Source organism: Niveispirillum lacus, from assembly GCF_002251795.1.
Taxonomy (GTDB): Bacteria; Pseudomonadota; Alphaproteobacteria; order Azospirillales; family Azospirillaceae; genus Niveispirillum; species Niveispirillum lacus.
The window spans coordinates 1-57118 of record NZ_NOXU01000031.1; the positions used below are offsets into that span (position 1 = coordinate 1).

Here is a 57118-nt window from a genome sequence, read left to right on the forward strand (position 1 = left end):
GCCCTATTATAGCAGAAATCGGCAGTTTCCGGAGGTGTCCATCTTTTTTCATTCATCGGATGGCGCCACGTTGGCGGCAAAAGAATTGATCAAAATGGACACCATCTTTACTATCGCTGGTCACGGTGACCCACAAGGAATTAATGACCAAAGATTGAGTGCAGATAACAAAATCTGGCTGGATGATCCTGAGATCATTGCACAAATTGCTCGGGAAAGTGGCCATATAGAAGGACAAAAATATTATTGCGTGCATGTCAGACTGGATCAGCAGATTTTGCAAAGAGGCTTGCAATCGCAGCAAAATCTCCCGTGATTGCTCCTGTCGGTTATGGCGTCCTGCCATCAACAGATTTATCTGGTAGTAATGAAGGAAAGAATCCTTACAAATCTGGGGATAGCGTTTTCTTTTATTCCAAGAAAAAAGTCAGGCATTGGAGACGATGCGTCAATACTGGAGTTTCAATCTGATGGATAGGTATCTATCGATCCACAAATCACGGGAATGGAATTTAGCCCCGAGACAGGAAAACTGACTATTATTAGGGTGGAAATTGGATCGAGAATTGAAGGAAAAGAAACAAACTGCACACGGAAACAGGAGTTTTAAATGAAAGTGCGTAGAAAATCCATGGTTTCTGTTTTCATTTCTGCATTCGTGGTGCTGGTTTGTGCCCAGAATATTCAAGCAGAGAAACAGACTGCTACTACGATAACGCATCTCCTTAGTTCCAGTGAGACAGCGCATTTATCAAGATTAGCTGCCGAAGGTGATCCTAAAGCAGCCTTTCGCTTGGGGCTGGATGCCGAAGAAAGGGAAGCTCCTATCGAGGAGCAAATATTCTGGATGCAAATTGCTCAGGAGAATGGTCACCCCTACGCGATGTCTGGGTTATCTGCAATGTATTACCGAAAGGGTGGAGAGTTTGCATGCATAAGATCCCTCTATTGGCTAAAAAAATTCCATAACGCTGAAATCGAAAGAGATAAAAAATACGACGATCTAGAGAGGAGAAATAGAGAGAAATTCGTGGAGTCCGCCGACAAGTGTAAGTAAAGTATTTATTGTTGTTTTTTCAACGACTATTTTGGAACATTCGCCTGTTCTGGTGAGATTATCTGGCGCCGTGTTGAATATACAGATACGGTAATCCCCTGACAGTGGCTTCCTCTGGTGTGGTTTTCAGGCGGCTGTTTTGAGTTTGGGGTTGGGTGTTTCCTTTGGCTGTTTGGGGATGCCTGAGCTGACACCCCGAAAGACCGCACCATCCGCGCTTCGGGCAATGGCGGTGCCGTCCTGGCCACCCACAGCCCCACCGCCGGCCTGATCCGCCTGCTGCCCAACCGGCAAGGCAGTGTCATCGGCTGGTTGCGCCCCGACGGCAAGTTGGGCGGGGCCTATACCTACGACGCCTATGGAAACTCACCCCAGGCCGGCGCAGCGGGACCGGCTTTCCGCTATGCCGGGATGTGGTTCGATGCGGAAACAGGCCTGTACCACAAGTCCAACCGCGCGTACGATCCGGTTGATGGGAGGTGGATGCAGCTTGATCCCATTGGCATCAAGGATGGGCTCAACCGGTACGCCTATGTGAAGAACTCGCCGGTGATGTACACAGACCCAAGCGAGCTTTGCCCATGGTGTTTGGGAGCGGTGCTTGGCGGTGGATTCGAGCTGGCGGGTCAACTGTCGAAGCCCGAGAACAGGGAGCTATATGCTGCTGCGTTTAATAATCTACGAGATGGAAACTTTGCCGCTGCTTTTGATGCAACGAAAGCAAACTTAGGCAAAATTGCAGTGGCAGCTGCTGTTGGAGCAACTGGCGCAACCGCAGTTCAAGTTTTTTCCAAAGCTGCCTTGAGTAGTTCGGCAGCATTAAGTTCTGAAGTTGCTATCGGCGTTGTATCAGGAGCAGTTCAAAATGCTGTCAATGCTGGCATTGACGGAAAATCGTCGGGTGATATCGCTTAGTCAGCAGTAATAGGAGCTGGTATCGGTGCTCTTGGTTCAGGCGTTGGAGCTATTATTGGATCAAAAGCCGGCGAAATTGTATCGGATAGGGTTCTGGAAGGGACGGCAAATGCGACCACACAGGGCGCGAAGGACTTAGCATCCGCACAGGCCAAAGCTGCTGGAGAGCGCATAGGCGCAACAGTTGGTACAGTGTCAGGTGGAGCTCTGGGTTCAACTATGCAGTCTGGCTTTGATTGCGCTAAGGATCGTGATTGCCTGAGATAAAACAGAAGATTGCGCTGAAGGAGTAGCCCAAATGCATGAGAGAAAGGGGAAATTTTATCTTTTAATGAGCGGGCTATTCAGCCCAATGCACGCAACTTACTCGACGCTGATTACTATATACAATATGTATCTAGTATATAGATATCTTTATAATGATGCTCCACCTGAGATTTTTGTTGCGCCATCATTTATTTTATGTGGCGGATATTTATTATTATCCATTTATATTTCTGCTTTGAATTTGCGAAAGGGATTCAGGTTTTTGTGATAATGTGTACAGATACGGTAATCCCCTGACAGTGGCCTCCTCTGGGGTGGTTTTCAGGCGGCTGTTTTGAGTTTGGGGTTGGGTGTCTCCTTTGGCTGTTTGGGGATGCCTGAACTGACACCCCGAAAGACCGCACCATCTACGCCTCGGGCAATGGCGGGGCCGTCGTGGCCATCCACAGCCCCAGCGGCGGCTTGATCCGGCTGCTACCCAATCGCCAGGGCAGCGTCCCCTGGCGGAGACGACGGAGATATAAAGGGTTGCGCGATAGATAATGGCGGTGGGGCAGGCGGGAAGGTCCGCAATTGACCCTCTTCAGCACATAAACCCGCCTGTCCGCTTGCCGCCCCCATAACGCCCCCCCCTTCCTCACCGCACCATGGCCAGTTCCACCGCCGGGCGCATGGCGATGGCGGCGGTGTAGCCCAGGTGGATCAGTTCTTCGGCCCGTTCGAATTCCAGGATGCCGATATGGCCGATGCGGGGCGTGATCAGGACGTCCGGCGGTTCGCCGGCCAGGCGGGAGCGGGTGATGCGGTCCTGCATGATGTCGATGGAGCTGGCCATCACCTCCAGAATGCCGGGGGCGGGGGTGCGGGGCGGTTTGGTGAAGCGGGCCTGGAACTGCTGGCGCGCATTCTCCCCCACTTCATTCAGCTTGGCGGCCAGTTTGGCCAAGGGCTTGGGGATGGGGCGGGGCGGGAGTTCGGCGGTGGCCGTGTCCTCGATCGGGTGTTCGGGCAGGCTGACATTGACCGGCCCCAACTGGGCCTTGGACAGGCGCGGCATCTGCGACAGGTCGCCATTCAGATTGATGGCAATCACCACTTCCGCCCCCAGCGCCCGGCACAGCGAGACGGGAACCGGGTTGACCAGGGCGCCATCGGCCAGCCACATATTCTGAAACGGCACTGCCGGGAACATGCCGGGGATGGCGGCCGAGGCGCGGACCACGTCCAGCAGATGCCCCTCGCGCAGCCAGACCTCCTTGCCTGTTGACAGGTCGGTGGCGACGGCCGCAAAGGGGATCGACAGGGCCTCGATCGGGATGTCGGTGCGGGGGTTGCGGAACCGCTCATAGGCCTTTTCCACACTGACCAGCCCGCCGCGCGAGAAACTGAGGTCCAGCAGCTTGATCGTGTCCAGCATGCCGAATCCTTTGGCGAATTCCTTCAGTTCCTCCAACTGATCGGTCAGATAGGCCGCCCCGACCAGGGCGCCGACCGACGTGCCGGCAATGATATCGGGTTTCAGCCCGAATTCGGACAGGGCACGCAGCACGCCCACATGCGCCCAACCCCGCGCGGCACCACTGCCCAATGCCAGACCGATTTTCATCATGCTGTCCGCTTTTGCTGTCATAATCGCCGGTGACCCCGCAAGACCTTGTGCGAAGGAGGGCTTGGGGGCAATAGATTCAAGGTAGTGTACCTAAAGGACGAACGATGCGCGCCGTTATCGCCCATCTGCTATGGCCGCTGCTGGTGGCGGTCTGTATTGCCGGTTACTGGTATGGCGGGCAGGTAGGGTATCCTGTTCTGGCCTTCAACCTGACCTATTTTGGGCTGGCGATAATGCTGCTGATCCTGGAACGGGTCATGCCCTATGAACCGGCATGGATGACAAGCGATGGGCAGTTGCTGAATGATATCGCCCATACCGTGCTGAACAAGGGGCTGGGGCAGGTGATCGCGGCGTCGGTCGCCATGCTGGGCCTGGCCCAGACGGGGCCGGAGGCGGCATCCGGTTTTTGGCCGGGCGACTGGCCGCTCTGGGCCCAGGTGCTGCTGGCCATGATCCTGGGTGAATTCGGGCTTTATTGGGCGCACCGCACCAGCCACGAATTCCGCGCCATCTGGCACTGGCATGCCATCCATCACAGTGTCACCAAGCTGTGGATCGTCAATACCGGCCGGTTCCATTTCCTGGACAGCATCTGGAAGACGGCCTTTGCCCTGACCATCGCCGGCGTGGCGGGTGCGCCCAAGGATGTGATTGTCTGGGTGTTGGCCATCACCACCTATATCGGCTTTCTGACCCACTGCAATGTCGACATGCGCTGTGGCCCGCTGAACTGGGTCTTCTCCACGCCGGAACTGCACCGTTGGCACCATAATCGCGACCCGATTGAGGGCAATGTGAACTATGGGGAGAATTTCATCCTGTGGGACATGGTGTTCGGCACCCGTCATCTGCCGTCTGATCGCAAGCCACCGGCCAATATCGGCTGTAAAGACGCCGTGCCCGACAGTTTCCTGGGCCAATTGGCCTATCCGTTCCAGGCCTGGGCGCGGCGCGACTTCTTCAACAAGAAGAAGGTGGTGTAACAGGAACGCCGCGTAACCGTCACAAGGGCGCAAGACCTTCAGCGTTGGTTTGTGCTATGGCGTAAAAAGGTTCTTATCCAAGGGGGATTTCCGATGCGCATCGCCGTCATCGGCACCGGCTATGTCGGTCTGGTCTCTGGTGCCTGTTTTTCCGAGTTCGGGGTGGAGACAATCTGCGTCGACAAGGATCAGGGCAAGATCGAGCGGCTGTTGAAGGGGGAGATCCCGATTTACGAGCCGGGGCTGGATGCCCTGGTGGAAAAGAATGCCAAGGCCGGGCGCCTGTCCTTCACCACCGATCTGCCGGCGGCGGTTGCCGGGGCCGATGCGGTGTTCATCGCCGTGGGCACGCCGTCGCGCCGCGGCGATGGCCATGCCGACCTGTCTTATGTCTATGCCGCGGCGGCGGAGATTGCGGCGGCGCTGGACCCTGACGATTACACTGTCATCGTGACCAAGAGCACGGTACCGGTGGGCACGGGGCGTGAGGTGGCGCGCATCATCCGCAAGACGCGGCCGGAAGCCGATTTCGACGTGGCGTCCAATCCGGAGTTCCTGCGCGAAGGGTCCGCTATTGAGGATTTCATGCGCCCCGACCGGGTGGTGATCGGCACCGACAGCGACCGGGCGCGCCAGGTGATGCGCGCACTCTACCGCCCGCTGTTCCTGATCGAGACCCCGATGGTCTTCACCAGCCTGGAGACGTCGGAACTGATCAAATATGCCGCCAACACGTTCCTGGCCGCCAAGATCACCTTCATCAACGAAGTGGCCGACCTGTGCGAGAAGGTGGGGGCCGACGTGCATGACGTGGCCAAGGGCATCGGCCTGGATAACCGTATCGGCAAGAAGTTCCTGCATCCCGGCCCTGGCTATGGCGGGTCCTGCTTCCCCAAGGATACGCTGGCCCTGGTGAAGACAGCACAGGATTATGGCAGCCCGCTGCGCATCATCGAAACCGTCGTGGACATCAACGATAAGCGCAAAAAGGCCATGGCCGAGCGCGTGATCGCCGCCTGTGGCGGGTCGGTTGCGGGCAAACGCATCGGCGTGCTGGGCGTGACCTTCAAGCCCAATACCGATGACATGCGCGATGCCCCGGCGCTGGACATTCTTCCGGCCTTGCAGGCGGCGGGCGCCATGGTCGCCGCCTATGATCCTGCGGGCCGGCACGAGGCGGAAAAGCTGCTGCCCGGTGTTGAATGGGCCGCGGATGCCTATGGCGCCCTGGAGGGCGCGGATTGTGCCTTGGTCCTGACGGAGTGGAATGAATTCCGCATGCTGAACCTGGGTCGGCTGCGCAAGACCATGAACAGCCCGGTTCTGGTCGACCTGCGCAACATCTTCAATCCGGAGGATGCGGAGATGGCGGGCTTTGCCTATCACTGTGTCGGGCGGCCGGGACGGGTGAAGAAGCCCAAGGGTGAGGCGCATTGACGGCGCCTTTGCCGGCCTGATGCGGATAATCAGACAGCGACATCCGCCTTGATCGGTGGATGGGGATCATACCCATCCACCCGAAAATCCTCGATCCGGTAACCATCAATGCTGTCGGGCTGCCGCGCCAGGGTGAGGCGGGGCAGCGGGCGGGGGACGCGGGTCACCTGTTCACGGGCCGCGTCCAGGTGGTTCAGATAGAGATGGACGTCCCCGCCCATCCACACAAACTCACCCAGTCGCAATCCCGCCTGCTGCGCCAGCATGGCCTGCAAGGCCACGGCCCCCGTCAGGTTAAAGGGCAGGCCCAGCAGCACGTCGCAACTGCGCTGATACATCAGCCCGTTCAGACGGCCGTCGCTGGTCACATGGTACTGATAGACCATGTGGCAGGGGGGCAGCGCCATGCCGCCCAGATCCGGCACGTTCCAGGCGTGGAACAGCAGGCGGCGGCTGGCGGGTGTTTCACGCAACCCCTTGATCAGGGCTGCGATCTGATCATGCTCCCGCCCGTCGGGCCCCAGCCACCGGCGCCATTGCTTGCCATAAACGGGACCGAGTTCGCCCCACCGCGCGGCAAAGGCGTCATCCTCCACCACCCGCTGTTCAAACTCCTTCTGGCTGATCGCCTCCCCCGTCTCCCGGCGGTAGGCAGCCAGTGGCCAGTCGGTCCAGATGGTCACCTTTTCCTTCAGCAACGGCTGGATATTGGTGCCCCCGGTCAGGAACCACAGCATCTCCTTGACCGCCATTTTCCAATAGACACGTTTGGTGGTCAGGATGGGGACCGTGCCGTCCGACAGGTCGAAGCGCATCATCGCCCCGAACAGCGACAGGGTTCCGACACCGGTCCGGTCCACGCGGCGGTCGCCACGGGCCAGGATGTCTTCCATCAGGTCCAGATATTGCTGTTCGGGATGGCGCATCGACCGTCCGCTCCGGCTGCCATGTGCTGTGTCGGGTTGTTCATTAGCCCGGTGGGCGGCTATTGTCACCCATCGACCGACTGGAGACCTTGCCTTGCATCTTTCCGTGATCGCCGCCGTCGCCCGTAACGGGGTCATCGGCCATGAAGGCCGCATGCCCTGGAAGCTGCCCAATGATCTGCGCTTTTTCAAGCAGGTGACCATGGGCAAGCCCATGATCATGGGCCGCAAGACCTGGGAAAGCTTCGGGTCCAAGCCCTTGCCCGGCCGCCCGCATATCGTGGTCACCGGCAACCGCGCGTTCCAGGCTGAAGGCGCCATTATTGTCCATGACCTGGAAAGCGCCATTGAAACCGGCAGACGTCTGGCCGAAGAGGCGGGTGGTGATGAGGTGATGGTCATTGGTGGGGCGCAGATCTATGCCGCCGCCTTGCCTCTGGCCACCCGCGTGTTCCTGACGGAGATCGCGGCCAGCCCGGTGGGCGACACCCATTTCCCGGACTTCGACCGCACCGCCTTCCTGGGCGAGGAACTGGGTATGCAGATGGCCAAGGGGCCGGACAGCCCGGCCTTCCGCGTCATGCTGTTCCACCGGCGGTAATGAGATGGCGGGGCTGCATCCCTGGCAACGGATAACGCTCGGGTCAGGGTTGGTGCTGTCGGCAGCATCCAGGGTCCGGCTTGACCCAGCCGTGCTGGACCACCAGGTGCAGGCTGTCATCGACAGCGTTCCGGATGAGAGACGCAACCGTTTCGGCAATCCGAACGGTGACTGGACCGCGATCCCATTGTTGTGCCAGGACCAGAAGGGCGGGGCAGTGCCGCAGCCGCCGCTGGCCCATATCCCGATCCTGACGGACCTGCTGCGCGATGCAGGTATTGACCCGTTTGGCCTGTATGTCACACGACAGCCGCCCGGCGTGGACCTGAAATGGCATTTTGACCATCAGGCCCTGCATTTGGACATCTGTCGTTTGCTGCTGCCGGTACGGGTGCCGGGGAATGCCTTCACCTGGATCGGGCATGAGCAGGTGGCCTATCCGCCCGGCACCCTGTGGACGGGGGATTTTGCCCTGCCGCATCAGGTCGAAAACCAGACGGTCCAGGAACGGATTGTCATCGCCATCGACAGTCTCGTGACGCCAGCCATCCAGTCCCTGTTCCCCGAGGCGCTCTACGCCGATCCGGAAAGGCGCCGCGCCCTGGCGCTTACCGGCATCAACCTGCTGCTGCACGCCCGCAACCAGACCCTCTGAAGCACCCCAACAAAATTCTTGACCGACCGTTCGTTTTTGTCCAATGTCTCCATCGGAGACTTTGCCATGCTGAAAATCATCCTTCCCCTGTTGTTCAAGGTGAGGCCCAAAATGGTCTATGACATGATCCGCCAGCAGATGGTGGGTTCACTGCCCTTTGTGCGCCATTGCGGCATTGATCTGGTGGCCCTGGGCGATGGTGTGGCGGAAGCCCGCGTCAGTGATCAGGCGGCGGTGAAAAACCATCTGGGCACGCCCCATGCCGGCGTCATTTTCACGCTGGCTGAAACCGCCAGCGGTGGCGCCATGGCCGGGGCCATGGCACCGGTATTGTTGACTGTGCGGCCCGTGGCGGCCCAGGCAACGATCCAGTATCTGAGTGTGGCCAAGGGCGACCTGCGCGCCATGGCGCGAACCGGCCGACCGGGAGCAGCGCTGCGGGCGGAACTGGAGGCCGAGGGCAAAGTGCGTTTTCCAGTCGAGGTGGACATCCTGGATGGAGAGGGACAGACCGTGTCCAAGATGGTGGTGGAATGGTACGTCAGTCCCAAACGGACCTGAATGCAGACCCGGCCCCCCGCCGCGGCAATTTCCATCATGGCGATCTGCGTGCCGCCGCCCTGACGGCGGCCCTGGCGATGGTGGAGGCGGGAGGGCCGGAGGCGCTGTCATTCCGGGCGGTCGCCGTGGCGGTTGGTGTCAACCACCGCGCGCTGTACCGGCATTTCGCCGACAAGCACGACCTGACCCTGGCCTTGGCTGCGCAGGGATTCGACCGGCTGGCTGGCGTGATCCAGATCGGATTCGATACCGACGGGGGACAGGCAAGGCCCGGCCCGCTTTACCGCGCCTATGTGGATTTTGCCTTAGATCGCCCCGCGCTATACGCCTTGATGTATGGCATATCGGGCCAGGATTACCTGACCCACCCGGCCCTGGCCCCGTCCGTCGCCAAGGTTACGAGATTGGCGGGCAAGGCCTTTCGCCGGGCGGATGACCCGCCGGGTTTCAGCATTGCCCTGCGCGACCGGGTGATGCGTGCCTGGGGGGAGGTGCATGGGCTGTGCGACCTGTGGCGCCGCGGTGCCCTGCGGGCGCGGGATGTCGGGGCTGCCAGGGCCTATATCCTTGCTTTGCTGGCACAATGATGCGCCCGCCACCTCTGCGCCCCGCGATATCCGGCCGCGACGCATTGGCACTTCACGCCGCCCCGTGCCCGGCTATCTTCTGCATCCCATGCAACTGACCACTATCCCCGACGCTCTCCTGCCCGACGCGCTGGCAACCCTTGCCAGTCACCTGCCCCCCGGCAGCCTGACCGCGCAGGTCCTGACCCGCATCGCCGCCACGCGCGATCTGATCGCGTTGGGCGTGGACACGCCCGCCCACCGGGCGGCCGCTGTCGATCTGGCCCGCGCCTTTGGTATCGGGGTTATTGATGAGGCACCACAGGACGCGTTTTCCTATGATGGTCGCGCCATCCGGACGCGGTCGGAAGCCTATGTCCTGATCCATGAGGTGGCGCACTGGCTGGTCGCCCCGCCCGAACGCCGTAGCCTGATTGATTTCGGTCTGGGGGCCGGACCGGAGTCGGGCCGTATCGACGAGGCCAATCACGCCATCGCGGTGGGCAAGGAAGAACAGATCCGCGAAGAGGCGTTGGCGTCCCTGCTGGGCATCCTGTGGGAGGTGGAACTGGGCCAGCCGGCCATCCTGGCCTTTCTGGAACAGAACTGGCTGGAGGGGTGGGAGCGGCCCTCCTGCGCGGAGAATCTGATCGACAATGTCGAGGCGCTGTTTCAGGCGGGTTTGATCAATGCGGATGGGCGGCCGATTCCGCCGGAATCGTGCGTGGATTGCGCCCGCGCCGCAGCTTGATTTCGTTATTTCACACCCCCTTGCGGGTGGTTTGAGGATGCGGTTCCCTGATGGCAAAACCATTTGCCCCAGGGGGGAAACATGTCCGGCGCACCCGCCATCCTGTCCATGATCGGCAATACCCCGATCGTCCGTGTCAGCCGTTTCGATACCGGCCCGTGCGAGCTGTATCTGAAGCTGGAAAACCAGAATCCCGGCGGGTCCATCAAGGACCGTATCGCCCTGAAAATGATCGAAGCGGCCGAAGCCGAAGGCAAGCTGGCCCCCGGCGGTACGGTGATTGAGGCAACAGCCGGCAATACCGGCCTGGGGCTGGCGCTGGTCTGTGCCGCCAAGGGCTATCGCCTGATCCTGGTCATCCCCGACAAGATGGCCACCGAAAAGATCAATAATCTGCGCGCCCTGGGCGCCCAGATCCATATCACCCGGTCCGATGTGGGCAAGGGGCACCCTGCCTATTACCAGGATATTGCCGAGCGCCTGTCCCAGGAAATCCCTGGCAGTTTCTATGTGAACCAGTTCGCCAATCCCGCCAATCCGCGCGCGCATGAGGAATGGACGGGTCCGGAAATGCTGCGCCAGATGGATGGCGATCTTGATGCGGTGGTCGCCGGCATCGGGTCGGGCGGCACCTTCACCGGTCTGGGTGCCTTCTTCGCCAAGGCCAGCCCCAAGACGGCCATGGTCATCGCCGATCCGGTCGGGTCCATCATCGCCGATCTGGTCAACAAGGGCACGCATGACGAACCCGGTTCCTGGGTCGTTGAAGGCGTGGGCGAAGATTTTGTGCCCCCCATCTGTGATCTGGCCTACGCCAAAGCCGCCTATTATGTCAGCGATACAGAAAGCCTGAACGCCGCGCGCGACCTGCTGCGGCTTGAGGGTATCCTGGCTGGTTCCTCATCAGGCACCCTGTTCGCAGCGGCGCTGAAATATTGCCGGGCCCAGACCACGAAAAAGAAGGTCCTCACCTTCGTCTGCGACACGGGCAACAAGTACCTGTCGAAGATGTTCAATGATGCCTGGATGGAAGACCACGGCTTCACCCCGCGCGAACGGCACAATGACCTGCGCGACCTGATGACCCGTCGTTTCGACAAGGGGCAGGTGGTCACCGTGGGCCCGGAGGATACGCTGCTGACCGCCTATAAGCGCATGCGCATCTCCGACGTGTCACAGTTGCCGGTGATGGAAGGCGAGCGGGTGATCGGCATCCTGGACGAAAGCGACCTGCTGCTGCATGTCGAAAAGGACCCGGCCCGGTTCCGCGACAAGGTCTATACCGCCATGGTCAACCGGCTGGAGACCCTGCCCGTGACGGCGACGATGGCTGATCTGCGGGCCTTGTTCAACCGCAACATGGTGGCCATCATCATGGATGGCGGCACGTTCCTGGGCCTGCTGACCCGCACCGACGTGCTGAACCATCTGCGTCGGCAACTGGGGTGAAGGATGCGGAAGGGTCAGGGTGGAAACAAGGCACCACCCTGACCATGGGCCGGGCAGGGTGCACAGAAAATAACCAATATTTTACAGTATGATAAGCGTGGTTTTCGTGGGAAGCTGACGGCCCTTTAAGCCCTGCCGGAGATGCTCCGCGATGACCCGCCCGCGTTCGCTTGCCCTGTGGCTTTGCCTTGCTACCGCGCTGTGCGCGATACCGGCCATGGGGGCCTGGGCGCAGAAGGAAAGTGCCACGGTGACGGCGCTGCCCATGGGCAAGGCCATGGTGTCATCGGCAGACCCGCGTGCCACCGATGCGGGGCGAGAGATTCTGCGTCAGGGCGGATCGGCGGCCGATGCTGCGGCGGCCCTGATGCTGGCCCTGACGGTGGTGGAGCCTGAATCATCCGGCATCGGCGGTGGCGGCTTCATGCTGTACCACCCGGCAGGGTCCAAGGACACGTTCAGCTATGATGGGCGCGAGGAAGCGCCATCGGCGGCCAAGCCAGACCGGTTCATGCAGAACGGCCAGGAAATGGATTACGAGCTGGCACGGGCGGGCGGCCTGTCCGTCGGGGTGCCGGGTAACATCCGGCTGATCGAACTGGCCCATGCCCGCCACGGCAAGCTGCCCTGGAAGGCGCTGTTCCAGCCGGCCATCAAACTGGCACGCGACGGTTTTGTTGTGACCCCGCGCATGGTGAAGATGCTGGAGGAGCAGAAGCCGCTGCTGTCTGCTTCCAAAGAGGCGCAGGAGATTTACTACCAAGCTGACGGCACGCCCAAGCCGGCCGGATCGGTCATCAAGAATCCAAAGCTGGCTGAGCTTCTGACCCTGGTGGCAGAAAAAGGGGCCGATGCGTTCTACACCGGACCGGCAGCGGAGCGGCTGCGTGCGGCAGTGGGCAATGCGCCGCGCAACCCCAGCATCATCACCGCGCAGGATATGGCGGATTACCGCGCTGTGCCGCGCCCGCCCGTCTGCGGCACCTACCGCGTCTATACTGTCTGTGGCATGGGGCCGCCCTCGTCCGGCGGGATTGCCGTGTTGACCATCCTGAAACAAATGGAGGGGTTCGACATTCCGGCCTTGGGGCCGAACAGCCTGGAGGCATGGCACATCATTGGCGAATCGATGCGGCTGGCTTATGCCGACCGGGCGAAATGGTTGGGTGATCCTGACCATGTGAAGGTGCCGGTCGAGGGGCTGACCGACCCCGCCTATATCAAGGAACGGGCCCGGCTGATCGACCCGACAAAGGCCATGCCAACCGCGCCTGCAGGTCATCCCAAGGATGCGCCGCGCGTGTCGGACATTGCTGACAATGAAGTGGCTGGCACCACCCATTTCTCTGTCGCCGATGAATGGGGCAATGTCGCTGCCATGACCTCCACCATCGAGGATATCTATGGCTCGGGTATCCTTGTCGACGGCTATGTGCTGAATAACGAGCTGACGGATTTCAACTTTATCCCCGACGTGGACGGTGTTCCCACCGCCAACCGTGTGGAACCCGGCAAACGTCCCCGCAGTTCCATGTCGCCCACCATCGTCTATGACCAGAATGGTCAGGCGGTGCTGGCCATCGGGGCGGCGGGTGGCCCGACCATCATCGCGCAGGTGGCCAAGGCCATCATCGGGGTCCTGGATTGGAAACTGGATGTGCAATCCGCCCTGGCCCTGCCCACCTTCATGGGCAGTGGCAATGAAATCCGTATCGAGGCGGGCACGCATGTGGGGGCCATGGCCGACAAGCTGCGCGCCATGGGGCACACTGTCACGGTCGATGATTTCGGCGGCAAGCTGAACGGGATCGATAAGATGACGGGCCAGTGGCGCGGCGGCGCCGACCCGCGCTCTAACGGGACGGCCGGCGCACCATAATGGCGGCGGGCGCACCCACCGCGCCAACAGGGGACGAGGTGCATTCCCCCGGTAACGGGCGGCACCCCAACATCCCCCTTTAAACCCGCGATCCAATCGCCTATATCAAGCCTGTCGGGTTCGCCCGACTATGGGGATAAACGCGGTGTGGAATAGACGTTGCGGACCCGGGGGCGGTACCCGGCGCCTCCACCATTCACTCCCGGCCGGATGGCCAGGGGTTCATGGGGGCGAAACAGGATCGACGCGCGTAATAAAGGCATAGTCTTCCCTCGGCATGATACCGCCGTTATCGGGTCAAACCTCATAGATGCCAACGATAACTCGGCGTCTGACCTTCGCATGGCTGCCTGATTCCCCCTAAAGGGCGTTAGTCAGTTTGCTTAAGTCGCAGCCCGGGGGGAGCTGGGCAACAGAATCCCCCCACCTTGTTTTTGTTCCCTCAGGCGCCGGGCGCCGCCTCCGGCGGCTTGGCTTACGCGACCATGGGGTCGCGGGCGCTCAACGCGCCAGCCAAGCTGCGCTTGGCATCATGTTTTCCGTCAGGCGCCGGGCGCCGCCTCCGGCGGCTTGGCTCACGCGACCATGGGGTCGCGGGCTCTCAACGCGCCAGCCAAGCTGCGCTTGGCATCATGTTTTCCGTCAGGCGCCGGGCGCCGCCTCCGGCGGCTTGGCTTACGCGACCATGGGGTCGCGGGCGCTCAACGCGCCAGCCAAGCTGCGCTTGGCATCATGTTTTCCGTCAGGCGCCGGGCGCCGCCTCCGGCGGCTTGGCTCACGCGACCATGGGGTCGCGGGCTCTCAACGCGCCAGCCAAGCTGCGCTTGGCATCATGTTTTCCGTCAGGCGCCGGGCGCCGCCTCCGGCGGCTTGGCTTACGCGACCATGGGGTCGCGGGCGCCGTTAAACCCGCATGGCCGCGTGCGGGAACCCAGACATTTGCGCCCGACGCTTGATTATCCGTCCGTAATAGGCTTGTCTGAGCCCCATGGGGGACGGATGGGTCCGTCGCGTTCGATGCCAGGGGTTTACCGTACCGATGTCCGAGGAAATGCTCCGCTATGACCGCATGGTCGAAGCCGCCAAGCGCGGCGTCGTCAGACAGGCCCTGCGAGAGGTTTTGAGTCGGGGCGGTCAGCTACCCGGCGAACATCATTTCTACATCACCTTCCGCACCGACGCGGAAGGCGTGGATATCCCCGATTATCTCCGCGCCAAGTACCCGACGGAGATGACCATCGTTTTGCAGTACCAGTTTTACGATCTGACGGTGGAGAACGATAAGTTCGCCGTTACCCTGTCCTTTGGTGGGGTGCTGCGGCGGCTGGTCATTCCCTTCATTCACATCATCACCTTCGCAGACCCATCGGTGAATTTTGTCCTCCAGTTCCAGCCCGATGACATGCCGGAGATGCTGGTGGAGGAGGACGAGATGGAAGAAGCGGGGGCGACGCCGGACGTGGCCGCCGTTCCAGCCGATGATCAGCCCAAGCCCTCCGGCACCGTGGTGGCCCTGGACGCCTTCCGCAAGAAGTAGGGGCTGCCAAAACGCGGTTGCCAAAGCGGGTAGATGGCACCATCCGGCATCGACCAGATGGCCGTGATTGCTTTCCGCACGATCGTACGCTTTTCGCCTTGACGGCGGCGGCGGCTTCGGGCGTCCTGTGCCCCAACCATAATCCAGGTGAGGGGAGAACCCGAAAATGACCGATCATGTGCTGGTGAATGACGCTGACGGCGTCCGCACGATTACGCTGAACCGTGCTGATAAACGCAACGCTCTGACGGCCGCCATGTATGCCGCCATGGCCAATGCCCTGACCAGCGCGCCGGAGGCCGGTATCCGTGCGATTTTGTTCACCGGGGCCGGCGGGTTCTTCACGGGCGGCAATGATATTGGCGATTTCCTGGCCAACCCGCCGGCCAATGATGATGCACCGGTGTTCCAGTTCCTCTATGCCATCGCCACCACCCCGTTGCCTGTTGTGGCCGCCGTTGAAGGCATGGCCGTGGGCGTGGGGACAACGATGCTGCTGCATTGTGATCTGGTCTATGCGGCGCCGGATGCCCGCCTGCATGTCCCGTTTGTCGATCTGGGACTGGTGCCGGAAGCCGCCAGTTCCATCTTGATGCCCCGCACCATGGGCCATGCACAGGCGGCCCGCATGCTGATGCTGGGTGAGCCGCTGGGGGCGGAGGAAGCACTGGCCACGGGCATCCTGTCGGGTCTCGTTCCGGCAGCCGAACTGGCGCAGGTGGCTTTGGCCAAGGCTAAGGCCCTGGCCGCCAAACCGGTGGAAGCCATGCGCCACACCAAGGCTCTCATGCGGCCCCAACAGGCGGAAGTGCTGGCCACGATGAAGAAGGAAGGTCAGATTTTCGGCGCCTGCCTGCGTTCACCGGAAGCCAAGGCAGCGTTCCAGGCCTTTATGATGAAGGGCAAGAAGTAACCATCACCGGCGCCGGGCGGGGCTTAGGCCCCCCCGGCCTTTCGCGCCGGTCAGGCGCGGCGTTCGACCACGTAATGGGCGACCTGGCGCAGCATTTCCGCGCGTTCCCCGAAAATCTCCAGATGTTGGGCGGCCTGATCAGCCAGACGGCGGGCCTGGTCGCGGGCGCGTTCGGCGCCCAGGATAGACACAAAAGTGGCCTTGCCGGCGACATCGTCACGCCCCACAGGCTTGCCGACCTCGTCCTGGGTGCCCTCCACATCCAGTAGATCGTCGGCGATCTGGAAAGCCAGCCCCAGATCATGGGCATAGGCCTGCAGCGCATGGTGCTGTGGTGCGCCAGCCTTGCCCAGGATGGCACCGGCTACGGCCGAAAAGGCGATCATTTCGCCGGTCTTCAGACGCTGCAGGCGGGTAATGGCCCCGATATCCAATGCTGTCGTCTCCGCGATCAGGTCCAGCATCTGACCACCCACCATCCCGCGCGGTCCAGCGGCCTTGGCCAGAGCCGCCACCAGCTTGCAGCGCACCTGCGGGTCTTCATGGGTTTCGGGGTCGGCCAGGATTTCGAAGGCCTGCGTCAGCAGCCCGTCACCCGCCAGGATGGCTGTCGCCTCGTCAAATTCCAGATGCACCGTCTTGCGGCCGCGGCGCAGATTGCTGTCATCCATGGCGGGCAAGTCGTCATGAACCAGACTGTAGCAATGGATGAATTCCACGGCCGCCGCTGTGCGCAGGGCGCAGGCCGGGCTGACGCCGAACATGCGCGCACTTTCCATGACCAGGAACGGGCGCAGACGTTTGCCACCGCCCAGGCAGCCATATCGCATGGCATCGAACAGGCGGGCTTCCATCATGTTGCTGCGCGGCAGCAGAACTTCAATGGCGGCTTCGACCTGTTCGACAGTATCCGCCATGGCGGCGGTCAGGGTCTTGGGCAGGGAGGGCATAGGGCAGGGGCCTTCAATCCAGACGGGCGGGCTCGGCACCGATGGTGCCGTCGGCAGCGATGGTGATGCGGTCCACCTTGGCCTGCGCCTCGCGCAGCTTGGCCTCGCAATGGCGCTTCAGCCAGGTTCCACGCTCATAGGATTGGATGGCATCGTCCAACTTGGCCTTGCCCTCCTCCAGCTGACGGACAATCCGTTCCAGCTCAGCAAGCGCATCCTCAAAGCTGAGGGCGGCGATATCAGGGGGCAAGGTCTGGTCGGTCATGGCATCGGCACAGTCATTCGGAAGGCCGGACTGTATGTCCCCCGGCCCGCCGGTTCAAGTGCCGCGCATCGGGATCGTTGCGACAACCTTCCTCAGGCCACCATCAACGTCTTCACATGCGCCGCCGTGCTGTTGGCGAGTGCGCGCAGGTCATACCCGCCTTCCAGGACGGAGACGATCCGGCCCTTGGCATGGCGGTCCGCCACCTCGATCAGCTTCTGGGTGACCCAGACAAAATCATCCTCTGTCAGGTCCAGCCCGCCCACGGGATCACGCATATGGGCGTCGAACCCGGCGGAGATCATTACCAGATCCGGTTTAAAGGCGTCGAGCGCGGGGACCAACTGCGTCTGGATGGCATGGCGGAATTCCGGGCTGCCGGCCATAGGCGGCAGGCAGGCATTAACGACATTGCCGTAAACCCCCTTCTCTTTCACCGAGCCGGTGCCGGGGTAAAGCGGCCATTGATGGGTGGAACCATAAAACAGGTCGGCATCCTGTTCGCAGAAGGTCTGCGTCCCATTGCCATGATGCACGTCGAAGTCGATGATGGCGACCCGGCGCACATGGTGCGTGGCACGCGCATGGGCTGCCCCAACCGCGACATTGTTGAACAAGCAAAAGCCCATGGCCTGATCCGGTTCGGCATGGTGGCCCGGCGGGCGGACAGCGCAGAAGGCATTACGCGCTTCTCCCCCGCAGACGGCATCAACAGCGGCGACCACCGCCCCGGCAGCACGCAGTGCCGCCTTGCCCGTCCCAGGCGACAGAACGGTATCGGCATCAATGCTGCCATGACCGTCGGCGGGCACAGCATCCAGCAGGGCGGTCACATGACCTGGTGGATGCACCCGTTCCAACTGCTCCCGCGTCGCCAGCGGCGCATCGCGTCGGTCCAGGAACATGAAGGCTTCATCCTCCAGCGCCGACAACACCACGCGCAGCCGGTCGGCGCATTCGGGATGGCCATAGCCGGTATCGTGATCCAGGCAGTCGGGATGGGAGAAAAGCAGCGTATTCATGCGGTACGGCGTCCCCGGTCATTTCCTCATCGACCTGCCGGTCTTTGCTGCCGGTTCGGTCCAGGTTCATCATGGCGGCCGGGGCGTTTGCTGTCGTTGCGACAGATCAGCCGCCCCGTCGGATGGTGAACCGTACCAAGGTCCCGTGGGGTGTGTCACCCAGGACGTCAGTCGCAAGCAGTTCGTGGCCGCCTTCGCGGCAGAAGGTTTGGAAATCCTTCGGTGCGGCCTTGTCCGTTGCCGTGACGGTCAGGACCTGTCCCGTCGCCATCGACCGCAAGGCCCTGGCTGCGCGTAGCACCGGCATCGGGCATTTCAGACCCGAGCAATCCAGCGCAACATCGCCATCCATGGGAGTTCCCTTTCTGGAAAATTCATCCGCGCTGGGGCTTGACGGGCGACCGACCCGAACCAGATTCCGTGACGCTATGGATGCCGCGACCCTGACTGTCAAGACCAACGCCGCCGCCGCCCTGCTGAAGGCCATGGGCAATGAACGCCGACTGTCCATCCTGCTGTACTTGTCACAGGGTGAGAAATCGGTGGGCGAACTGGAACAGCTTGTCGGGTTGTCGCAATCAGCACTGAGCCAGCATCTGGCGGTCCTGCGACAGGAAGGGCTGGTCTGCACGCGCCGACAGGCACAGACCATCTTTTACCGCCTGGACGGTGAAACCGTCAGCGCCGTGTTGACGCTGGTGCGGCGGCACTTTCCCGCCTGAAAGGTCCATTGACGGGCGGATGCGCCAGAGCCCATCCGCCCGCCGATGATCAGGCCGCAGCCTTGGCGCCAGGTGTCCTGGCAGCCGCCAGGATCTCACGAGCCATTTGATCGGCCACGGCACTGGTTGGCCGGTTCTCCCGGTCGGCGCGGCGGAAAATCTCCGTAAGCGTCACCGGAATTCGTTCAACCTGGCGAAGGACCGCGTCGCGGTCATAATCTTGCGTGACTTCGGCAGAGACATTGATGATGCCGCCGCCATTGATGACATAGTCGGGCGCATAAAGGATGCCGGCCGCGCGCAGCGCCTCACCCATCGGGTCGGTTTCGAGCTGGTTGTTGGCCCCACCGGCCACCACCCTGGCTTTGATCGTCTCCAGCGTGTGCGGATTGATCACCGCCCCCAGGGCGCAGGGTGCATAGACATCGACATCGGCGGCATGAATGGCATCGGGCGCCACGGCAAGTGCGGCGAACCGGTCCACGGTGCGGGCCACCGCATCGGCATGAATGTCGGTGACGGTCAGCAATGCACCATCATCGGCCAGGCGCTGGCACAGGTGGGAACCAACATTGCCCAGACCCTGCACCGCCACCCGCACGCCCTTCAGGTTGTCGGTGCCCAGCTTGTGCCGGACGGCCGCCTTGATGCCCAGATAGACACCATAGGCCGTGAAGGGCGAAGGGTCACCCGACGCATCATGCCCCTTGGACAGACCGGCGACATGCGGGGTGGTCTGGCCCATGGTCATCACGTCGGCGACGCTGATGCCCACATCCTCGGCCGCGATATATTTGCCGCCCAGACTGTCGATGATACGGCCGAAGGCGCGGAACAGGTCATCAGACTTGTCCTTGCGACTGTCCCCGATGATCACGGATTTGCCACCGCCCAGCGGCAGCCCCGCCATGGCGTTCTTGTAGCTCATCCCGCGCGACAGACGCAGAGCGTCACGCATCGCTTCCTGGTCGTTGGCATAGGGCCACATGCGGCAACCGCCGCAGGCCGGACCCAGGGCCGTGGAATGCACGGCGATGATAGCGGACAGGCCGCTGGCTGCATCGCGACCGAAGAGAACCAGTTCGTGATTATCGAAATCGGGGAAATCGAACAGCATGGGGGCGGGCCTCCGGGCCGGTGGATCGCTGCTGCCGCCTTCCTGATCGGGCGGCTTTGACGGGCAAAGTCTAGGCCCGGCAAGGCTTCAAGGTCGATTTCGTTGTTGGGCGGCCCTGTGCACGAAACGGACGCGCGCCGGTACCGCCGGAAATTTTTATTTCGCGGCGATGTTTTTGACGGACGTTGGCGGCGATTAGCCGGCGCGGCGCGGATCGCGGGCAGGGGCGGTAAAGACCGGGTCCCGGCGCCCGCCGGGGCCGGGTGGAGGCCCGCCCAAGGTCGGTTCCCGCCGCGCGGGACCTGGGGGCGGTGGCGGCGGGGTGGGGCGACCGCTGGCCTTCGTCCTGGCCGCGGGTTTCACCTGACGCCGTCCGCTGCCCCACCAGAAACCCAACATACCGACCAGCAGGGCGCCAATACCGCCGATCACGCCATAGCGCACCCAGTCCGGCAGGCTGGCTGGGTTGAAGCCGGCGGCTCCTTGCGGGCCTTCATGCGTCACTTCGGTTTCCACCGTGCTGCGCGGGGCAGCGGCAGGGTTGGCAAGATCGCTGCCGCCCATACCCGATGCGGCGGCGGGGGGCGGCGCCAGGCTGCTACTGGCAGCGGGTGGGGTGGTGGCGAGGGTGGCGGCCACCTCGCCCCCACCGCGCGAAACGCCCAGAACCGTGCTTTCCGTGCCCTGGCCGCGATCCACGGCGGCGGCAGTCGGGGCGGCGGTCGGCTTTACATCAGCCTCCCGCAGGTTGACGGGCTGGCTTGCCCTGGCCCGGCTGTTCGGGTCGGCCAGATTGCCCACGCCAGTGCGTTCAGGGCGACCGCGCATCATGCTGTCGATCGTGGCCTGATCCAGCCGGCCTGTGGCCCTCAAACCGTTCTTTTTCTGATAGGCGGCAATGGCAGCAGCGGTGGCACTGTCCATTTTGCCGCTGGCCCGGCCCTGGTAGAAACCCTGCTGATCCAGAATCTGCTGCGCCCATTGGATGGTGGCACCATTGGGCTGATTGTCCTGAGCCATTGCAGACGGCGCCACCGTCAGCAGCGACAGGGCCAGGACAGCCGACAGGGCCATCGGGCGATGACGGCGGGCGGAACGAGAACGGACCGGCGCGGACACTTTCAGAAACCCCTCCGGGCAACACAGATCATGGCAGACCGCCCTTGTGCGGTGCGTCATGAAAGGCATGACATCGCGACCGGGCATTGGCAAGGACGACAGGGATGCGGTGTCATCATGACAGATAGGGATGATGGACCGACCCGCCAGTCAAGCATATACATGGTGTCGGATCATGTCCTTTCGAAGGCCGAATTGACCCGTCGCCTGACCGAAAACCAACCGGCCCCGCCGGCGCCAGAGACTGCACCGCCGCCGGACCTGCCCCTGGCGGGCAGCGCTTGGCTGGCCATCATGGCCCTGCTCGATACATTGCTGTTGGGTCCGATGCTGGTACCGCTGGGTCTGCGTCTGCTGGGTCTGTTGCTGCTGGGCTGGTGGTGGTGGTCCGATGGACGATCACCTCGATGGTTGGCCGGGGTCTGGTTGGGGGTGACGGTGGCCGGTCAGGTGCTGGCCACTTATTTCTGGGCAGAGGCCGGGGTTGGTGGCACAGCGCTGGCCGGGGGTACGCTGGCCGGCTTTCTGCTGTTGCCCCTGGCAGCCCCGCTGCTGCGTGATCTCACACGGGCGCCCGATCCAGCCCCGGTGCCGGCCGGGTCGGCGGTCGGCGGGGTGCCGCTGCCTGTGTTGCGCTTGGCGGCCGACAGTCTGCATTCCCGTCTTCAGACGATGGCCCAGGAACTGGACAGCCTGAATGGCGGCCCGGTCAGCCCGGCCCAGGCGATCCAACTGCGTCTGCTGCGCAACGAAGTCGCAGGCATGCAGGCCCTGGTGCGGCAGCGACTGGGTGGGGATGCCGCGCCAGAGATGGCCGGCGCCAATGCCGCCATGACCCGCCCTGCGACTGCGCCCGCTATTCCGGCAACCACGCCACGCCTGCCAGTCGTGACGCCCAACGGGCTGTCGGCCATGGTGGTCGATGATGATCCCGTTGGACGCACCCTGACCCGGTTGCTGCTCGAACAGGCCGGGTATTGGGTGGAGGAAACCGACGATGCCAAAATGGCCCTGGAAATGGCGTTGATGGAGGGGCCGGACGTCGCCCTGGTCGCCGCCCGTATCGGTCGGCATAGCGGCCTGGCCTTGTCCTGGTGCATCCGGCGCGGCGGAGGCCCCAAGGTCGTGCTCTTGCGCGGCCGCGCCGACCGTATCACCGAACGGCAGCGAAAACGCGCGGGTCTGGCCGCGATCCTGGGCAAGCCGGTGACGCCCGACACGCTGGCCGCGACATTGGGGCCGCTGCTGGCGCCGGTGCAGGCCGACCGGCCGCGGCCGCCCGAGCCGGCGGCGGCGACCGCAATCCCCGCATCGCCCATGCTGCCGCCCGCCCCCCCCCCTCCTCCCCCGCCCGATACAACCGAGATCCTGCCCGTGCTGGACCTGCGCGTGCTGGAAGAACATCGGTCGATCCTGGGCAGCGACCGGGTCGGGCAGATCATTGACAGTTTCGGGCGCAATGCCCCCGTTACGCTGGCCAGCGTCGCTGAGGCAATGGCGATCGGGGATGTGGCGGGGGTCGGCCGCGCGGCGCACAAACTGGCGTCGGGGGCGCTGACGGTGGGTTTGTCCGTTCTGGCCAAACTGGCCAAAGAAGCAGATACCGCTGCCAAACGCGGCGATACAGAGACGGCCCTGGCGGCCGCAGCGCAGTTGCCGGCGGCCTTCGCGGCCGGGCAGGCCGCCCTGGCCGGTTATCGCCGGGACCGGCTATCCGGTGTAGCGGGGCAGGGATCAGCGCTGTGATCGCAGCCCGGCAATCCCGGCCAGCAACCACCCCAAGATAAAGCAGAGGCCACCGATCGGGGCAACGGCCCCCATGGCGGAGGGCCCGTACCAGCCCAGCGCATAAAGGGCGCCGGGAAACAGCAGGCAGCCGATGGCAAAAAACAGGCCCGACGCGGCCAGCCAGCGCCCCTGCGCAGGCAAGGCCCGGCGTAACCCTACAAGCGCCAGGATGCCCAGCGCGTGAACCATCTGATACTGGCTGGCGGTTTTCCACAGATCAACGGCGTTGGGGCCGCGCATGGTGGCCAGACCGTGGCTGGCAAAGGCCCCTGCCGCGACGGCAACCGCACCGAACAAGCCGGCCAACACCATCAGGCGCGCGGCCACGGGGTCTGCGGTGGGCGGGGTGGAAGTATCGGGGCTGGTCACGGGCGCGGTTCCTTGGCGGTCGTCACATCTGATAACTGGCACCATTGGACAGGGCCGCCAAGGGGCGGAACATCGCACCCAACCCAGACGTCAACAGGGCGGCGTCCGGGGGGAGGACGCCGCCCTTTTGGCCGGAGCCGGCTTTCAAGGCGGGAGAGGGAGCCGGCCCCGGTGGAATGGACCCGTTCGATCAGGCCGCGCGCGGCAGATCGGCCAGGATCAGTTCGGCCTCTTCCAGCACTTCGATCGTCAGGACCTCTTCGTCCTTCACCGCAGCACCATCACGGGCGTCAAGGGTGAGGCCGTTGACCGTGACCTTGCCCCTGGCGGGAACAAGATAGGCCAGCCGGTCACCCAGGCGATGGGTCAACACCGTGCCCGCCGGCAAGGTTCCCCCCAAAAGCGCGGCATCTTGATGGATATATAATGCGCCGCTGTCCTTATCCTGATCACGACCGGATGCCAGCACGCGCAACTGGCCCTGGGCATCGGTGCCCTTGGGAAACTTCGCCGCTTCCCAGCGCGGCTTCACGCCCCGCTTGTTAGGGATGATCCAGATCTGGAACAGGGTGGTCTCCCCCGGCTCACGGTTATATTCAGCATGCACGATGCCAGTGCCCGCCGACATCACCTGCACGTCACCTGCTTCCGTGCGCCCCTCATTGCCCAGGAAATCCTGATGGGTGATGGCGCCCTTGCGGACATAGGTGATGATTTCCATGTCCTGATGGGGATGGGGATCGAAGCCGGTATTGCTGTCGATCGTGTCGTCGTTCCATACCCGCAGCGGTCCCCAGTGGACCCGTGACGGATTGTGATAACCGGCGAAGCTGAAATGGAAATTGGCGCGCAGCCAGCCATGATTGGCCTTGCCCAGGCCGGCAAAGGGGCGATGTTCGATCATGACACGTCTCCTTGATGGCCCCCCGTACCGTCCCGGATGGCGACGATACGGGGACCTTAGACCACAGACCTCAATCAGGCGTCAGGCCGCAAGTTTGGCGGCCAGACGGGCGACATGGGCCCCCTGGAACCGGGCGCCATCCAGCTCGTTCTGGGACGGCTGGCGGGACCCGTCGCCACCAGCGATGGTGGTGGCGCCATAGGGGCTGCCGCCTGTCACCTCGTCATTGCGCATCTGGCCGGCAAAGCTGTACGGCAAGCCGGCGACGACCATGCCATGGTGAAGCAGGGTGGTGTGGAAGGACAGCAGGGTTGCTTCCTGACCGCCATGCTGGGTGGCCGTGGACACGAAGACAGAGCCAACCTTGCCGATCAGCGCACCCTTGGCCCACAGACCGCCCGTCTGGTCCAGGAAGTTACGCATCTGGCTGGCCATCATGCCGAAGCGGGTGGGCGTGCCGAAGATGATGGCGTCATAAGTCGGCAACTCATCCACCGTGGCAATGGCGGCCTCCTGTTCCAGCTTGATGCCGGAACGCTTGGCCACGTCCTCCGGCATCAGTTCCGGCACGCGCTTAACCACGACGTCGGTGCCAGCCACCGATGCCGCCCCTTCGGCCACAGCCTTGGCCATGGTCTCGATATGGCCATAGGAGGAATAATAGAGGACCAGAACCTTGCTCATTTCGCTCTCCGTCAGATGCGGTGAATTGCTCTGTTGAGCGGAAGATAGGGCGTTGCGCCCCTTCCGATAATGATCCTATTTTGAATAGCTTTGTTCCATTGAGCGGGACAATCGAAGGAGGTTGTGATGGACCGGCTGGAAGATCTGCGCCTGTTCACGCTGGTGGCGGAGGGGCGCAGCTTCACCCGGGCTGCCGAAAAGCTGGGCCTGTCGAAATCCGCCGCCAGTCGGCGCATTGGCGAGTTGGAGGCGCGGCTGGGTGCCCGCCTGTTCAACCGCACCACCCGCCATATCAGCCTTACGCAGGTGGGCGAGGGGTTTTACGCCCGCGTTACCCAAGCGCTGGACGCGCTGGAAGAAGCGGAGCGTTCGGTGGTCAGCCAGCATGCAGCCCCGCGCGGGGTGCTCAAACTGGCAGCGCCGATGTCGTTTGGGATCGTCCACCTGTCGGGCGCCATTGCCGATTTCATGGCCCTGTATCCAGAGGTCACGGTGGATATGGACCTGTCCGACCGGTTCGTTGATCTGGTGGAGGAAGGCTATGATCTGGCGGTGCGTATCGGGCGGTTGAAGGACAGTTCGCTGGTGGCCCGCCGTCTGTGCCCGGTCCGGGCGGTCATCTGTGCCAGTCCGGATTATCTGGCCCGGCACGGCACGCCGCAGACGCCAGCCGATATCGCTGACCATGATTGCCTGATCTACACCAATGTCCAGACCCCTGATCAATGGAGCTTCCGCACCGCGCCGGGCGCAGAGGCGATCCAGAACATCAAGCTGCGGGGCCGGCTCCGGGCCAATAATGGCGACGCGCTGCGTGAGGCCGCGCTGCATGGCCAGGGTCTGGTGCTGCTGCCCACTTTCATAGTCGGCGATGCACTGGCGGCGGGGCGGCTGGTCCCGGTCCTGGACCCCTGGCTGCCCGGTCCGGCAGCGGCCCATGCCGTCTATCCCGCCAACCGGCATCTCAGTCCCAAGGTCCGGGCCTTTGTCGATTTCCTGTCTGGCCGGTTCGGCCCGGTGCCCTATTGGGACGCAGCCCTGTCCGTGATCAAGGGAGGATGATCGGCGGGTTTCACAATTCCTTCACGGCTTTCTGGCATGACAACCGAATTTGTTTCCAGACGGAAAGGGGCGGCTTTGGACCGGCATACAGTTGAGGCCCCGGCGTCGGATCAGGCAGCAGCGGATGCTGTCTGGACGGCAGCCCGGCTCTGCCGCCCGGCGCCATCGGTTGTGGAACGGACCAGTTGCGGTGCCGTCGCCGAACTGTTCCAGGCCGACCCCGACCTGCCCGGCGTCATCGTGTTGGACAGCACCGAGCGCCCCCTGGCCCTGGCCGACCGGGCTACCTTCCTGCTGCATTTTTCCCAGCGGTATGGCCGCGACCTTTATGCCAGGCGACCGGTCATTCATCTGGCCGACCGCCACCCCCTGCTGGTGGCGCTGCATACCGGCCTGTCTGACCTCAACATCCTGATCGCGGAGCGCAAGCCCGACGCCCTGCATCGCGGTTTCGTGCTGGTCGATCCGGACGGCAGGGCGGTCGGGCTGGGCCAAGGTATCGACGTCATGCGCCTGACAGCAGAGGAGATGGCCCGCACCCTGGAACGGCTGCGGGCCACGCAGCGCGACCTGATCCAATCTGAAAAGATGGCGGCGCTGGGCGGGCTTGTGGCCGGTGTGGCGCATGAGATCAATACGCCGCTGGGGGTGGCGGTGACGGCGGCAACCGCGTTCGCCCAGGACACGGAAAGGTTTTCCAAAGCCTATCGGGACGGCACCCTACGCCGCAGCGACCTGCAGGATTATGTGGCGTCGGCGGGGGAGGCCATGGGTTTTGTGCTCGGCAACATCACCCGCGCAGCCGATCTGGTGCATAGTTTCAAGCAGGTGGCCGTCGACCAGACCACCGATCAGCGCCGCCGCTTCGATCTGGGTGACTATCTGGGGGAGGTTCTGCGCAGCCTGCAGCCGCAACTGCGTCGCCTGCCCCACCGGCTGGACGCCGATCTGGTGGAAGGGCAGGTGGTGGAAAGTGCGCCCGGTGCCATCGCCCAGATCGTTACCAACCTCGTCATGAATGCCCTCACCCATGCTTTCACCGGTCAGGGCAGGGCAGGGACCATCTGCGTCAGCCTCTGCCCGGCCCCCGGCACGCCCGGCTGGGTTCAATTGTCGGTGACGGATGACGGCCAGGGCATCGAAGCCGCCATTCTGCCCCGGATTTTTGATCCGTTTTTCACCACGCGCCGCGAGGCGGGAGGTACAGGTCTGGGGCTGCATCTGGTGTATAATCTGGTTACCCAGCGCCTGGGTGGGCGCATCGACGTGGAAAGCCGGGTTGGCCAGGGCACCCGCTTCACCGTGGCCTTTCCCCGCCGCAGCGCGGTTTGAGCTCTTGCCACCCCCTGACCTTAGCCTAATTCAAAGGTATTGACGTCTTGTGTTTGGAACATATCATGAACATATTGTTGCCACTCTGTTGATCGTTTCATGGCCAAATCGCTGAAACAACGCCTCGCCATCCTGTCTGACGCCGCCAAATATGATGCGTCCTGCGCGTCCAGCGGTACACAGAAACGGGATTCCGCGACCAGTGGCGGGCTGGGATCGACGGAGGGAATGGGCATCTGCCACGCCTATGCCCCGGACGGGCGTTGTATTTCGCTGCTGAAAATCCTGCTGACCAACTTCTGCCTGTATGACTGTGTCTATTGCGTCAACCGGTCATCCAGCAATGTGGAACGGGCACGCTTTACCGCCGAGGAAGTGGTCTGGCTGACCCTGGAATTCTACCGCCGCAACTATATCGAGGGGCTGTTTCTGTCGTCGGGTATCATTCGTTCGTCGGACTACACGATGGAACAACTGGTCCGGGTGGCCAAGGACCTGCGCACCCTGCATAACTTCCGCGGTTATATCCATCTGAAGACCATCCCGGAGGCGTCGCCGCATTTGATCGAGGAGGCGGGGCTTTACGCTGACCGCCTGTCGATCAATATCGAACTGCCGACCGACCAGGGCATCGAACAGTTCGCGCCGCAAAAGCACCCGGCCCGCATCCGCCAATCCATGTCCGACCTGTCGCTGAAGATCGAGGCCGCAAAAGAGCCGACCCTGAAGACCAAAAGGCGGCAACGTTTTGTACCGGGCGGCCAGAGCACGCAGATGATCGTCGGCGTGGATGGGGCCACGGACGCCACCATCTTGGGGTCCAGCGTCGATCTGTACAGCCGCTTCCGCCTGCGCCGGGTCTATTATTCCGCCTTCAGCCCCATTCCCGATGCCTCCAGCGCCCTGCCATTGTCGCGCCCGCCGCTGATGCGGGAACATCGGCTGTATCAGGCGGACTGGCTATATCGGTTCTATGGGTTCGATGTGACAGAGATTACGTCGGTGCGGGCCGATGGTAATCTGGAACTGGATATCGACCCGAAACTCGCTTGGGCGCTGGCCAACAGGGACCGGTTCCCGGTGGATGTGAACCGGGCGGACAAGGAGATGCTGCTGCGTGTGCCGGGTTTGGGTACAAGTTCGGTGCCGGCCATCCTGTCAGCCCGCCGGCACAAGCGCCTGCGTCTGGATGATCTGGAACGGTTGCGCGTATCGGTGCGAAAGGTGCGGCCCTTTATCATGGCCGAGGGTTGGTCGCCGCTGCGCCTCACCGACCGCACCGACCTGCGCGAGCTTTTTGCGCCGAAGCCCAAACAGTTGAGCCTGTTCGGATGATCCGGCTGGGTCTTCGCGGCCGTGGCGATCTGGCGGAATGGCGGGATGCGGCGCGCGCCCTGCTGCGGGCTGGGGTGCCGCCAACGGATGTGGATTGGCGGGTGCAGGATGGCGGGGCTGATCTGTTCGGTCTGGCCGATGATCCGTTACCGCCACCCGATCCTTCGCTGTCCGCCCCGACGGTGCCCGCCGCCTTCCTGACCCTGGCCGATGCGGTGATCTGTCACCGCGACCCGTCGCGTTTTGCCCTGCTTTACCGCCTGCTCTGGCGGGTGCAGGGCGAACGTGCCCTGCTGTCCATTCCTTCCGACCCGGACGTGGCGCGGGCAGAGACGCTGGAAAAGGCCATCCGCCGCGACGCGCACAAGATGAAGGCGTTTGTCCGTTTCAAGGAAATGGGGCCACCGCACGCGGGGCGTCGGCGCTTTGCCGCCTGGTTTGAACCGGATAATTACATCGTGGCTCGCACGTCCGGCTTCTTTCAGCGGCGTTTCACCGACATGGATTGGATCATCGTCACACCCAAAGGGTCGGCGGCCTGGGACGGCCAGCACCTGACCCTGTCAGACGAACCATCACAGAAGCCCGACCTGATTGACGATACCGATGACCTGTGGCGCACCTACTTTGCCCATATTTTCAATCCGGCGCGGTTGAAGGTGCAGGCGATGCAGTCGCAGATGCCCAAGAAATACTGGAAGAACCTGCCAGAAGCCGATCTGATCCCCGACCTGATTGCCAGCGCCGAGGACCGGATGCGCGACATGATCGACCGGGAAGCAACGCAGCCCAAACCGTTCCACTACCGTATCCGGGAACGGGAGTGAGCGGCATCTCCGTCGCCATCATCCAAGGCTGGATGCCGGTTAATATCAGACCCCGATGAAGCGCCCGGCTTCCGGTGCCGGCATCGGGCGCCCATAGAGATAGCCTTGCAGGAAACCGCAGCCCAGGCGCGATAGTTCATCGGCCTGTTCGTCGGTTTCCACCCCTTCGGCCACCACTTCCAGCGCCAGTTGCTGGGCAAGCGCCAGCATGGTGCGCAGAATGGTCCGGCTTTCAAACCGGTCGATCATGCTGGTCACAAAGGCCCGGTCGACCTTCAGGAAATCAAAGGGCAGGGTCTGCAGGTAGGACAGGTTGGAATAGCCGGTGCCGAAATCATCCATGCACAGACGGATGCCCAGGTCGCGCAGGCCCGTCAGGATTTCCGCCGCATGGGCTGGATCGCCGATGATGGTGCTTTCCGTGACTTCCAGTTTCAGCAGGGTCGGATCGACGCCGCTTTCGGCGATGACGGCGCGCACATTGTCCAGGAAACCGGGTTCTGACAATTGCGCCGCCGAAATATTGACCGAGACCCAAACGGGCCGCCCGGCGCGTCGGGTCCAGTCGGCGGTTTGCAGGGCGGCTTCACGCATCACCCAGGTGCCGATGGGCACGATCAGACCGGTTTCCTCTGCCGTGGGGATGAAGGCGGCGGGGATGACAATACCCCGCGACGGATGGTTCCAGCGCACCAGCGCCTCAAACGCCGCAATCTCACGCGTCGCGGCGTCAACGATGGGCTGGTAATACAGCTCAAACTGTCCCTGTTTGAGGGCGGTGCCCAGTTCCATGGTCAGGCCCAGCCGACCGCCATCGGTGCGATCGGCACCGATGACCACTTCCTGCAAGCGGCCAAAGGCACGTTTGGAAGCCTGCATGCTTTCTTCCGCGCGGGCCAGCAACTCCTCCCCATGACGGCCGGGGCAGTTGCACCAGGCAAGGCCCGGCGACGACATGGGATGCACCTCCCGCCCGGCAAGAATGATGGGTTCGCTGACGGCACCGGCCACAGCGTGGATGGCGTCACGGGCCGCAGACAGGATCGGGGCGCCGGGCAGCAGCAGGGCGAACTGGTCGGCGCCTGTCCGCCCGCAAATGGCATCGGCGCCGGCGGCGGCGGTCACACGCTGAGCGGTGCTGACCAGCAACCGGTCACCGGCGGCCACGCCCAGTTCCTGATTGATATCGCGGAAATGGCGCAGGTCGATGATGCCCACGGCGACGCTGTCGGCGCCGCCCGGCTGCATACGGGCCAGCCGCGTCTCGATGGCCTGAATGAACCCCAGCCGGTTCAGGAGACCGGTGGCACGGTCATGGGTACGGTCCTTGGAAAGTTGCACCAGCAGTCGGGCATTTTCCAGGGCCACGGCGACGGTGCGCGCAAACAGCGACAGCATGCCGGCGTCCAGCGCCCGGCCGGGGGTCAGATGGGACAGGTGCAGGATAATGGCGGCATCATCCGCCAGGCTGGCCGGCAAGGCGAACCAGTCCGCGCCCGACAGGGCCTTGCCGGCAGCCAGAGCCGCCGTTACCTGCTGCCCGATTTCCGCGGGGACCAGATGGGCCAGCGCCCCTGGCGTCATGGCCACGCGGCCTTCCCCGATACCGGCCAGCAGAAGGGGTTCCCCTGTGGTGCCATCGGGCAGCCGCTCGCAACGGACCAGCAGCACGCCGGCGCCGGGACCGGCCACCGCCGACAGGGCGTCGACGGCGGCATGGGCCAGACGTTCGGGATCATGTTCACCGAACAGCCGGGCCGATGCGTCCAGAATATGGGTCAGCCCCGCTCGGTGCTGGTCCAGTTCACGGATCTGTTCAAAGGCCCGCAGCGCCGTGTAGACCGATGTCCAGAGCCGCCGTGCCGTCAGTTCGTCCTTTGCCCGGTAGTCATTGATATCATAGCGTTCCACCACTTCCCGCTCTGGCGCCTGACCCGGCTGACCGGTGCGCAGGATGATGCGGACATCATGGTTGCCCATCTCCTCCCGAACGGTCTGGATCAGTCGCAGGCCCGCATCCTCCGCTTCCATCACCACATCCAGCAGGATCAGGGCGATATCGGGATAGAGGGCCAGCATCTGCCGCGCCTCGCCAGCAGAATAGGCGGATAAGAACAGCAGTTTGCGTCCGGCATGCGCCATGTCGCGCAGGGCCAGGCGGGTCACGGAATGCACAGAAGGGTCGTCGTCGACGATCAGGACCAGCCAGGGCGCCAAAGAAGGCGAGGCCGGAGCCGGTGCCGGCTCCGCCGCGAAATCCAGCAGGTCATCCGCCATTCCGTTCGCCCCCCGGCCCGATGGCCATCCCTGTCCAGGTGTCATCTGCCGTTTCCCCTGCTTTGGGATGGCAGTCGCGCTCATTGTGTCGAATCAACAGCGCGAACCTACGCCACCGGCACGGGCGCGGCAAGCATGGCGCAGGGGTGACCTTCCGCCAACGCCCGCTTGCTGATGCTGGCGGTGGCCTTGATATCCGTGTCATTCTGCCCTTCCAATCCCGCCCGCCCGTTCAGACCCGCATGTGCCGCCGATGGAAACCTTGATCAACACGCTTCTGGCGGTTGCCGGCCTGCTGGGGTTGGTCAGCCTGCTGCCGCCATTGGCCAGGAAGCTGGGCCTGCCCTACACGGTGGTGCTGGCAGCCCTGGGTGTAGGCATCGGTCTGCTGCTGCATCTGGGTGGTGGGGTGGAACGGGAGGTGACAGGACCGGTCACCGCCTTCATCAACGCCGTCGGCAATGTGGAACTGACATCCGCAGCCTTCCTTTACATCTTCCTGCCGGTGCTGCTGTTTGAAACGGCGCTGGGTGTGGATGTGCGGCGCATGCTCGACGATCTCGGGCCTATTCTGCTGCTGGCCATTGTGGCTGTCCTGGTCTGCACATTGGTTGCGGGTTTTGCGATGTGGTGGGTCTGGGGCCTGTGGCATGGCATGCCAACGCAGAAGGCCTTGATCATCTGCCTGCTGCTGGCCAGCATTATTGCCACAACCGATCCGGCTGCTGTGGTCAGCATCTTCCGCGACCTGGGCGCGCCGCGTCGGCTGACCATCCTGGTCGAAGGTGAAAGCCTGTTTAATGACGCCGCCGCCATTGTGCTGTTCACCCTGCTGCTGGGCATCCTGACCAGCGGGGGAGACCCGGACCTGGGGGCGGCAGCCTTTGACTTTGTGTTCAAGTTCATTGGCGGCGTGGCGGTCGGCTGGCTGCTGGGCTGGTTAACGGCGCTGGTGGTCACGCCCCTGCGTAACCAGACCCTGTCAGAGATTACCCTGACGGTGGCGCTGGCCTACCTGTCCTTCATCCTGGCCGAACATTACCTGCATGTATCGGGTGTGGTGGCTGTGGTGGTGGCAGGTCTGGTCATGGCCTCGGCAGGGCGAACCCGCATCAGCCCGGAAAGCTGGTCGGGCCTGGAACAGGTGTGGAGCCAGTTGGGTTTCTGGGCCAATTCCCTGATCTTCCTGTTTGCATCCATGCTGGTGCCGCCCACGCTGATGGGCGCGAAATGGAGCCATTTTGCCCTGCTGGCGGCGTTGATCCTGGCAGCGTTGGGCGCGCGGGCTGCTGTGATCTTTGGTATCCTGCCCATCCTGTCCTGGGTTGGTGCGTCCGACCGGATCAGCCATCGCTATCGGATTGTCATGACCTGGGGCGGCCTGCGAGGGGCGGTGTCGCTGGCGCTGGCCCTGGCTGTGACGGAGCATCAGTCGCTGCCGGACTATATTCAGGAACATGTAGCCGTCGTGGTGACCGGCTTTGTGCTGTTCACCCTGTTTGTGCAGGGGACGACGCTGCGCCCGCTGATCCGCGTGCTGAAGCTGGACCGGCTGACGCCGGTGGAACAGGCGTTGCGTAATCGGGCCTTGGGCCTGTCACTCTCCAATGTGCGTCGCGATCTGGAGGATGTGGCCGAACGGTTCGGGCTGGATGCTGCACATGCCATCGACCCACTGATGGAGCGCGGAGCGGAACTGGCGCAGGAACAGTTGGATCTGGAAAGCCGGTACGGCGCCCTGTCGCTGGATGACCGGGTCTATATCGGCCTGGCCACCCTGGCCCGGTATGAGGAACAGCGTTACCTGGCCTATTTCCGCGATGGTGTGATCTCCCGCCTGTCGGTGCAAACCCTGGCGGCGGTGGCCGGCCGCCTGCAGGATGCGCTGAAAACCGGCGGGGCGGCGGCCTATACCAAGGTGGCGGCCAAACAGTTGCGGCCGGGCCGGGCGCTGCGGACCGCCTTGTGGCTGCATCGACGGTATGGTTGGGAACGGCCGGTGTCGGCCCGGCTGGCCGAACGGTATGCGATGTTGACGGCCCTGCGCTTTTGCCTGCGCGAATTGAACCAGTTCACGGGTGACCGGTTGGCACCGATGCTGGGCAAGCAGGCAGCGGAAGCCGTCCGAACCCGCCTGACGGCCCGGCTGACGGTGGTGGAAGAGGCCCTGGACAGTATCCGCCTGCAATATCCCGCCTATCTGGATGCGGTGCAGTCCCAGTACCTGATTCGTGCGGGCCTGCGCATGGAGGAACGGTCAACCCAGTCGCTGTTTGAAGAGGCGCTGATCAGCCGCGAAATCCTGAACGATCTGGAACGCGACCTGCGCGAACGCTGGCAGGAGGTGAGTACGCCGCCAAAGCTGGACCTGGGTTTGGCCACGCATGAGTTGATCGGGCGGGTGCCGCTGTTCGCCGGCCTGACACCGGAGCGGTTGGCACAGATTGAGAGGCTGCTGCGGCCCCGGCTGTATTTTCCGGGTGAGACCATCGTGCGTAAGGGGGAGCGCGGGGATACTGTCTATTTTATCTCCTCGGGTGCGGTGGCGGTGCATGTGGCCGGGCTGGATGCGCCCATCCGCCTTGGCAGTGGTGATTTTTTCGGGGAGATCGCCCTGGTTCTGGACCAGCCGCGCAACGCGGATGTGACGGCACTCGCCTATTGCCAGCTTCTGTTGTTGGATAAGCGCGACTTCAACCGTCTGTACAGCGGCGATCCGGTGCTGAAGGAGCATTTCGACAGCGCCATTCAGAAACGGCTGTCAGCCTGAAGGGCTGCTGTTCGGGCGGCCATGATTTGTGCATTGCCGATCGGTGGGCCAGTCGTCGGTGGATGTAGCGGTGCTGACGGCGATGCGGTAGAGCTATGCCGCCCTGCAACATGACCGGTGCCCAGCCCCGATGATCCGCCGCCTTGCCACCCTTGCCACCGCCCTGCTGGCCCTGTCTGGCCCCGCCGCCGCGCAGTCGGCCCTGTTCGGGATGGAGACGACGGATCAGACCGCGCCCTTGTGGGAGGCCGCCATCCTGGCCGCCGGCGGCTATGTTGCACATTACCCGGCAGCGTCGGAGGGGCAGTTCAAGGCGCTGCCCGTGCCGTTCCTGATTTATCGCGGCGACCATCTGCGCATTGGCGATAATGGCTTCATCCGCGCGCGCCAGGAAATGGCCGGCGGGCGGTTTGAGCTGGATATCGGCCTGGACGGGTCGTTCGATGTGGACAGCAAGGATAACAAGGCCCGCCAGGGCATGCCCGACCTGGACCTGCTGATCGAAGCGGGGCCCAAGGCCACCTGGCATTTCATGCCCAAACAGGGTGATGTGCAGGTCGATCTGGGCGTGGAGGTGCGCGCCGTCATCGCCACCCGCCTCATTGGCTTCGATTATGAAGGCATCAGCATCAATCCGGAATTGAGCTGGTCCGACCGCTCGTTGGGCGGGACCAAGCTGCGCGGTTATGCCTCCATCGGGCCGGTCTTCGGCTTTGACGGGGTGAATGATTATTTCTACGGCGTCGATGCGGCCCATGCCACGGCCAGCCGCCGGGCCTACAAGGCCGATGATGGCTATATCGGCACCAAGACGACGCTGGGCGTGGCCTATCCCATCAATGACCGGCTGCTGGTGTTTGGCGCGGCCCAGGTCGGCTATTATGGCGGCTCCGCGAACGAAGACAGTCCGCTGTTCCGCGACAAGACCAATGTCAGCGTCGGTGCCGGCGTGCGCTGGTCCTTCTGGCAGTCGGACGCCCGCGTGCCGGTGGTGCGCTGACCCTGCTGCCCATTTGGGCGGCAATGCCGCCTGATTGGGCAGATCTCGGGTCGTAGGATTGTCGGAAAGCGTTGTCAGACGCCGTTTTTACACTTGGCACGCGATTCGCAAAGTGGTTCTGGCACATGCACGGGGATATTGGGTAACCCCACCGGTTGGCGACAGGCGGTCGGCATGATGTTGAAATTGGGGTCCCCTCGGGGATCTGGCTGGGGATCGACGCCCGGCAGCGGGGTGACCTGCTGCCGGGCGTTGTTTGTTTCAGGACGTCGCGCCGCGCCGCACCCGATAAAACACATGTCGGCGCAGGGGATGCCCTTCCGGGAGGCGTGGATGATCGAAATCCATGGCCGGTTCGTGGCGCAGGCCGATGCGTTCCATGACGGCGCGCGAGGCCTTGTTATGGGGCACCGTGAAGGACACGATCTCGTCCAGCCCCGCCGGGCCGAAGCCATGGGCCAGGGCGGCCTTCGCCGCCTCCGTCGCGTAACCCTTGCCCTGAAAGGCCGACGACAGGCGCCAGCCGATCTCCACGGCGGGCAGGAACCCGGCATCGAAGGTGACGGGCATCAGGCCGGCCATGCCGATCAACTGGCCCGACGCCTTTTCCACCACGGCCCAGTAGCAGAAGCCATGTTCAGCCTGAAACCCCTGCTGCCGCTGGATGCTGGCGGCATTCATCTCCCGCGTGAAGGGGCCGGCCAGCCATTGATAGATGGCGGGATCGTCGTTAAGGGCCGTCAGGGCGTCCAGGTCGCTGTCCAGCCAGGGGCGCAGGATCAGGTGGTCGGTGTGGATCATCAATCCACCATCCGCACCTGCGGCAGCCCGATGCCCGCCGCCACCCGTTCGCGCAGCACGTCGCGGCGGAAGCGGTGCAGTTCGGCGGGGCGGCCGCCGGTATGGGCCTCTTGTGAACCGGTGGCTTCCACCAGACCACCGGCCAGGACCAGTCGGCGGAAATTCTGCTTATGGAGCTGCACGCCCGACAGCGCCTCCACCGTCCGCTGCAACCGGAACAGGGTGAAAAGCTGCGGCAGCAGATCGAAGACCAGGGGGCGATATTTCAGCTTACCTCTAAGCCGGCCCAGTGCCACGGCCAGGATGCGGCGATTATCCTGGGCCATGGGTGTGCCCATCTGGGCGGCAAGGTCGGGCTCATTCAGATGGCCATTGTCCAGGCTCAACCCCAGACGCTGACGGATGGCGCGGTCGCGCAGCGCCTCTTCCACCAGACCGGCGCTATAGAGCAGTTCGTAGCGTTCCAGCACGCGCTCGGTGTCCCACAATTCCTCCTCGGCAAAGGTGGTGGAGACACGTTCGGCACGGGCCGCGGCGATGGCGCTGTCGGGGGATGCTGCGATCCAGCGCGACAAAGCCGGCAGGATGGTGCGGGTCAGCAGGGCCGGGCGGCCATCGCGCCAATCCTCCCAGGGGAAGTAATCGTACCAGTCGTGCCATTCGGCGGCCCCGCTGCCCGAGAGCGGTGCCTCCCGTACCAGCGCCATATAGCCGACGGAGACGACGCGCGATCCGCCCTCCAATTCGCGCGGGTCGCGGTACTTGTCGCCGAACGTATAAAGCTGTTCGACATAGCGGAGCGGCAGGCCGGTCTGTTCCTCCACCCAGCGGCGCAGACCCTGTTCCAGGGTGCGGTCGCGGTCGGCCGCGAACGGGCCGAAGGGCAGGGCATCCTGGCCCGCCGTAGCATCGCGCTGTTCGGGGGTCGCCAAATCATGCGTCATGCGCCGCACCACCAGCACGCGCGGCACCTCATCCGTCACGGCAACAATGACGGCAGTCAGACCCAGCACTGTCGAGTCGGGCGCGGGCACGGGGGGCTTGCTCCTGCTCTGTCGGACGGTCGGGCACGGGCGGATTCGAAAAGAAAGCCGTAGTCGCTTGTAAAGCAATGGAATGCCGTATGCCAGCCCGTCGGCGGCATAAGCGTTCCTGAACATCGAACTGTCACCCGACCCTCTTTTGAAGGCAGCATAAAAAGCGCAATGTGTTGCCCGCAAACCGTGCCGGGGCACTTCCAACCACAAATCCGCCCCGACAAGATGCGGTCCATTGCGGGAGAAACACCATGGCGTTCAAGCTCGAACAGCGTAAGTCCGAGCTGCTGGATCAGGTCATCGCCAAGCTGCGTGGTCGCCTGTCCAAGGAAAAGGCCGGTCTGGCCGAAGCGTTCGTCCGGGCCTTTTATCGCAACGTGTCGCCCGACGACATGCTGCGCTCCACCGCCGATGAGCTGTATGGTGCCGCCATCGCCATCATGCAGTTCGGAGGCACACGCAAGCCGGGCGCCGCGTTGGTCCGCGTGGTCAATCCACGCGTCGACAGCGACGGTTGGCACGCCCACCACACGGTGGTCGAGATCGTCAATGACGATATGCCGTTCCTTGTCGACAGCGTTTCGGCTGAACTGAACCGCCGGGGCCTGACGGTGCATCTGGTGGTGCATCCCGTGATCAAGGTGAGCCGCGACGGCGATGGCCGCCTGACCGCCATCTGGCAGAATGGGGAAGCGCCTGCCGATGCCATCGCGGAATCCGTGATGCATATCGAGGTCGATCAGATCACCGGTGCCGACGAACTGGACGCGATCCGCGCCGGTATCGCCCATGTGCTGGCCGATGTGCGGGCTTCGGTGACGGATTTCCACGCCATGCGGGCGCGCCTGATCGAAACCATTGACGGTCAGCACGGGCCGGTGGCGGCGGATGAACGCGACGAGGGCCTGGCCTTCCTGCGCTGGATGGATGAAGACCATTTCATCTTCCTTGGCATCCGCGAATATCGCCTGGGCAAGGATAATGGTGAGGAGACGCTGGACATCCTGACGGGCGCCGGCCTGGGCCTGCTGCGCAATGACGAGGTCAGTGTCTTTGACGGCTTGCGCTATTTCTCCACCCTGCCGCCGGAGGTGAAGGCGTTTGTCCGTCACCCCCGTTTCATGATGGTGACCAAGGCCAATAAGGACAGTACGGTGCATCGTCGGGCGCCGCTTGACGCTGTCATGGTCAAGCTGTTCAACGAGGCCGGCGAGGAGATTGGCGAACGGCTGTTCGTCGGCCTGTTCACCAGCACCGCCTATAACCGGTCATCGCGCGATATTCCGTTCCTGCGCCAGAAGGTCAACCGCGTCATTGAGCGGTCGGGTTTTGACGGGCGCGGCCATGATGGCAAGGCGCTGGTCCATATTCTGGAAACCTATCCGCGCGACGAGCTGTTCCAGATTGGCGATGACGAGTTGTTCGACATTGCCATGGGTGTGCTGCATTTGCAGGAGCGCCAGCGCGTCGCCCTGTTTGTCCGCAAGGACCCGTTTGAACGGTTCGTATCTGCGCTGATCCATGTGCCGCGCGACCGGTATGATACCGATCTGCGCAAGCGCCTGCAGTCCCTGATCGAGAAGGCCTATGACGGTACCTCGTCGCAGGTGAATGTGTCCCTGTCCGAGAGTGTATTGGCCCGCGTCCATCTCATCGTGCAGACGACGCCCGGCAAGTTGCCGGATGTCGATGTCGGTGAGTTGGAAAGCCAGTTGATCGAAGCCTCACGCGGCTGGCGCGACCGCTTCACCCAGGCTTTGGTGGAGGACAAGGGAGAGGCCGCCGGTCTGGCACTGGCCCGCAAATATAGCGGTGCGCTGCCGGCCTCGTATCAGGAGGCCTATACGCCCGATGAGGCGGTGGTCGATCTGGCCCGGATCGAACATGTGATTACCCATGGCGGTATCGCCCTTAATCTACACCGCCCGGTCGAGGCGGATGCCCATCAACTGTTCTTCAAGGTCTATCAGACCGGGGGGCCGGTGGAACTGTCCAAGGTGCTGCCCATGCTGGAGCATCTGGGTCTGCGCATCCTGGCCGAGGGCGGCCCGTTCGAGGTGGAACTGCCCGGCGACACGCCCAATGTCTTCATGCAGGATTTCGACATGCGCACCGCCGATGGCGGCGCCGTCGAACTGGACCGGGTGAAGGCGGCGTTTGAGGACGCATTCCATCGGGTGTGGACCGGGGAGGCGCAGTCGGACGGGTTTAACCGTCTGGTGCTTCTGTCGGGCATGAACTGGCGCGAGGTTACGGTCTTCCGTGCCTATGCCAAGTATCTGAAGCAGGCCAAGTTCGATTTCAGCCAGGAATATATCGAGAATACACTCTCGACCCATTCCAAGATCGCCCGCCTGCTGCTGGACCTGTTCCGCGTCAGCCATGATCCTTCGGTCCTGGCCAAGCTGGGCCGGGATGAGGTGGATACCAAGCGCAAGGGTCTGATCCTGGAGATTGACCACGCGCTGGATGCCGTCACCAATCTGGATGAAGACCGCATCCTGCGCCGGATGCTGAACATCATCCGCGCCACCTTGCGCACCAACTTCTTCCAGAAGGGGGCGGACGGGAAGCCAAAGAGCTATATCAGCTTCAAGCTGGATAGCGGCTCCATCGACGATCTGCCCCTGCCGCGCCCGTGGCGGGAGATCTGGGTCTATAGCCCGCGCGTGGAGGCCATCCATCTGCGTGGTGGCAAGGTGGCCCGCGGCGGTATCCGCTGGTCCGACCGCCGGGAAGATTTCCGTACCGAGATCCTGGGCCTGATCAAGGCGCAGATCGTCAAGAATGCGGTGATCGTGCCGGTGGGCAGCAAGGGCGGCTTCATCGTGAAGAACCCCGTGCCGGCCAGTGCGGGCCGTGAGGCCGTGATGGCCGAGGTCATCGAATGCTACAAGACGATGATGCGCGGGTTGCTGGACATCACCGACAATTTGAAAAACGGTGTCGTGATCCCGCCGGCCGATGTGGTCCGTCTGGACAGTGACGATCCCTATCTGGTGGTCGCCGCCGACAAGGGCACGGCCACCTTCTCCGACATCGCCAATGGCGTGTCGCGGGAATACGGCTTCTGGCTGGACGATGCCTTCGCCTCTGGCGGGTCGGCGGGTTACGACCATAAGGGCATGGGCATTACCGCGCGTGGTGCCTGGGAGGCGGTGAAGCGGCATTTCCGCGAGCTGGGCAAGGATATCCAGACCGAGGATTTCACCACCGTCGGCGTGGGCGACATGTCGGGCGACGTGTTCGGCAATGGCATGCTGCTGTCCCGGCATATCCGCCTGATCGCCGCCTTCGACCATCGCCATATCTTTGTCGATCCCAACCCGGATGCGGCCAGCAGTTGGGCGGAGCGCAAGCGCCTGTTCGATCTGCCACGTTCGTCCTGGGCCGATTATGACACGACGAAGCTGTCGCCCGGCGGCGGCATCTTTGACCGCGGGGCGAAGTCGGTGACGCTTTCACCGGAAATCCGTCAGGCCCTGGATATCCAGGCTGAGCGTGTGACGCCGACCGAGCTGATGCGTGCCGTGCTGCGGGCCAAGGTCGAACTGTTGTGGCTGGGCGGTATCGGCACCTATGTGAAGTCCAGCGACGAAACCAACGCCGATGCCGGTGATAAGGCCAATGATCCGATCCGCCTGAATGGCCGGGAGCTGCGGGCCAAGGTGGTGGGCGAAGGCGCCAATCTGGGCTTCACCCAGCGCGGGCGTATCGAGGCGGCCCAGGCCGGTGTCTCGATCAACACCGACGCCATCGACAATTCGGCGGGCGTCGATACGTCGGACCATGAGGTGAATATCAAGATCCTGCTGCGCGATGTCATGGATGGCGGCGGCATGACGCGTGAACAGCGCGACGTGCTGCTGGCCCAGATGACGGACGAGGTGGCGGATTTGGTCCTGGCCGACAATTACAAGCAGACCCAGGCCCTGACCATCGCCCAGGCCCTTTCGGTGGAAACGCTGGAGGATCAGGCCCGGTTCGCCCGCACCATGGAAAAGGCCGGCAAACTGTCCCGCGCCATCGAGTTCCTGCCCGATGACGAGGAAATTGCAGCCCGCGCCAATGCCAAGCGCGGGCTGACGCGGCCGGAAATGGCGGTCCTGCTGGCCTATGCCAAGATCGACCTTTATGACCAGTTGCTGGCGTCGGACCTGCCTGAGGATAAGAGCGTCGAACGCGATCTGATGCGGTACTTCCCCAAGCCGTTGCAGGAGAAATTCCCCGACGCCGTGGGACGGCATCAGTTGCGCCGAGAGATTATCTGCACCGCTGTCACCAACGGCATGGTCAACCGTGTCGGCCCCACCTTCACCTGGGAGATGGTGGAACAGACCGGCCGCAGCGAGGGCGATGTTGCCCGCGCCTATCTGATCGTCCGCGATGCCTTCGGTCTGCGCCGGCTGTGGGATGCGGTGGAGGATCTGGATACCAAGGTGCCGGCGTCGGTCCAGACGGCCATGATGCTCTATACCGGTCGTCTGATGCGCCGGGCTGTGCCCTGGGTCCTGGCCCATGGCAGCTACCCGCTGGATATCGCCGCCGAGGTGGCGCGTCTGGCACCGGTCGTGGATGAGTTGACGGGGCACCTGCCCGATGTGTTGTCGCCGTCGGCGCTGAAATGGCTGGCGGAGACAGCGGGCAACTGGTCCAAGGACGGGGTGCCGGGTGATCTGGCCCGCCGTGTCTCGGCCCTGCCGCTGCTGGCGGCCAGCACCGACATCGCCGAAATCGCGGTGGAGGCAAACCGTGCCCCGGCGGACGTGGCCAACCTCTATTTCGACCTGGGCGACCGCCTGGGCCTGGAATATCTGCGGGCCCGCACGGTGGAGGTCCGATGCGAAAACCACTGGCAGCGTCAGGCCGTGGCGGCCTCTCTGGACGATCTGTTCAATTTGCAGGCCCGCCTGACGGCGCGCGTGCTGGTGCAGACCGTGGGCGGCGGCGACCTGTTTGGTGCCTGGGCGGCACAGCGCCAAGGCCCGTTGGAGCGGATCAACAGCCTGTTATCTGACCTGCGCGGGGTCGCGGCGCTGGACATCGCCATGCTGGCGGTGGCGGGGCGGCAGCTCCGCGGGCTGCTGGCGGGGTAAGGAAAAGTCGGGCGTCGCAGAGGGTCCAGCGGATCGTCTGTGGCGCCCGCCCTTATCGCTTGGGTGCCGGTCTTGTGGCGACAAAGGTCGCGGTACAACACAGGATCACGCCGACAATCAGCGGTATCCAAACGCCCTGTGTGGTGAAGAATACGATGATCCAGGACAGGGCCATCACCGACACCGCCACAATCTTGCCCCGTGTCGGGATGGCGCCCTGTTCGCGCCAGTCGCGGAGCGGCGGCCCCCAGCGCGGATGGTCCAGCAACTTTTGCGCCCGTTCCGGATGTGACCGGAAAAACGCCCAGACAGCAACCAGCATGAAGGGTGTGGTCGGCAGCACCGGCAGCACCGTGCCCACCATGCCCAGACCGACACAGACGGTGCCCAGCGCGATATAAAAGGCCCGCCAGCGGCGGCTTCTTGTCGGCTCGGTCATCCTGCTTCCCGTCATCAATCGCAAATCATTCGCAACAATGGCGTGGGTGCGGGTGGTTGGCAAGGGCGGTGGCATGGTAAAACAGGGCAGAGGAAGGAGAACCCTATGGCCCGCGACATCCTGTACCTGCTTCCGCCCGATTTCCCGGACGAGAAGTACCCCGGTCAGCGCTTCTACTGCGCCGATTGCATGTTCTTTGAGGGCATCCTGGCCCGGTTTCCGATCATTGCGGAGCGGGTCGAGGTCCGCCGCCATGATTTCCCGCGCCCCCGCGCCGAGGTGGTGGCGCTGGTGGGAGAGGCGAACCAGGGCCTGCCGCTGCTGATCTTTGGTGATGATGCCGAGGATGGGCTGGAGACGGGGCGGCATGGCGGGGTGCGCTTTGCCGGGACGCGGGCGGCAATCATGAAGGCGCTGGCCGTGCGGCACGGGATACCGTTGCCGCATCCGTGAGGAGGAGGAAGCCAGCAAAATCGCCATAGTTCAGGTCCGCAAGTTCGCCAAGAGCTAACTTTTGCCTTGAGTCAGTGTTAGCTATGGGCAAACATCTGGACATGAAAGTCGAGCTGACCAAAGTTGCTCAGAAGGGGCTGGCGAAGATGCCGGCGAAGTCCCGTGCGGCCTTGCTTGGCAAATTGCAGGCGGTGGCGGCGGCCCCCTTTGCACGGCATGCTTTCGATGTGAAAGCGTTGAAGGGTGTACAGGATACATTTCGTATTCGTCAGGGGGACTGGCGTGCGGTGTATCGGGTGGTCAGGGTGGAAGACAGTATTCTCGTTCTGATCATCGACGTGCGTGGGGAGGTTTATGAATGAATGCCATCAAGCCCTTGTCCGTCACGGCGGAAACCGTCACGCTAGCCCGTACCGACTATGAGGCTTTGCTGGACGAGTTAGACGAAGCGCACGATCTTGCCCGCATAAGGCAGATTGATGCCGACCTTGCCGCTGGACGCACCGAATTTATCCCCTTTGAGATGGCCGTGGCCCTTTGCGACGGGGCCAATCGGGTCCGTACTTGGCGCAAACACCGGGGTATGACAGCCCGTGACCTGGCGGCACAGGTGGGGATCGCTCCCGGCTATCTGTCTGAAATCGAAACGGGCAAGAAAACGGGAAGTGTCCAGGTGCTGACCCGACTTGCGGGCGTGCTCAAGGTCGATCTGGATGACCTTGTGGGTGAGGCAGCGGTGGAGTAGGCGGGCATCGTTGCAGAGCGAATTGCTGTAGGTCAGGTCGACGCGTAAGCGTCGCCCTGACAGGAAAGGCCTTCGATCCGACTCTGCCAGAGCGAGGCTTTTGCGTCGACCTGACCTACGGCTGTGGGGCCGGTTGTCAGAAGGGCAGCTTTGTCCCCATGCCCGGCAGCGTTTCCGGTGTGCTTATCACGATCTCATTGCCATCGGGGTCGGCCAGGACCAGGGCATGGCTGGATTTGGTTGCGTGGGTGGGTATCAAAGGCACCACGCCAAGGTTGCGCAGCCTGACCTCTTCCGCCGCCGGATCGTCGCACAGCAGATGGGCGCAGCCACCACCCACCGGCGGGTGGCTGTGGCTGCGGTCATCGGTCAGGATCAGGCGCCCACCATTGTGCAGGTTGAACCAGGCGGTGTGCCAGGGCGCGCCGGTCGGGTCCTGGCCTGTGAGTGTCGCCACCTCATCGCCCAGCAGCAGGCGGTAGAAGCGGATGCAGGCCGCCATGTCGCGGCAGCGCATGGGGGTGGTGCCGGAGGCGAAAGGGGTGGTCATGGGTTGCCATACAGTTGTCTATAGTCCTTGAAATGCTACCGTATTATGGGAGCGCAAAAAAAGATGGGCGGCTGGGTTGCCCCAACCGCCCATAAGGTCGATCGCCGTGAAATGACCGGACAACGGCGATCGTAGAGGACCGGAAAAACGTTAAGAACGACGCGGCAGGCTGGCGGCTTCACGGGCCAAGGCCGTGATGCCGGCCCAATCGCCGGCCTTGACCATATTGCCGGGCGTCACCCAGGAACCGCCCACGCACATGACGTTGGGCAGGGCCAGGAAGTCGGGGGCGGTGGCGGCGGTGACGCCGCCCGTGGGGCAGAATTTGATCTGCGACAGGGGCGAGGACACGGCCTTCAGCATGTCGATGCCGCCCACCACAGTGGCGGGGAACAGCTTCTGGTGGCGGATGCCCCGCGACAGCAGATACATCATCTCCGCCGGGGTGGCGACACCGGGCAGATAGGGGATACCGCTATCGAGGATGGCATCGACCAGGGCCGGATAGGTGCCGGGACTGACGATGAATTTCGCACCGGCATCGGCCACCTGCGCCACCTGTTCCGGGGCGATGACGGTGCCGGCACCGACCACGGCGCCTGGCACCTTGGCCATGACGCGGATGGCGTCTAGGGCGGCGGGGGAGCGCAGGGTGACTTCCAGCACTGGCAGACCGCCGGCCACCAGCGCCTCGGCCAGTGGCTGGGCATCTTCCAGACGGTCAATGATGATCACCGGAATGACCGGGGCCAGGCTGGCGATGTGGGCGATATCCATGCTCATCTTGTCAGGTTCCGGTCGGATCAGGCGGTGGGGATGGGGGCGGCGAAGCAGGAACCACCCTGTTCGGCCCCGGTGGCGGATGCGCGGAAGGCACCGAACAGGTTGCGGCCCATGCCCCATTCATTGTGCGACAGGTCGGGCACGGTGACGGTGCGGGCCGCGAATTCGGCGGCGTCGACCAGCACGTTCAACTCGCCGGTTTCGGCATCCAGGCGGATGATGTCGCCATCGCGCACCTTGGCCAGCGGACCGCCGCCCAGGCATTCCGGCGTGATATGAATGGCGGCGGGCACCTTGCCCGAGGCCCCCGACATGCGGCCATCGGTGACGAGCGCCACCTTAAAGCCCTTGTCCTGCAACACGCCCAGGCCGGGCGTCAGCTTGTGCAGTTCCGGCATGCCATTGGCGCGCGGACCCTGGAAGCGGACAACGGCAATGACGTCGCGGTTCAAGGCCCCCGCCTTGAAGGCGGCCTGAAGGTCATCCTGGCTGTCGAAGACGGCGGCCGGCGCCTCGATCACCCGGTGTTCCGGCTTCACGGCGGACACTTTGATGATGCCACGGCCCAGATTGCCCGACAGAAGGCGCATGCCGCCCGTGCTGTCGAACGGGTCGGCGACCGGGCGCAGCACCTTGGTATCGGCACTTTCCTTCACACCCAGACGCCAGGTGGCCACACCGTGATTATCCAGGAAGGCATCCTGGCGATAGATATCCAGCCCGTCGCCGGCCACGGTTTTCACATCGCCATGCAGCAGGCCGCTATCCAGCAGTTCGGAGATCACGAATTGCATGCCGCCGGCGGCGTGGAAATGGTTCACATCAGCCACGCCATTGGGATAGACGCGGGCCAGCAGCGGCACGGCAGAAGACAGGTCGCTGAAATCCTGCCAGTCGATCTGGATGCCGGCGGCGGCGGCCATGGCGACCAGATGGATGGCATGGTTGGTGGACCCGCCCGTTGCCATCAGGCCGATAATGCCATTCACGATGGCCTTTTCATCAATCACGTCGCAGATGGGCGTGTATTCATCGCCCAACGCGGTAATCTTGGCCGCCCGCTCGGCGGCAGCGACCGTCAGCGCATCGCGCAGTGGGGTGTTGGGATTGATGAAGCTGGCGCCCGGCAAATGCAGGCCCATGATTTCCATCAACATCTGATTGGAATTGGCGGTACCGTAGAAGGTGCAGGTGCCCGGCCCGTGGTAGCTTTGCGACTCCGCCTCCAGCAGCGCGTCGCGGCCCACCTTGCCCTCGGCATAGAGCTGCCGGACCTTGGCCTTTTCCGGGTTGGACAGGCCCGAGGTCATGGGACCGGCGGGCACGAAGACGGCGGGCAGATGGCCGAAAGACAGGGCGCCGATGAACAGGCCCGGCACGATCTTGTCGCACACACCCAGATAGATGCCAGCATCGAACATATTGTGCGACAGCGCGATGGCCGTCGCCATGGCGATGACATCGCGGGAGAACAGCGACAGTTCCATGCCGGGCTGGCCCTGGGTCACGCCATCGCACATGGCGGGCACACCGCCCGCGAACTGCGCCACGGCCCCCGCCTTGCGCACCGCATCCTTGATCAGGGCTGGATACCTTTCCAGCGGCTGATGCGCCGACAGCATGTCGTTATAGGCCGAGACGATGGCGATGTTCGGCTCGGTCCCGGATTTCAGCTTGGCCTTGTCATCGGCGGCACAGGCCGCGAAACCATGGGCCAGGTTGCCACAGGCGAGCGTGCCGCGCTTCGGGCCCTTGCCGATGGCGGCGCGGGTCTGCTCCAGATATTTGGACCGGCTCGCCGCACTGCGGGCGATGATCCGGTCGGTGACGCGGCGGATAGCGTCCTGTGTCATCTCAAACTTCCTCCTTCAGGGGCGCCCGGCCAGATGGCCAGCGGGGGTTAAGGCGCCCACCAGATGGAAACGGGGACCTGGGTCTGGTGCAGCACGGAACGGACGGGGGCGGCCTCCACCGGCCCCAGCGTCAGTGCGGCGTCCAGAACGGCCTTCTTCTTGTCACCGGTGATCAGCAGGGCCACGGCGCGCGAGCGCAGCAATTCCGGCAAGGTCAGGGTGATGCGGGCGGGCACGCCACCAGCCGGCGTGACGGCAGCCACGGCCAGACCCAGCGACCCGCTCAACGCCTCGGCCAGCCCCGTGGCACCGGGGAAGAAACTGGCCGTGTGGCTGTCCTCCCCCATACCCAGCAGGACAAGGTCATAGGGGCGCGGCATGGTGGCCAGCCGGCTGCTGGTGCGGGCCAGCCCGTCGGCAGGGGTGGCGCCCACACTTTTCAGCCCGACGACGGTTGCACCCTTGGCAACGGCGCTGGCGAGCGTCCGGCGCACCATCGCCTCATTGCTGGCGGGGTCGTCCAGATCAACCCAACGCTCATCCGACAGGGTCATATAGACCTTGTCCCAAGGCAGGTCATAGGTGTCTAGCCGGGCGAACAGGTCGGCAGGCGTGGTGCCGCCCGACAGGACCAGCGAGGCGCGGCCATATGCTGTCACCGCATCACGGATTAAGCCCGCAATGTGGTCGGCGAAGGCGGTGACAAGGGCAATCTTGTCCGCATGGGCATTAATAGTCGGCATCGTTCCACCGCCGATCATCGCGGGCCAGCAGCAGTGCCGCCGACAGGGGCCCCCAGCTTCCGGCGGGATAGGGTTCTGCCGGCTGATCGGCGTCCTTCCAGCCCTTCTGGATGGTGTCGATCCAGGCCCAGGCGGCATCCACCTCGTCCCGGCGCATGAACAAGGACGGGTTGCCGCGCACCGTATCCATCAGCAGCCGTTCATAGGCGTCGGGATACCGGTCCTTAAACGTCTCTGCATAGGACAGGTTGAGGGGCACCGACCGCAGGCGCAGGCCGCCGGGGCCGGGCACCTTGGTCATGATCTGCAAATTCACACCCTCATCGGGCTGCAACCGGATGACCAGACGGTTGGCGGTCAGTTCACCGGCGCCACGCCCGAACACATTGTGCGGCACGGCCTTGAACTGGATCACAATTTCCGAATAGCGGGTGGGCATACGTTTGCCGGTGCGCAGATAGAATGGCACCCCGCCCCAACGCCAATTGTCCACCTCGGCCTTGATGGCGACGAAGGTTTCGGTATTGGAAGAGGCCCCCAGCTCCTCGGCATAGCCGGCGACAGACTTGCCTTCAATCGCCCCCTGACGGTACTGGCCACGGACGGTACGCGACTTTACATCCTGTGCCGTGATGGGGCGCAGGGCCCGCAATACCTTGATCTTCTCATTGCGGATCATGTCCTCCGTCAGGGATGACGGCGGTTCCATGGCAACCAGGCACAGCAGCTGCAGGAAGTGGTTCTGCACCATGTCGCGCAGGGCGCCGGCCTTGTCATAATAGTCGGCCCGACCCTCGACACCGACCTTTTCGGCCACGGTGATCTGCACATGATCAATGTAGTTCGCAGACCAGAGCGGTTCGAACAGCGCATTACCAAAGCGCAGCACCATCAGGTTCTGCACCGACTCTTTGCCCAGGTAATGGTCAATGCGGAAGATCTGCTCTTCCTTAAAGATGGCGCCAACCTCGTTATTCACAGCATTGGCCGAGGCCTGGTCCTTGCCGATCGGCTTTTCCAGGACGACGCGCGTCTTGGGGCAGATCAGGTCCGCCTCTTTAATGTTACGGCAGATCGCGCCGAACAGGACAGGCGAGGTTGCCAGGTAAAAGACGCGGGCCTTTTCGCCGCCATCCTTCAACGCGTCCACTAGCAGCGGCCAGTTGCCGGCTGGCTTCGTCGCATCCAGCGGCACATAGGTGATACGGCCCAGGAAGCGCGCGAGCACGCCAGCCTCGATATCCTCGGCCGGGACAAACTGTTCCAGCGCCTTGGTGATCTGCGCCCGGAAAGCCTCGGTATTCTGATCGGTGCGGGACACGCCGATGATGCGGCTGTCATCGGTCAATTGATGGTCGCGTTCACGATAGTACAGGGCGGGCATCAGCTTGCGCAGGGCCAGATCGCCCGTGCCGCCGAACACCACATAGTCAAAGGGATTAACCTGCATCACATCAGCCATGGCACCCGGCCCGCCCGTCCCTTGATTTCCGGCCATTTCCCGGCCGAGGCGGCGCGCGGTCCGCGCCGTCTTCTGGAATGAATGTAGCAGAATTACCAAAGGGGGCAAGCGGCGACTACGTCGTCATTCGGCATTTCCGGCATTTGCGCGCATGTTTGTGACCAACATGCTGCGCTGCGGCGTAACTTTACTACGCCAATTGCCCTTTACAAGGCGTTTCGGGGGCGGAACGGGCCTGTCTTTGTGGGCAGGGGTGCCCCGCTGTTACCGACTGTATGGCGGCCTTGCCAAATCGGGCTGGATTTCGTGTAATTCCCTTACACGGCCCTACCGGCCGTCCTGGGATGTTGGGGGAGTGGGCGACGTGCTTGAACGTATCCGCGGCATGCAGTCCGGTCTGCGCCGATCTGAACAGAAAATCGCGGAAGTGGTGCTGAAACGTCCGCATTCGGTGGTCAACGCCTCTGTCGCGGAGGTGGCACGCGAGGCACAGGTCAGCCAGCCGACGGTTGTTCGATTCTGCCGCTCCATCGGCTGCGCCGGGTTCCAGGATTTCAAGCTGCGTTTGGCGCAGGATCTGGCCACCGGCACGCCTTATGTGCATGAGGAGGTGCGGCCCGATGATCCCGTTGTCGATGTCGCCGCCAAGGTCCTAAACCGTTCCATCGCGTCGCTGACCCGGGTGCGCAACCATACGAACCCGGAAGCACTGGAAGCGGCCGTCCGCATTCTGGCCGAAGCACAACGCATGGAGTTCTATGGTTTCGGCGCCTCTGGCGTGGTGGCCATGGATGCACAGAATAAATTCTTCCGTCTGGGCATTCCCTGTGTTGCCTATACCGATTTCCATGTGCAGGCCATGTCTGCCACGCTGCTGGGTCCGAACGCAGCGGCCCTGGTCATCTCGCACACCGGCCGCACGCGTGAGCTGTTGCGGTCGGTTGATCTGGCTCTGGACAGCGGGGCCAAGGTGGTGGCGCTGACATCGGGCGGCTCGCCGTTGGCGGAGAAGGCCACCGTGTCACTGCTGGTTGATGTGGTGGAAGATACCAGCATGTACACGCCGATGGTCAGCCGTCTGGCGCATCTGGCCATGCTGGACGTGTTGCAGGTCGCCGTGGCCCTGCGGCGGGGTGTCAATCTGGCGGAGAGCCTGGCCCGGTCGAAGCGGCCGATCCGGGAGCGGCGGTTGGGTCAGCGGGGGTAAGCGGCCCTCGCGGCCCCCTGTCGCCCACCAACATGGTAAATTTCCCACCCACCCCAACCCAGGTCCACCATGCCCCACAGCCTGTCCGACGCCGAAATTGTCGCCATCACCCAGGCGACGCATGGGGACGTGTTTGCGATCCTGGGACCGCATCCCTTGCATGATGGATCAGGCCGGGTGGAATTGCGGGTGTTCCGCCCCGATGCAAGCCATGTGACGGTAGTCGGTGCAGATGGGGCAGAACGGCTGGAACTGCCGCGTCTGCATAGCGACGGTTTTTTTGCTGGCACCCTGAACGCCGAACAGGCGGCCGGATACCGGCTGCGCCTGTCACGCGGGAATGAAAGCTGGGAGATTGAGGACCCCTACCGGTTTGCGCCCATCCTGGGGGAGATGGACCAGTATCTGCTGGGCGAAGGGCGACACTGGCGGTCCTATGAAAAGCTGGGCGCGCACCTGGACGTGATCGACGGGGTCGCCGGTGTGCGTTTCGCCGTCTGGGCCCCTAATGCGCGGCGCATCTCCGTGGTGGGCGATTTTAATGGCTGGGATGGGCGTATTCACGTCATGCGCCTGCGCTTAGGCGCCGGCATCTGGGAGATCTTTATCCCCGGCGTGACAGAGGGCGCGCATTACAAGTACGAGATGCTGGATGCGGGCGGCTACCTGCTGCCGTTGAAAGCCGATCCGCATGCGCTGGCGGCGGAGTTCCGGCCTGCCACCGCCTCCATCGTGTCGCGTATTGATCACCATGCCTGGCAGGATAAGGATTGGCTGGCCAAGCGGGCGGCGCGCAATGCGCGCACCGCACCCATCTCCATCTATGAAGTGCATCCTGGTTCCTGGCGGCGGCCCGGCCATGCCGGTTACCTCAACTGGCGCGATCTGGCGGGCCAGTTGGTGCCTTATGTGAAGGAAATGGGCTTCACCCATATTGAGGTGATGCCCGTCCATGAGCATCCGTTCGACGGGTCCTGGGGGTATCAGGCTTTGGGCCTGTTTGCGCCCACCTCCCGCTTTGGCACGCCCACCGACTTCCAGGCCTTTGTCGATGCCTGCCATCAGGCCGATATCGGCCTGATCATTGACTGGGTGCCCGGCCACTTCCCGACCGACGCCCATGGCCTTTATGAATTTGACGGCTCACACCTGTATGAGCATGCCGATCCGCGCCAGGGCTATCACCCCGACTGGAACACGGCGATTTATAATTTCGGCCGGAACGAGGTGACGAATTTCCTCATCTCCAACGCCCTTTTCTGGTTACGCCATTACCATATCGATGGGCTGCGCGTGGATGCGGTCGCTTCCATGCTGTACCTGGATTACAGCCGCAAAGAAGGCGAATGGATTCCCAACCGCCATGGCGGGCGGGAGAATCTGGAAGCCATCGATTTCATGCGCCGCATGAACGCCTTGGTCTATGGCACCGAAGAGGGCCAGGGCGGTGGGGCCATCACCATCGCCGAGGAATCGACCGCCTGGCCGGGCGTGTCGCAACCCGCCCATGCCGGGGGCCTGGGCTTTGGTTATAAATGGAACATGGGTTGGATGCATGACACGCTGAAATACATGCAGCGCGACCCGATCCATCGCCGCCATCACCATAACGACCTGACCTTCGGTCTGCTCTACGCCTTCTCTGAAAACTTCATCCTGCCGCTCAGCCATGATGAGGTTGTGCATGGCAAGGGTTCCCTGCTGGCCCGCATGCCGGGCGATGACTGGCAGAAATTCGCCAATCTGCGGGCTTATTTCAGCTTCATGTGGACCCATCCGGGCAAGAAGCTGCTGTTCATGGGGGGCGAGTTCGCGCAGGGACGCGAATGGAACCATGATGGGCAACTGGACTGGCATCTGCTGGATGACCATGGCGGTGGCCATTGGCACCGGGGTGTGCGCGATCTGGTCCGCGACCTGAACCATCTTTACCGGGACGTTGCGGCCCTGCATGAGCGGGATTGTGAAGGCGAGGGTTTCCGTTGGATCAAGGGCGGGGCCGCGGAGGAGAGCGTGCTGGCCTATAGCCGCCACGGCTTTGCTGAAGGCGCCGTGGCCGTGTCGGTGGTGAATTTCACGCCCGTGCCGAGACAGGTTTACCGTGTTGGCCTGCCCTTTGGTGGCCATTGGCGGGAAGCCTTGAACAGCGATGCCGTCGCCTATGCCGGCAGCGGTATCACCAACCCGGAGCCGTTAGCGGCCGAAGCCTTGCCCTGGGATGGGCAGCCCTTCAGCGTAGAGATCGCCCTGCCGCCGCTGGCGGGTCTGGTTCTGCTGCCGGCTTGACCGCGCCCCCCATCGCTTGTATCCAAACCGTGCTCTGGCGGAGCCGGCGGGTGCCCTGCACCCCGTAAACTAAGTGCCCCGGATCGGGTCGGGAACCCGGCAAGGGAGCACTGAGTTGATCGACCGCAGCCGCCAGATTGCCCTGTTTGACCGCTATGATCAGCCCGCCGTGAATATCGCGGCAGTGGCCGATTGCCCGGATTTTGTGACGCCGGCCAAGGAGGCTGGTATCCCGCCCTTCGCGCGGGTACTGCACGCCATTGGGCGGGCCAGCCTGGATATCCCGCATATGCGCTTGCGCCTGCTGGAAAAGCGGGTGAGCGCGGTGGCGAGCCTGACCCTTTCCTATACCGTCATCGGGCGGGATCAGAACCTGAACTTCTCGACCATTCCCTATGATTCGGATTTCCGGTCCTTTCTGGCCGCCTATCTGACCGACCGGGAACTGGCGCGCAACGCTGTGGAGCTTCGGCTGAAGCCCTTGACCAACCGCGATTACATTTTTGCGACCTGCCTGCCATGGCTGCGTTTCACATCGATCCAGCATCCCATGGCCCGGTTCGGGGATTGTTCGATCCCCAACATTGCCATCGGCAAGTTCGGCCAACGTAATGGCCGTGTGGATTTTCCCGTTGCGGTGCAGGCCCATCACGGCTTGGTCGACGGGTTGCATATCGCCCAGTTCATCGCCCGGCTGGAGGAAGTGCTAGCCGAGGCTGTCAACGACCCGACCCGATAAGGGTGATCGTGCCGGACAGTGATGTCCGGGGCGTGAATCACCCGACCCAAGTGAGGTTGGGCGCTAACAACAGAGGATGTTCAGCATGAAGGACCGTGCCAATCGCCAGGGATTCGCGACCCGCGCCATCCATGCCGGCCAGCAACCCGACCCCACCACCGGCGCCATCATGGTGCCGATCTACGCCACCAGCACCTTTGTGCAGGAAAGCCCCGGTGTTCATAAGGGCTATGAATATGCCCGCAGCCAGAACCCGACCCGCATGGCCTATGAGGCCTGCATCGCCGATCTGGAATCAGGCCATCGCGGCTATGCCTTTGCCTCCGGTCTGGCGGCGGAGGCCACCATCCTGGAACTGCTGGATGCTGGCGCGCATGTCATCGCATCCGATGACCTGTATGGTGGCACATACCGCCTGCTGCATCGGGTGCGGTCGCGGACGGCCAACCTGTCGGTGACGACGGTCGACCTCTCGGACCTTGCGGCCGTGAAGGCGGCCATCCGTCCGGAAACCCGGATGATCTGGGTGGAAACGCCCACCAACCCGCTGCTGAAGCTGGCGGATCTGGAGGCGCTGGCGCACCTGGCCAAGACGCATAACCTGATCTCGGTTGCCGACAATACCTTTGCCAGCCCGTGGATTCAGCGGCCGCTGGAGCAGGGGTTCGATATCGTGGTCCATTCGGCCACCAAATATCTGAACGGCCATTCCGACATGGTGGGTGGTGTGGCCGTGGTCCGCGAGGCCGGCGAAATCGCCGACCGCATGGCCTTCCTGCACAATGCCGTTGGTGCCATCCAGGGACCATTTGACAGTTTTCTGGTGATGCGCAGCCTGAAGACCCTGGCCCTGCGTATGGAACGCCATTGCCAGAATGCAGCCGTGATCGCCGACTGGCTGGAAAAGCATCCATTGGTGGCCAAGGTGCGTTACCCGTTCCTGCCCAGCCATGCCCAGCATGATCTGGCCAAGCGCCAGATGCGGGCCGGCGGCGGCATGGTGACTATTCATCTGAAGGGCGGGCTGGAACCGGCACGCCGCATGCTAGAGCGCACCGAACTGTTCAGTCTGGCCGAAAGCCTGGGCGGGGTGGAAAGCCTGATCGAACATCCGGCGATCATGACCCATGCCAGTATCCCGCCCGAACAGCGCGCCGCCATCGGCATTGATGACGGTCTGGTCCGCCTGTCCGTGGGCGTGGAGGATGTGAACGACCTGCTGGCCGATCTGGAGCAGGCGCTGCGGTGACATGGGCGGCGGGGCAGGTGGTTTTCCGCTTGCCCCGCTGTCACTGATTGCCCAAATCTGGGACGTCGCCAGGGAGGGTGCCATGAGCCTTTATGAGAAGGATTTCTACGCCTGGGCCAACCAGCAGGCGGCCCTGCTGCGCGCGGGCAAGCTGGACGCCGCCGACATCGCCAACATTGCCGAGGAGATCGAGAGCATGGGGCGGACGGAGAAGCGCGAGCTGGTCAGCCGTCTCGCCGTGTTGTTGCTTCATCTGTTGAAATGGCAGTTTCAGCCAGGGTTGCGCAGCCGTAGCTGGACACTGACAGTGCGAGAGCAACGCCGACAACTGCTGCGGCATATGAAGGACAACCCCAGCCTTAAAGGCACTTTGGCAGAGTCGATCGATGAGGCCTATGGCGACGCTGTAATCGCCGCCGAACGTGAGACCGGGCTATCCAGTCATACATTCCCCACCACCTGCCCCTTCACCTATGAGCAGATGGCGGATGACGGGTTCTGGCCAGAATAAAAAAAATGGCGCCCGGATTGGGGCCGGGCGCCAGTTGTTCAGCAATCCATACACATACCGCCTACATGGCGACTCACCATGCCGGGTTCAGGGTCGGACTTCCCAAGCGAACTCGACATGGCAAGGGGTGTTCGGCATGGCCGCGATGGGGTTCATCTGCAGCCATGTCCAGAATTCCTTGAACGCCAACTGGGGGCGGGCCTGGGCATAAGCACCCAGACGACCGGCAACCCGTTCGCTCAGCGTCCGCGTCACTTCCTCATAAGCGATTTCAGGTAGCCCATGTGCAACCTGTACGTCGCCCGTGCGAGGGTCGGCCGCCCGAAAAGAATGGGCGCCATCGCGAAACGCATATGCAACTCGGATTGGTTCGTCTTGATACATCCTGTCCGTCCTCCAGCGGAGTACGAAGTTTATGTACCAAATGCCCGCCCGGACGGAAAGGAAAAATCCATTGCGCCATACGCAGTGCAGCAATCCGTCTTTTTGCGGGCTGTTCGCGAAAGGGTGTTTCAAATGAACATATGTAAAATAATTATGAGGGCGGGCATCCGGACACCGACGGTCAGCGGCATGACCATCGGTGTCCTCTGCCTCAATCGATCACGATTCGGGGAGGCGTACGGCCGCCACCGATGCTGATCTTGTCCCAAACCCGCGCGGCCACCATGCGGTACACCTTGGCATGATCGCTGTCGGGCTGGGAGATCACGATGGGGTCACCCCCGTCGCTGGTCTCCCGGATGGCGATATCCAGCGGCACCTCGCCCAGGAAATCGATGCCCAGCTTTTCAGCCTCGGCCCTGGCGCCGCCATGGCTGAAAATATCGCTGCGGTGGCCGCAATTGGGGCAGCAGAAATAGGACATGTTTTCCACGATGCCCAGGACGGGCACATCGACGCGGCGGAACATGTTCAGCCCTTTGCGTGCATCCAGCAGGGCGATGTCCTGTGGCGTGGAGACGATGACAGCGCCGGCCAGCGGCACATTCTGCGACAACGACAATTGGGCATCCCCGGTGCCCGGCGGCATATCGACCACCAGCACGTCCAATTCACCCCAGGCGACATCGCGCAGCATCTGCTGGATGGCGCCCATGACCATGGGACCACGCCAGATCATCGGCGTCTCCTCGGCCACGAGGAACCCCATGGACATGACCTTCACCCCGTGGCGGACCAGGGGACGCAGCACCTTGCCGTCGCTGGTCTCCGGCTTGCCTGACAGGCCCATCATGCGGGGCAGCGACGGGCCATAAATGTCGGCATCCAGTAACCCGACGCGCAGACCGTTGGCGGCCATGCCGAGGGCCAGATTGACAGCCGTGGTGGATTTACCCACCCCGCCCTTGCCAGACGCAACCGCGATGATGGCGCGCACGCCGGGCACGCCGATTTTGGCTGGTCTGGGTGGCGGGGCCGCTGCCGGCGCTGCATGGCTGTGGCCCTTATGGCCCTGATCGCCCCCCAGTTTCGGTGGGGCACGGTGCGCGGTCAGAACAGCGGTAACCG

53 protein-coding genes and 1 other RNA gene (1 of these 54 cut by a window edge) are annotated in these 57118 nt (G+C 63.1%); 32 read left to right on the forward strand and 22 right to left on the reverse strand.

The genetic code is table 11. From position 1 onward, the window contains the following. The 3 genes from CHU95_RS15725 to CHU95_RS15735 all read left to right on the forward strand — a co-directional run. The coding region (locus tag CHU95_RS15725; RefSeq protein ID WP_207762520.1) for a hypothetical protein at positions 1-316 on the forward strand (316 nt) is incomplete at its 5' end. 294 nt (positions 317-610) lie between these two features. Beyond that, the gene (locus CHU95_RS15730) at positions 611-1057 is read left to right on the forward strand and encodes an SEL1-like repeat protein (RefSeq protein WP_133065546.1); all 447 of its coding nucleotides are present in this window, start codon (positions 611-613) and stop codon (positions 1055-1057) included. Between the two features lie 330 nt (positions 1058-1387). Beyond that, entirely contained in the window at positions 1388-1972 is a 585-nt protein-coding gene (locus CHU95_RS15735; protein WP_207762521.1) for an RHS repeat-associated core domain-containing protein, read from the forward strand. A 904-nt stretch (positions 1973-2876) separates the two neighbouring features. Here CHU95_RS15735 and CHU95_RS15740 read toward each other — a convergent pair. Further along, the gene (locus CHU95_RS15740; protein WP_281255171.1) at positions 2877-3848 is read right to left on the reverse strand and encodes a patatin-like phospholipase family protein; all 972 of its coding nucleotides are present in this window, start codon (positions 3846-3848) and stop codon (positions 2877-2879) included. Positions 3849-3952: 104 nt separating this feature from the next. On the opposite strand from CHU95_RS15740, the gene CHU95_RS15745 reads away from it, so the two are divergent. Both CHU95_RS15745 and CHU95_RS15750 read left to right on the forward strand, forming a co-directional pair. Further along, on the forward strand, positions 3953-4834 hold the full coding sequence (locus CHU95_RS15745; RefSeq protein WP_094457310.1) for a sterol desaturase family protein: 882 nt from the start codon (positions 3953-3955) through the stop codon (positions 4832-4834). 93 nt (positions 4835-4927) lie between these two features. Further along, positions 4928-6271 carry a UDP-glucose dehydrogenase family protein gene (locus CHU95_RS15750; protein ID WP_094457311.1) on the forward strand — a complete coding sequence of 448 codons (1344 nt, stop codon included), beginning with the start codon at positions 4928-4930 and terminating at the stop codon, positions 6269-6271. 29 nt (positions 6272-6300) lie between these two features. On the opposite strand, the gene thyA is transcribed toward CHU95_RS15750, so the two are convergent. Continuing rightward, positions 6301-7197, reverse strand: coding sequence for a thymidylate synthase (gene thyA / locus CHU95_RS15755; RefSeq protein WP_094457312.1), 897 nt, complete (start codon positions 7195-7197; stop codon positions 6301-6303). A 94-nt stretch (positions 7198-7291) separates the two neighbouring features. On the opposite strand from thyA, the gene CHU95_RS15760 reads away from it, so the two are divergent. From CHU95_RS15760 to CHU95_RS15805, 10 genes are all read left to right on the forward strand, one after another. Beyond that, a complete protein-coding gene (locus tag CHU95_RS15760) occupies positions 7292-7798 on the forward strand; it encodes a dihydrofolate reductase (protein WP_165772214.1) in 507 nt (168 codons plus the stop codon). A 4-nt stretch (positions 7799-7802) separates the two neighbouring features. After that, complete coding sequence (locus CHU95_RS15765) at positions 7803-8453, forward strand: aspartyl/asparaginyl beta-hydroxylase domain-containing protein (RefSeq protein WP_094457314.1); 651 nt, start codon at positions 7803-7805, stop codon at positions 8451-8453. 66 nt (positions 8454-8519) lie between these two features. Beyond that, positions 8520-9014, forward strand: coding sequence for a DUF4442 domain-containing protein (locus tag CHU95_RS15770; protein WP_207762522.1), 495 nt, complete (start codon positions 8520-8522; stop codon positions 9012-9014). Continuing rightward, positions 8987-9601 (forward strand): TetR/AcrR family transcriptional regulator, encoded by a 615-nt coding sequence (locus CHU95_RS15775; protein ID WP_094457315.1) that lies wholly within the window; start codon positions 8987-8989, stop codon positions 9599-9601. The genes CHU95_RS15770 and CHU95_RS15775 overlap by 28 nt, the downstream gene beginning before the upstream one ends. An 88-nt stretch (positions 9602-9689) precedes the next feature. Further along, a complete protein-coding gene (locus CHU95_RS15780; RefSeq protein ID WP_094457935.1) occupies positions 9690-10331 on the forward strand; it encodes an elongation factor P hydroxylase in 642 nt (213 codons plus the stop codon). Between the two features lie 81 nt (positions 10332-10412). Continuing rightward, a complete protein-coding gene (locus tag CHU95_RS15785; RefSeq protein WP_094457316.1) occupies positions 10413-11780 on the forward strand; it encodes a pyridoxal-phosphate dependent enzyme in 1368 nt (455 codons plus the stop codon). Between the two features lie 151 nt (positions 11781-11931). Beyond that, positions 11932-13659, forward strand: coding sequence for a gamma-glutamyltransferase (gene ggt, locus CHU95_RS15790; RefSeq protein WP_094457317.1), 1728 nt, complete (start codon positions 11932-11934; stop codon positions 13657-13659). Positions 13660-13733: 74 nt separating this feature from the next. Continuing rightward, positions 13734-14087, forward strand: a transfer-messenger RNA (tmRNA) gene (gene ssrA, locus CHU95_RS15795). Positions 14088-14698: 611 nt separating this feature from the next. After that, positions 14699-15196, forward strand: coding sequence for an SspB family protein (locus CHU95_RS15800; protein ID WP_094457318.1), 498 nt, complete (start codon positions 14699-14701; stop codon positions 15194-15196). 166 nt (positions 15197-15362) lie between these two features. Continuing rightward, complete coding sequence (locus tag CHU95_RS15805) at positions 15363-16109, forward strand: enoyl-CoA hydratase-related protein (RefSeq protein WP_094457319.1); 747 nt, start codon at positions 15363-15365, stop codon at positions 16107-16109. 50 nt (positions 16110-16159) lie between these two features. On the opposite strand, the gene CHU95_RS15810 is transcribed toward CHU95_RS15805, so the two are convergent. From CHU95_RS15810 to CHU95_RS15825, 4 genes are all read right to left on the reverse strand, one after another. Next, positions 16160-17059, reverse strand: a complete 900-nt coding sequence (locus CHU95_RS15810) for a polyprenyl synthetase family protein (RefSeq protein ID WP_094457320.1) — start codon at positions 17057-17059, stop codon at positions 16160-16162. A 13-nt stretch (positions 17060-17072) separates the two neighbouring features. Then, a complete protein-coding gene (locus tag CHU95_RS15815; protein WP_094457321.1) occupies positions 17073-17324 on the reverse strand; it encodes an exodeoxyribonuclease VII small subunit in 252 nt (83 codons plus the stop codon). 92 nt (positions 17325-17416) lie between these two features. Beyond that, a complete protein-coding gene (locus CHU95_RS15820; protein ID WP_094457322.1) occupies positions 17417-18346 on the reverse strand; it encodes a histone deacetylase family protein in 930 nt (309 codons plus the stop codon). Positions 18347-18452: 106 nt separating this feature from the next. Further along, entirely contained in the window at positions 18453-18698 is a 246-nt protein-coding gene (locus CHU95_RS15825; RefSeq protein WP_094457323.1) for a sulfurtransferase TusA family protein, read from the reverse strand. A gap of 76 nt (positions 18699-18774) precedes the next feature. Here CHU95_RS15825 and CHU95_RS15830 point away from each other — a divergent pair, with 76 nt between their 5' ends. Next, entirely contained in the window at positions 18775-19068 is a 294-nt protein-coding gene (locus CHU95_RS15830; RefSeq protein ID WP_094457324.1) for an ArsR/SmtB family transcription factor, read from the forward strand. A 49-nt stretch (positions 19069-19117) separates the two neighbouring features. Here the strand turns inward: CHU95_RS15830 and CHU95_RS15835 are convergent, their stop codons facing one another. Further along, positions 19118-20185: a Glu/Leu/Phe/Val family dehydrogenase gene (locus CHU95_RS15835; protein ID WP_094457325.1), complete on the reverse strand. Its 1068-nt coding sequence runs from the start codon at positions 20183-20185 to the stop codon at positions 19118-19120. A 195-nt stretch (positions 20186-20380) separates the two neighbouring features. Further along, positions 20381-21304 (reverse strand): peptidoglycan-binding domain-containing protein, encoded by a 924-nt coding sequence (locus CHU95_RS22135; RefSeq protein ID WP_165772215.1) that lies wholly within the window; start codon positions 21302-21304, stop codon positions 20381-20383. Positions 21305-21466: 162 nt separating this feature from the next. On the opposite strand from CHU95_RS22135, the gene CHU95_RS15845 reads away from it, so the two are divergent. Next, a complete protein-coding gene (locus CHU95_RS15845; RefSeq protein WP_165772216.1) occupies positions 21467-23050 on the forward strand; it encodes a response regulator in 1584 nt (527 codons plus the stop codon). Here CHU95_RS15845 and CHU95_RS15850 read toward each other — a convergent pair. The 3 genes from CHU95_RS15850 to wrbA form a co-directional block, all read right to left on the reverse strand. Further along, the gene (locus CHU95_RS15850) at positions 23039-23461 is read right to left on the reverse strand and encodes a DUF423 domain-containing protein (RefSeq protein WP_245838334.1); all 423 of its coding nucleotides are present in this window, start codon (positions 23459-23461) and stop codon (positions 23039-23041) included. The genes CHU95_RS15845 and CHU95_RS15850 overlap by 12 nt on opposite strands. 190 nt (positions 23462-23651) lie before the next feature. After that, positions 23652-24365 (reverse strand): pirin family protein, encoded by a 714-nt coding sequence (locus tag CHU95_RS15855; RefSeq protein WP_094457328.1) that lies wholly within the window; start codon positions 24363-24365, stop codon positions 23652-23654. 81 nt (positions 24366-24446) lie between these two features. Continuing rightward, entirely contained in the window at positions 24447-25049 is a 603-nt protein-coding gene (gene wrbA / locus CHU95_RS15860) for an NAD(P)H:quinone oxidoreductase (RefSeq protein ID WP_094457329.1), read from the reverse strand. A gap of 126 nt (positions 25050-25175) precedes the next feature. Here wrbA and CHU95_RS15865 point away from each other — a divergent pair, with 126 nt between their 5' ends. The 4 genes from CHU95_RS15865 to CHU95_RS15880 all read left to right on the forward strand — a co-directional run bounded on the left by CHU95_RS15865 (position 25176) and on the right by CHU95_RS15880 (position 29605). Beyond that, positions 25176-26111 carry a LysR family transcriptional regulator gene (locus tag CHU95_RS15865; RefSeq protein WP_094457330.1) on the forward strand — a complete coding sequence of 312 codons (936 nt, stop codon included), beginning with the start codon at positions 25176-25178 and terminating at the stop codon, positions 26109-26111. A gap of 75 nt (positions 26112-26186) precedes the next feature. Beyond that, the gene (locus CHU95_RS15870; protein WP_165772217.1) at positions 26187-27443 is read left to right on the forward strand and encodes a sensor histidine kinase; all 1257 of its coding nucleotides are present in this window, start codon (positions 26187-26189) and stop codon (positions 27441-27443) included. A 99-nt stretch (positions 27444-27542) separates the two neighbouring features. Then, complete coding sequence (locus CHU95_RS15875) at positions 27543-28778, forward strand: putative DNA modification/repair radical SAM protein (protein WP_094457332.1); 1236 nt, start codon at positions 27543-27545, stop codon at positions 28776-28778. Next, positions 28775-29605 carry a TIGR03915 family putative DNA repair protein gene (locus CHU95_RS15880; RefSeq protein WP_094457333.1) on the forward strand — a complete coding sequence of 277 codons (831 nt, stop codon included), beginning with the start codon at positions 28775-28777 and terminating at the stop codon, positions 29603-29605. Before CHU95_RS15875 ends, CHU95_RS15880 begins: the two co-directional genes overlap by 4 nt. A 45-nt stretch (positions 29606-29650) precedes the next feature. Here CHU95_RS15880 and CHU95_RS15885 read toward each other — a convergent pair whose 3' ends face one another. Next, positions 29651-31882 carry a GGDEF/EAL domain-containing response regulator gene (locus CHU95_RS15885; protein WP_165772218.1) on the reverse strand — a complete coding sequence of 744 codons (2232 nt, stop codon included), beginning with the start codon at positions 31880-31882 and terminating at the stop codon, positions 29651-29653. Between the two features lie 253 nt (positions 31883-32135). On the opposite strand from CHU95_RS15885, the gene CHU95_RS15890 reads away from it, so the two are divergent. Together CHU95_RS15890 and CHU95_RS15895 are read left to right on the forward strand one after the other, a co-directional pair. After that, a complete protein-coding gene (locus tag CHU95_RS15890) occupies positions 32136-34652 on the forward strand; it encodes a cation:proton antiporter (RefSeq protein ID WP_094457335.1) in 2517 nt (838 codons plus the stop codon). 130 nt (positions 34653-34782) lie between these two features. After that, a complete protein-coding gene (locus CHU95_RS15895) occupies positions 34783-35652 on the forward strand; it encodes a MipA/OmpV family protein (RefSeq protein WP_094457336.1) in 870 nt (289 codons plus the stop codon). A gap of 261 nt (positions 35653-35913) precedes the next feature. Here CHU95_RS15895 and CHU95_RS15900 read toward each other — a convergent pair whose 3' ends face one another. Then, positions 35914-36453 (reverse strand): GNAT family N-acetyltransferase, encoded by a 540-nt coding sequence (locus CHU95_RS15900; protein WP_094457337.1) that lies wholly within the window; start codon positions 36451-36453, stop codon positions 35914-35916. Further along, the gene (locus tag CHU95_RS15905) at positions 36453-37487 is read right to left on the reverse strand and encodes an NrtR DNA-binding winged helix domain-containing protein (RefSeq protein WP_245838336.1); all 1035 of its coding nucleotides are present in this window, start codon (positions 37485-37487) and stop codon (positions 36453-36455) included. The genes CHU95_RS15900 and CHU95_RS15905 overlap by 1 nt, the downstream gene beginning before the upstream one ends. 254 nt (positions 37488-37741) lie before the next feature. Here CHU95_RS15905 and CHU95_RS15910 point away from each other — a divergent pair, with 254 nt between their 5' ends. After that, positions 37742-42586, forward strand: coding sequence for an NAD-glutamate dehydrogenase (locus CHU95_RS15910; protein WP_094457339.1), 4845 nt, complete (start codon positions 37742-37744; stop codon positions 42584-42586). A 52-nt stretch (positions 42587-42638) separates the two neighbouring features. Here CHU95_RS15910 and CHU95_RS15915 read toward each other — a convergent pair whose 3' ends face one another. Then, positions 42639-43025 carry a YbaN family protein gene (locus CHU95_RS15915; RefSeq protein WP_094457340.1) on the reverse strand — a complete coding sequence of 129 codons (387 nt, stop codon included), beginning with the start codon at positions 43023-43025 and terminating at the stop codon, positions 42639-42641. A gap of 105 nt (positions 43026-43130) precedes the next feature. Between CHU95_RS15915 and CHU95_RS15920 the strand changes: the two genes are divergently transcribed. From CHU95_RS15920 to CHU95_RS15930, 3 genes are all read left to right on the forward strand, one after another. Beyond that, positions 43131-43478, forward strand: coding sequence for a DUF3088 domain-containing protein (locus CHU95_RS15920; RefSeq protein WP_094457341.1), 348 nt, complete (start codon positions 43131-43133; stop codon positions 43476-43478). Between the two features lie 101 nt (positions 43479-43579). Next, entirely contained in the window at positions 43580-43840 is a 261-nt protein-coding gene (locus CHU95_RS15925) for a type II toxin-antitoxin system RelE family toxin (protein ID WP_165772219.1), read from the forward strand. Further along, positions 43837-44223, forward strand: a complete 387-nt coding sequence (locus tag CHU95_RS15930) for a helix-turn-helix domain-containing protein (RefSeq protein WP_094457343.1) — start codon at positions 43837-43839, stop codon at positions 44221-44223. Before CHU95_RS15925 ends, CHU95_RS15930 begins: the two co-directional genes overlap by 4 nt. A gap of 136 nt (positions 44224-44359) precedes the next feature. Here CHU95_RS15930 and CHU95_RS15935 read toward each other — a convergent pair whose 3' ends face one another. The 5 genes from CHU95_RS15935 to zwf form a co-directional block, all read right to left on the reverse strand. Then, complete coding sequence (locus tag CHU95_RS15935; RefSeq protein WP_094457344.1) at positions 44360-44773, reverse strand: VOC family protein; 414 nt, start codon at positions 44771-44773, stop codon at positions 44360-44362. Between the two features lie 150 nt (positions 44774-44923). Beyond that, positions 44924-45556 carry a bifunctional 4-hydroxy-2-oxoglutarate aldolase/2-dehydro-3-deoxy-phosphogluconate aldolase gene (locus tag CHU95_RS15940; protein WP_094457345.1) on the reverse strand — a complete coding sequence of 211 codons (633 nt, stop codon included), beginning with the start codon at positions 45554-45556 and terminating at the stop codon, positions 44924-44926. A gap of 20 nt (positions 45557-45576) precedes the next feature. After that, the gene (edd, locus tag CHU95_RS15945) at positions 45577-47409 is read right to left on the reverse strand and encodes a phosphogluconate dehydratase (RefSeq protein ID WP_094457346.1); all 1833 of its coding nucleotides are present in this window, start codon (positions 47407-47409) and stop codon (positions 45577-45579) included. Between the two features lie 47 nt (positions 47410-47456). After that, positions 47457-48152, reverse strand: coding sequence for a 6-phosphogluconolactonase (pgl, locus tag CHU95_RS15950; protein WP_165772220.1), 696 nt, complete (start codon positions 48150-48152; stop codon positions 47457-47459). Continuing rightward, the gene (gene zwf / locus CHU95_RS15955) at positions 48139-49614 is read right to left on the reverse strand and encodes a glucose-6-phosphate dehydrogenase (protein ID WP_094457937.1); all 1476 of its coding nucleotides are present in this window, start codon (positions 49612-49614) and stop codon (positions 48139-48141) included. The genes pgl and zwf overlap by 14 nt, the downstream gene beginning before the upstream one ends. A gap of 364 nt (positions 49615-49978) precedes the next feature. Between zwf and hexR the strand changes: the two genes are divergently transcribed. The 5 genes from hexR to CHU95_RS15980 all read left to right on the forward strand — a co-directional run bounded on the left by hexR (position 49979) and on the right by CHU95_RS15980 (position 55606). Beyond that, on the forward strand, positions 49979-50821 hold the full coding sequence (gene hexR, locus CHU95_RS15960; RefSeq protein WP_094457938.1) for a transcriptional regulator HexR: 843 nt from the start codon (positions 49979-49981) through the stop codon (positions 50819-50821). Between the two features lie 69 nt (positions 50822-50890). Further along, entirely contained in the window at positions 50891-53107 is a 2217-nt protein-coding gene (gene glgB / locus CHU95_RS15965; protein WP_094457348.1) for a 1,4-alpha-glucan branching protein GlgB, read from the forward strand. Positions 53108-53222: 115 nt separating this feature from the next. Beyond that, positions 53223-53846 carry a CatA-like O-acetyltransferase gene (locus CHU95_RS15970; protein WP_165772221.1) on the forward strand — a complete coding sequence of 208 codons (624 nt, stop codon included), beginning with the start codon at positions 53223-53225 and terminating at the stop codon, positions 53844-53846. 85 nt (positions 53847-53931) lie between these two features. Then, entirely contained in the window at positions 53932-55095 is a 1164-nt protein-coding gene (locus tag CHU95_RS15975; protein ID WP_094457939.1) for a cystathionine gamma-synthase, read from the forward strand. 82 nt (positions 55096-55177) lie between these two features. Beyond that, positions 55178-55606 carry a DUF29 domain-containing protein gene (locus CHU95_RS15980; RefSeq protein WP_094457940.1) on the forward strand — a complete coding sequence of 143 codons (429 nt, stop codon included), beginning with the start codon at positions 55178-55180 and terminating at the stop codon, positions 55604-55606. A gap of 87 nt (positions 55607-55693) precedes the next feature. Here CHU95_RS15980 and CHU95_RS22545 read toward each other — a convergent pair whose 3' ends face one another. Both CHU95_RS22545 and apbC read right to left on the reverse strand, forming a co-directional pair. After that, positions 55694-55861: a hypothetical protein gene (locus CHU95_RS22545; RefSeq protein WP_165772222.1), complete on the reverse strand. Its 168-nt coding sequence runs from the start codon at positions 55859-55861 to the stop codon at positions 55694-55696. A gap of 340 nt (positions 55862-56201) precedes the next feature. Then, positions 56202-57118, reverse strand: partial view of an iron-sulfur cluster carrier protein ApbC gene (gene apbC, locus CHU95_RS15990; protein WP_094457351.1) — the 3' portion only. Its footprint extends 220 nt past the window's final position; the window shows 917 of its 1137 coding nt (coding positions 221-1137); the start codon falls outside the window, past its right edge — the gene reads right to left on this strand; its stop codon occupies positions 56202-56204.

Bases quoted from the DNA above. Each gene is read 5' to 3' on its own strand.
- CHU95_RS15810 (WP_094457320.1), bottom strand. From the start codon at position 17,059: ATGCCCTCCCTGCCCAAGACCCTGACCGCCGCCATGGCGGATACTGTC.
- CHU95_RS15920 (WP_094457341.1), top strand. From the start codon at position 43,131: ATGGCCCGCGACATCCTGTACCTGCTTCCGCCCGATTTCCCGGACGAG.
- CHU95_RS15980 (WP_094457940.1), top strand. From the start codon at position 55,178: ATGAGCCTTTATGAGAAGGATTTCTACGCCTGGGCCAACCAGCAGGCG.
- CHU95_RS15835 (WP_094457325.1), bottom strand. From the start codon at position 20,185: ATGCTGTTCGATTTCCCCGATTTCGATAATCACGAACTGGTTCTCTTC.
- CHU95_RS15830 (WP_094457324.1), top strand. From the start codon at position 18,775: ATGGATGCCGCGACCCTGACTGTCAAGACCAACGCCGCCGCCGCCCTG.
- CHU95_RS15910 (WP_094457339.1), top strand. From the start codon at position 37,742: ATGGCGTTCAAGCTCGAACAGCGTAAGTCCGAGCTGCTGGATCAGGTC.
- thyA (WP_094457312.1), bottom strand. From the start codon at position 7,197: ATGCGCCATCCCGAACAGCAATATCTGGACCTGATGGAAGACATCCTG.
- CHU95_RS15800 (WP_094457318.1), top strand. From the start codon at position 14,699: ATGTCCGAGGAAATGCTCCGCTATGACCGCATGGTCGAAGCCGCCAAG.
- CHU95_RS15930 (WP_094457343.1), top strand. From the start codon at position 43,837: ATGAATGCCATCAAGCCCTTGTCCGTCACGGCGGAAACCGTCACGCTA.
- CHU95_RS15780 (WP_094457935.1), top strand. From the start codon at position 9,690: ATGCAACTGACCACTATCCCCGACGCTCTCCTGCCCGACGCGCTGGCA.
- CHU95_RS15825 (WP_094457323.1), bottom strand. From the start codon at position 18,698: ATGGATGGCGATGTTGCGCTGGATTGCTCGGGTCTGAAATGCCCGATG.
- CHU95_RS15845 (WP_165772216.1), top strand. From the start codon at position 21,467: ATGGTGTCGGATCATGTCCTTTCGAAGGCCGAATTGACCCGTCGCCTG.
- ggt (WP_094457317.1), top strand. From the start codon at position 11,932: ATGACCCGCCCGCGTTCGCTTGCCCTGTGGCTTTGCCTTGCTACCGCG.
- CHU95_RS15895 (WP_094457336.1), top strand. From the start codon at position 34,783: ATGATCCGCCGCCTTGCCACCCTTGCCACCGCCCTGCTGGCCCTGTCT.
- CHU95_RS15915 (WP_094457340.1), bottom strand. From the start codon at position 43,025: ATGACCGAGCCGACAAGAAGCCGCCGCTGGCGGGCCTTTTATATCGCG.
- zwf (WP_094457937.1), bottom strand. From the start codon at position 49,614: ATGGCTGATGTGATGCAGGTTAATCCCTTTGACTATGTGGTGTTCGGC.
- CHU95_RS15770 (WP_207762522.1), top strand. From the start codon at position 8,520: ATGCTGAAAATCATCCTTCCCCTGTTGTTCAAGGTGAGGCCCAAAATG.
- CHU95_RS15820 (WP_094457322.1), bottom strand. From the start codon at position 18,346: ATGAATACGCTGCTTTTCTCCCATCCCGACTGCCTGGATCACGATACC.
- CHU95_RS15745 (WP_094457310.1), top strand. From the start codon at position 3,953: ATGCGCGCCGTTATCGCCCATCTGCTATGGCCGCTGCTGGTGGCGGTC.
- CHU95_RS15785 (WP_094457316.1), top strand. From the start codon at position 10,413: ATGTCCGGCGCACCCGCCATCCTGTCCATGATCGGCAATACCCCGATC.
- CHU95_RS15775 (WP_094457315.1), top strand. From the start codon at position 8,987: ATGGTACGTCAGTCCCAAACGGACCTGAATGCAGACCCGGCCCCCCGC.
- CHU95_RS15750 (WP_094457311.1), top strand. From the start codon at position 4,928: ATGCGCATCGCCGTCATCGGCACCGGCTATGTCGGTCTGGTCTCTGGT.
- CHU95_RS15865 (WP_094457330.1), top strand. From the start codon at position 25,176: ATGGACCGGCTGGAAGATCTGCGCCTGTTCACGCTGGTGGCGGAGGGG.
- CHU95_RS15855 (WP_094457328.1), bottom strand. From the start codon at position 24,365: ATGATCGAACATCGCCCCTTTGCCGGCCTGGGCAAGGCCAATCATGGC.
- CHU95_RS15880 (WP_094457333.1), top strand. From the start codon at position 28,775: ATGATCCGGCTGGGTCTTCGCGGCCGTGGCGATCTGGCGGAATGGCGG.
- glgB (WP_094457348.1), top strand. From the start codon at position 50,891: ATGCCCCACAGCCTGTCCGACGCCGAAATTGTCGCCATCACCCAGGCG.
- edd (WP_094457346.1), bottom strand. From the start codon at position 47,409: ATGACACAGGACGCTATCCGCCGCGTCACCGACCGGATCATCGCCCGC.
- CHU95_RS15940 (WP_094457345.1), bottom strand. From the start codon at position 45,556: ATGAGCATGGATATCGCCCACATCGCCAGCCTGGCCCCGGTCATTCCG.
- CHU95_RS15935 (WP_094457344.1), bottom strand. From the start codon at position 44,773: ATGACCACCCCTTTCGCCTCCGGCACCACCCCCATGCGCTGCCGCGAC.
- pgl (WP_165772220.1), bottom strand. From the start codon at position 48,152: ATGCCGACTATTAATGCCCATGCGGACAAGATTGCCCTTGTCACCGCC.
- CHU95_RS15890 (WP_094457335.1), top strand. From the start codon at position 32,136: ATGGAAACCTTGATCAACACGCTTCTGGCGGTTGCCGGCCTGCTGGGG.
- wrbA (WP_094457329.1), bottom strand. From the start codon at position 25,049: ATGAGCAAGGTTCTGGTCCTCTATTATTCCTCCTATGGCCATATCGAG.
- CHU95_RS15730 (WP_133065546.1), top strand. From the start codon at position 611: ATGAAAGTGCGTAGAAAATCCATGGTTTCTGTTTTCATTTCTGCATTC.
- CHU95_RS15805 (WP_094457319.1), top strand. From the start codon at position 15,363: ATGACCGATCATGTGCTGGTGAATGACGCTGACGGCGTCCGCACGATT.
- CHU95_RS15900 (WP_094457337.1), bottom strand. From the start codon at position 36,453: ATGATCCACACCGACCACCTGATCCTGCGCCCCTGGCTGGACAGCGAC.
- CHU95_RS15925 (WP_165772219.1), top strand. From the start codon at position 43,580: ATGAAAGTCGAGCTGACCAAAGTTGCTCAGAAGGGGCTGGCGAAGATG.
- CHU95_RS15975 (WP_094457939.1), top strand. From the start codon at position 53,932: ATGAAGGACCGTGCCAATCGCCAGGGATTCGCGACCCGCGCCATCCAT.
- CHU95_RS15765 (WP_094457314.1), top strand. From the start codon at position 7,803: ATGGCGGGGCTGCATCCCTGGCAACGGATAACGCTCGGGTCAGGGTTG.
- CHU95_RS15740 (WP_281255171.1), bottom strand. From the start codon at position 3,848: ATGATGAAAATCGGTCTGGCATTGGGCAGTGGTGCCGCGCGGGGTTGG.
- CHU95_RS15885 (WP_165772218.1), bottom strand. From the start codon at position 31,882: ATGGCGGATGACCTGCTGGATTTCGCGGCGGAGCCGGCACCGGCTCCG.
- CHU95_RS15815 (WP_094457321.1), bottom strand. From the start codon at position 17,324: ATGACCGACCAGACCTTGCCCCCTGATATCGCCGCCCTCAGCTTTGAG.
- CHU95_RS15875 (WP_094457332.1), top strand. From the start codon at position 27,543: ATGGCCAAATCGCTGAAACAACGCCTCGCCATCCTGTCTGACGCCGCC.